The organism is Pseudomonas sp. LBUM1679 (genome assembly GCF_059695565.1).
On the sequence record NZ_CP166774.1, the window covers coordinates 6,886,759 to 6,944,114 of the forward strand.

At 60.5% G+C, this 57,356-nt stretch carries 51 protein-coding genes (2 of these 51 only partly in view); 21 read left to right on the plus strand and 30 right to left on the minus strand.

What is annotated here, in order from left to right; genetic code table 11:
- Both ftsE and ftsY read right to left on the minus strand, forming a co-directional pair.
- Positions 1–276: the beginning of a cell division ATP-binding protein FtsE gene (gene ftsE, locus ACA062_RS31535; protein ID WP_064680267.1), read on the minus strand. It extends 396 nt beyond the left edge of the window; 276 of the gene's 672 nt are visible here — the first part of the coding sequence; its start codon is at positions 274–276; its stop codon lies off the left edge, out of view.
- Positions 273–1,880 (minus strand): signal recognition particle-docking protein FtsY, encoded by a 1,608-nt coding sequence (gene ftsY, locus ACA062_RS31540; protein WP_497454449.1) that lies wholly within the window; start codon positions 1,878–1,880, stop codon positions 273–275. Before ftsY ends, ftsE begins: the two co-directional genes overlap by 4 nt.
- A gap of 343 nt (positions 1,881–2,223) precedes the next feature.
- Here ftsY and ACA062_RS31545 point away from each other — a divergent pair, with 343 nt between their 5' ends.
- The 5 genes from ACA062_RS31545 to ACA062_RS31565 are packed head-to-tail and all read left to right on the plus strand — an operon-like array spanning position 2,224 to position 7,589.
- Positions 2,224–3,579, plus strand: coding sequence for a M16 family metallopeptidase (locus ACA062_RS31545; RefSeq protein WP_497454450.1), 1,356 nt, complete (start codon positions 2,224–2,226; stop codon positions 3,577–3,579).
- The gene (locus ACA062_RS31550; RefSeq protein WP_497454451.1) at positions 3,572–5,062 is read left to right on the plus strand and encodes a M16 family metallopeptidase; all 1,491 of its coding nucleotides are present in this window, start codon (positions 3,572–3,574) and stop codon (positions 5,060–5,062) included. Before ACA062_RS31545 ends, ACA062_RS31550 begins: the two co-directional genes overlap by 8 nt.
- The gene (gene rsmD, locus ACA062_RS31555) at positions 5,062–5,673 is read left to right on the plus strand and encodes a 16S rRNA (guanine(966)-N(2))-methyltransferase RsmD (RefSeq protein ID WP_497454452.1); all 612 of its coding nucleotides are present in this window, start codon (positions 5,062–5,064) and stop codon (positions 5,671–5,673) included. The genes ACA062_RS31550 and rsmD overlap by 1 nt, the downstream gene beginning before the upstream one ends.
- Before the next feature lie 55 nt (positions 5,674–5,728).
- Complete coding sequence (locus ACA062_RS31560; protein ID WP_497454453.1) at positions 5,729–6,727, plus strand: hydrolase; 999 nt, start codon at positions 5,729–5,731, stop codon at positions 6,725–6,727.
- Between the two features lie 4 nt (positions 6,728–6,731).
- Positions 6,732–7,589: an AraC family transcriptional regulator gene (locus ACA062_RS31565; protein WP_497454454.1), complete on the plus strand. Its 858-nt coding sequence runs from the start codon at positions 6,732–6,734 to the stop codon at positions 7,587–7,589.
- On the opposite strand, the gene ACA062_RS31570 is transcribed toward ACA062_RS31565, so the two are convergent.
- The gene (locus ACA062_RS31570; protein WP_497454455.1) at positions 7,552–8,406 is read right to left on the minus strand and encodes a sulfurtransferase; all 855 of its coding nucleotides are present in this window, start codon (positions 8,404–8,406) and stop codon (positions 7,552–7,554) included. The genes ACA062_RS31565 and ACA062_RS31570 overlap by 38 nt on opposite strands.
- Before the next feature lie 42 nt (positions 8,407–8,448).
- On the minus strand, positions 8,449–9,120 hold the full coding sequence (locus ACA062_RS31575) for a TetR/AcrR family transcriptional regulator (RefSeq protein WP_497454456.1): 672 nt from the start codon (positions 9,118–9,120) through the stop codon (positions 8,449–8,451).
- Positions 9,121–9,267: 147 nt separating this feature from the next.
- On the opposite strand from ACA062_RS31575, the gene ACA062_RS31580 reads away from it, so the two are divergent.
- The 5 genes from ACA062_RS31580 to ACA062_RS31600 all read left to right on the plus strand — a co-directional run bounded on the left by ACA062_RS31580 (position 9,268) and on the right by ACA062_RS31600 (position 14,046).
- The gene (locus ACA062_RS31580; RefSeq protein ID WP_497454457.1) at positions 9,268–10,698 is read left to right on the plus strand and encodes a coniferyl aldehyde dehydrogenase; all 1,431 of its coding nucleotides are present in this window, start codon (positions 9,268–9,270) and stop codon (positions 10,696–10,698) included.
- A gap of 28 nt (positions 10,699–10,726) precedes the next feature.
- Entirely contained in the window at positions 10,727–11,272 is a 546-nt protein-coding gene (locus tag ACA062_RS31585; RefSeq protein WP_497454458.1) for a twin-arginine translocation pathway signal protein, read from the plus strand.
- 154 nt (positions 11,273–11,426) lie between these two features.
- The gene (locus ACA062_RS31590; protein WP_497454459.1) at positions 11,427–13,022 is read left to right on the plus strand and encodes a GMC family oxidoreductase; all 1,596 of its coding nucleotides are present in this window, start codon (positions 11,427–11,429) and stop codon (positions 13,020–13,022) included.
- Positions 13,023–13,137: 115 nt separating this feature from the next.
- A complete protein-coding gene (gene coaD, locus ACA062_RS31595; protein ID WP_497454460.1) occupies positions 13,138–13,617 on the plus strand; it encodes a pantetheine-phosphate adenylyltransferase in 480 nt (159 codons plus the stop codon).
- Positions 13,618–13,794: 177 nt separating this feature from the next.
- Positions 13,795–14,046 (plus strand): YfhL family 4Fe-4S dicluster ferredoxin, encoded by a 252-nt coding sequence (locus ACA062_RS31600; protein WP_038358877.1) that lies wholly within the window; start codon positions 13,795–13,797, stop codon positions 14,044–14,046.
- Positions 14,047–14,182: 136 nt separating this feature from the next.
- On the opposite strand, the gene ACA062_RS31605 is transcribed toward ACA062_RS31600, so the two are convergent.
- Genes ACA062_RS31605 through ACA062_RS31615 form a run of 3 tightly spaced genes read right to left on the minus strand, consistent with a single transcriptional unit; the run spans position 14,183 to position 16,211 of the window.
- Positions 14,183–14,506 carry a multidrug transporter gene (locus ACA062_RS31605; RefSeq protein WP_497454461.1) on the minus strand — a complete coding sequence of 108 codons (324 nt, stop codon included), beginning with the start codon at positions 14,504–14,506 and terminating at the stop codon, positions 14,183–14,185.
- Positions 14,507–14,558: 52 nt separating this feature from the next.
- On the minus strand, positions 14,559–15,371 hold the full coding sequence (gene mutM / locus ACA062_RS31610; RefSeq protein WP_497454462.1) for a bifunctional DNA-formamidopyrimidine glycosylase/DNA-(apurinic or apyrimidinic site) lyase: 813 nt from the start codon (positions 15,369–15,371) through the stop codon (positions 14,559–14,561).
- A gap of 24 nt (positions 15,372–15,395) precedes the next feature.
- Complete coding sequence (locus tag ACA062_RS31615) at positions 15,396–16,211, minus strand: HDOD domain-containing protein (protein ID WP_497457520.1); 816 nt, start codon at positions 16,209–16,211, stop codon at positions 15,396–15,398.
- 350 nt (positions 16,212–16,561) lie between these two features.
- Between ACA062_RS31615 and ACA062_RS31620 the strand changes: the two genes are divergently transcribed.
- From ACA062_RS31620 to ilvD, 3 genes are all read left to right on the plus strand, one after another.
- Complete coding sequence (locus ACA062_RS31620) at positions 16,562–17,758, plus strand: class I SAM-dependent rRNA methyltransferase (RefSeq protein WP_497454463.1); 1,197 nt, start codon at positions 16,562–16,564, stop codon at positions 17,756–17,758.
- A 223-nt stretch (positions 17,759–17,981) separates the two neighbouring features.
- On the plus strand, positions 17,982–19,178 hold the full coding sequence (locus ACA062_RS31625) for an MFS transporter (RefSeq protein ID WP_497454464.1): 1,197 nt from the start codon (positions 17,982–17,984) through the stop codon (positions 19,176–19,178).
- A gap of 258 nt (positions 19,179–19,436) precedes the next feature.
- Positions 19,437–21,278 carry a dihydroxy-acid dehydratase gene (gene ilvD, locus ACA062_RS31630; RefSeq protein ID WP_497454465.1) on the plus strand — a complete coding sequence of 614 codons (1,842 nt, stop codon included), beginning with the start codon at positions 19,437–19,439 and terminating at the stop codon, positions 21,276–21,278.
- Between the two features lie 669 nt (positions 21,279–21,947).
- Here the strand turns inward: ilvD and ACA062_RS31635 are convergent.
- From ACA062_RS31635 to ACA062_RS31650, 4 genes are all read right to left on the minus strand, one after another.
- The gene (locus tag ACA062_RS31635; protein WP_497454466.1) at positions 21,948–22,565 is read right to left on the minus strand and encodes a hypothetical protein; all 618 of its coding nucleotides are present in this window, start codon (positions 22,563–22,565) and stop codon (positions 21,948–21,950) included.
- On the minus strand, positions 22,562–24,001 hold the full coding sequence (locus ACA062_RS31640) for a PAAR domain-containing protein (RefSeq protein WP_497454467.1): 1,440 nt from the start codon (positions 23,999–24,001) through the stop codon (positions 22,562–22,564). Before ACA062_RS31640 ends, ACA062_RS31635 begins: the two co-directional genes overlap by 4 nt.
- Positions 24,002–24,317: 316 nt before the next feature.
- Positions 24,318–24,602, minus strand: a complete 285-nt coding sequence (locus tag ACA062_RS31645; protein WP_497454468.1) for a DUF6124 family protein — start codon at positions 24,600–24,602, stop codon at positions 24,318–24,320.
- A gap of 475 nt (positions 24,603–25,077) precedes the next feature.
- Positions 25,078–26,145, minus strand: a complete 1,068-nt coding sequence (locus tag ACA062_RS31650; RefSeq protein WP_497454469.1) for an HAD family hydrolase — start codon at positions 26,143–26,145, stop codon at positions 25,078–25,080.
- 241 nt (positions 26,146–26,386) lie between these two features.
- Here ACA062_RS31650 and ACA062_RS31655 point away from each other — a divergent pair, with 241 nt between their 5' ends.
- Entirely contained in the window at positions 26,387–27,778 is a 1,392-nt protein-coding gene (locus ACA062_RS31655; RefSeq protein WP_497454470.1) for an L-cystine transporter, read from the plus strand.
- 121 nt (positions 27,779–27,899) lie between these two features.
- Here the strand turns inward: ACA062_RS31655 and ACA062_RS31660 are convergent, their stop codons facing one another.
- Positions 27,900–28,412 carry a dihydrofolate reductase gene (locus ACA062_RS31660; protein ID WP_497454471.1) on the minus strand — a complete coding sequence of 171 codons (513 nt, stop codon included), beginning with the start codon at positions 28,410–28,412 and terminating at the stop codon, positions 27,900–27,902.
- A gap of 85 nt (positions 28,413–28,497) precedes the next feature.
- Between ACA062_RS31660 and ACA062_RS31665 the strand changes: the two genes are divergently transcribed.
- Positions 28,498–29,868, plus strand: coding sequence for a DUF2868 domain-containing protein (locus tag ACA062_RS31665; RefSeq protein ID WP_497454472.1), 1,371 nt, complete (start codon positions 28,498–28,500; stop codon positions 29,866–29,868).
- Positions 29,861–31,237 carry a GTPase/DUF3482 domain-containing protein gene (locus ACA062_RS31670; protein ID WP_497454473.1) on the plus strand — a complete coding sequence of 459 codons (1,377 nt, stop codon included), beginning with the start codon at positions 29,861–29,863 and terminating at the stop codon, positions 31,235–31,237. Before ACA062_RS31665 ends, ACA062_RS31670 begins: the two co-directional genes overlap by 8 nt.
- A gap of 139 nt (positions 31,238–31,376) precedes the next feature.
- Here ACA062_RS31670 and ACA062_RS31675 read toward each other — a convergent pair whose 3' ends face one another.
- The 7 genes from ACA062_RS31675 to ACA062_RS31705 all read right to left on the minus strand — a co-directional run bounded on the left by ACA062_RS31675 (position 31,377) and on the right by ACA062_RS31705 (position 40,481).
- A complete protein-coding gene (locus ACA062_RS31675) occupies positions 31,377–31,937 on the minus strand; it encodes a phosphonate degradation HD-domain oxygenase (RefSeq protein ID WP_497454474.1) in 561 nt (186 codons plus the stop codon).
- The gene (locus tag ACA062_RS31680) at positions 31,937–33,070 is read right to left on the minus strand and encodes a TIGR03364 family FAD-dependent oxidoreductase (protein ID WP_497454475.1); all 1,134 of its coding nucleotides are present in this window, start codon (positions 33,068–33,070) and stop codon (positions 31,937–31,939) included. The genes ACA062_RS31675 and ACA062_RS31680 overlap by 1 nt, the downstream gene beginning before the upstream one ends.
- Positions 33,071–33,212: 142 nt before the next feature.
- Positions 33,213–34,238: a putative 2-aminoethylphosphonate ABC transporter substrate-binding protein gene (locus ACA062_RS31685; RefSeq protein ID WP_497454476.1), complete on the minus strand. Its 1,026-nt coding sequence runs from the start codon at positions 34,236–34,238 to the stop codon at positions 33,213–33,215.
- Positions 34,239–34,286: 48 nt separating this feature from the next.
- On the minus strand, positions 34,287–36,011 hold the full coding sequence (locus tag ACA062_RS31690; protein WP_497454477.1) for a putative 2-aminoethylphosphonate ABC transporter permease subunit: 1,725 nt from the start codon (positions 36,009–36,011) through the stop codon (positions 34,287–34,289).
- Positions 36,011–37,087, minus strand: a complete 1,077-nt coding sequence (locus ACA062_RS31695) for a putative 2-aminoethylphosphonate ABC transporter ATP-binding protein (RefSeq protein WP_497454478.1) — start codon at positions 37,085–37,087, stop codon at positions 36,011–36,013. Before ACA062_RS31695 ends, ACA062_RS31690 begins: the two co-directional genes overlap by 1 nt.
- A gap of 249 nt (positions 37,088–37,336) precedes the next feature.
- Positions 37,337–38,200 carry a LysR family transcriptional regulator gene (locus tag ACA062_RS31700; RefSeq protein WP_497454479.1) on the minus strand — a complete coding sequence of 288 codons (864 nt, stop codon included), beginning with the start codon at positions 38,198–38,200 and terminating at the stop codon, positions 37,337–37,339.
- 16 nt (positions 38,201–38,216) lie between these two features.
- A complete protein-coding gene (locus tag ACA062_RS31705) occupies positions 38,217–40,481 on the minus strand; it encodes a heavy metal translocating P-type ATPase (RefSeq protein WP_497454480.1) in 2,265 nt (754 codons plus the stop codon).
- An 85-nt stretch (positions 40,482–40,566) separates the two neighbouring features.
- On the opposite strand from ACA062_RS31705, the gene cadR reads away from it, so the two are divergent.
- A complete protein-coding gene (cadR, locus tag ACA062_RS31710) occupies positions 40,567–41,016 on the plus strand; it encodes a Cd(II)/Pb(II)-responsive transcriptional regulator (protein ID WP_150767620.1) in 450 nt (149 codons plus the stop codon).
- Positions 41,017–41,137: 121 nt separating this feature from the next.
- Here the strand turns inward: cadR and ACA062_RS31715 are convergent, their stop codons facing one another.
- From ACA062_RS31715 to ACA062_RS31725, 3 genes are all read right to left on the minus strand, one after another.
- Entirely contained in the window at positions 41,138–42,109 is a 972-nt protein-coding gene (locus ACA062_RS31715; RefSeq protein WP_497454481.1) for a thymidylate synthase, read from the minus strand.
- Between the two features lie 48 nt (positions 42,110–42,157).
- Positions 42,158–42,964, minus strand: a complete 807-nt coding sequence (gene lgt, locus ACA062_RS31720; protein WP_128873645.1) for a prolipoprotein diacylglyceryl transferase — start codon at positions 42,962–42,964, stop codon at positions 42,158–42,160.
- An 82-nt stretch (positions 42,965–43,046) separates the two neighbouring features.
- Positions 43,047–43,829, minus strand: coding sequence for a sulfite exporter TauE/SafE family protein (locus tag ACA062_RS31725; RefSeq protein WP_128873646.1), 783 nt, complete (start codon positions 43,827–43,829; stop codon positions 43,047–43,049).
- 133 nt (positions 43,830–43,962) lie between these two features.
- Here ACA062_RS31725 and ACA062_RS31730 point away from each other — a divergent pair, with 133 nt between their 5' ends.
- Positions 43,963–44,709, plus strand: coding sequence for an NRDE family protein (locus tag ACA062_RS31730; RefSeq protein WP_497454482.1), 747 nt, complete (start codon positions 43,963–43,965; stop codon positions 44,707–44,709).
- 131 nt (positions 44,710–44,840) lie between these two features.
- Here ACA062_RS31730 and ptsP read toward each other — a convergent pair whose 3' ends face one another.
- Both ptsP and ACA062_RS31740 read right to left on the minus strand, forming a co-directional pair.
- Positions 44,841–47,120: a phosphoenolpyruvate--protein phosphotransferase gene (gene ptsP, locus ACA062_RS31735; RefSeq protein WP_497454483.1), complete on the minus strand. Its 2,280-nt coding sequence runs from the start codon at positions 47,118–47,120 to the stop codon at positions 44,841–44,843.
- Between the two features lie 22 nt (positions 47,121–47,142).
- Positions 47,143–47,622 carry an RNA pyrophosphohydrolase gene (locus ACA062_RS31740; RefSeq protein ID WP_007945562.1) on the minus strand — a complete coding sequence of 160 codons (480 nt, stop codon included), beginning with the start codon at positions 47,620–47,622 and terminating at the stop codon, positions 47,143–47,145.
- 143 nt (positions 47,623–47,765) lie between these two features.
- Between ACA062_RS31740 and ACA062_RS31745 the strand changes: the two genes are divergently transcribed.
- The gene (locus tag ACA062_RS31745; protein ID WP_497454484.1) at positions 47,766–48,422 is read left to right on the plus strand and encodes a histidinol-phosphatase; all 657 of its coding nucleotides are present in this window, start codon (positions 47,766–47,768) and stop codon (positions 48,420–48,422) included.
- Positions 48,423–48,542: 120 nt separating this feature from the next.
- On the opposite strand, the gene ACA062_RS31750 is transcribed toward ACA062_RS31745, so the two are convergent.
- Both ACA062_RS31750 and ilvA read right to left on the minus strand, forming a co-directional pair.
- On the minus strand, positions 48,543–48,968 hold the full coding sequence (locus ACA062_RS31750; protein ID WP_497454485.1) for a DUF2269 domain-containing protein: 426 nt from the start codon (positions 48,966–48,968) through the stop codon (positions 48,543–48,545).
- 38 nt (positions 48,969–49,006) lie between these two features.
- The gene (ilvA, locus tag ACA062_RS31755; RefSeq protein WP_497454486.1) at positions 49,007–50,521 is read right to left on the minus strand and encodes a threonine ammonia-lyase, biosynthetic; all 1,515 of its coding nucleotides are present in this window, start codon (positions 50,519–50,521) and stop codon (positions 49,007–49,009) included.
- Between the two features lie 324 nt (positions 50,522–50,845).
- Between ilvA and rpiA the strand changes: the two genes are divergently transcribed.
- Positions 50,846–51,520: a ribose-5-phosphate isomerase RpiA gene (rpiA, locus tag ACA062_RS31760; RefSeq protein ID WP_497454487.1), complete on the plus strand. Its 675-nt coding sequence runs from the start codon at positions 50,846–50,848 to the stop codon at positions 51,518–51,520.
- A 123-nt stretch (positions 51,521–51,643) separates the two neighbouring features.
- Here rpiA and ACA062_RS31765 read toward each other — a convergent pair whose 3' ends face one another.
- The 4 genes from ACA062_RS31765 to ACA062_RS31780 all read right to left on the minus strand — a co-directional run bounded on the left by ACA062_RS31765 (position 51,644) and on the right by ACA062_RS31780 (position 56,017).
- Positions 51,644–52,561, minus strand: a complete 918-nt coding sequence (locus ACA062_RS31765) for an SdiA-regulated domain-containing protein (protein ID WP_497454488.1) — start codon at positions 52,559–52,561, stop codon at positions 51,644–51,646.
- Between the two features lie 183 nt (positions 52,562–52,744).
- Positions 52,745–53,674: an SdiA-regulated domain-containing protein gene (locus tag ACA062_RS31770; protein ID WP_497454489.1), complete on the minus strand. Its 930-nt coding sequence runs from the start codon at positions 53,672–53,674 to the stop codon at positions 52,745–52,747.
- A gap of 245 nt (positions 53,675–53,919) precedes the next feature.
- Positions 53,920–54,585, minus strand: coding sequence for a fumarylacetoacetate hydrolase family protein (locus tag ACA062_RS31775; protein WP_497454490.1), 666 nt, complete (start codon positions 54,583–54,585; stop codon positions 53,920–53,922).
- Positions 54,586–54,622: 37 nt separating this feature from the next.
- A complete protein-coding gene (locus ACA062_RS31780; RefSeq protein WP_497454491.1) occupies positions 54,623–56,017 on the minus strand; it encodes a D-2-hydroxyglutarate dehydrogenase in 1,395 nt (464 codons plus the stop codon).
- 205 nt (positions 56,018–56,222) lie between these two features.
- Between ACA062_RS31780 and serA the strand changes: the two genes are divergently transcribed.
- Positions 56,223–57,356 carry the 5' portion of a phosphoglycerate dehydrogenase gene (serA, locus tag ACA062_RS31785; RefSeq protein WP_497454492.1) on the plus strand. Its footprint extends 96 nt past the window's final position, so the window shows 1,134 of its 1,230 coding nt (coding positions 1–1,134); its start codon is at positions 56,223–56,225; its stop codon lies beyond the right edge, outside the window.

Sequence of the window (57,356 nt, forward strand, 5' to 3'; positions counted from 1 at the left end):
GAACAACAGCTGGTGGTTCTGGAACACCACGCCGATCTGCCGACGCAGGAAAGGTATCTGCGCGTTGCTGATGGTGGCCAGGTCTTGCCCGGCCAGCAGCAATTTGCCAGTGGTCGGGCGTTCCATGGCCAACAGCAGCCGCAACAGGGTGCTTTTACCGGCGCCGGAATGGCCGGTGACAAACAAGAATTCGCCCCGACGGACTCGAAAGCTCAGCTCATGCAAGCCGACGTGACCGTTCGGGTAGCGTTTACCGACCTGTTCGAAACGAATCATGAACGCTCCCGCTCGGCAAACAGTGCCTGGACAAAGGGTTCTGCTTCAAAAGTACGCAAATCATCGATGCCTTCACCGACGCCGATGTAGCGAATCGGCAGGCCAAACTGCTTGGCCAGGGCGAAAATCACCCCGCCCTTGGCGGTGCCGTCGAGTTTGGTCAGTGCCAGGCCGGTCAGTTCGACGGTCTGGTTGAACTGTTTGGCCTGGTTGATGGCGTTCTGGCCGGTGCCGGCATCCAGTACCAGCAACACTTCGTGGGGCGCGTCGGCATCGAGCTTGCTGATCACCCGACGCACCTTCTTCAGCTCTTCCATCAGGTTGTCTTTGGTGTGCAGGCGACCGGCGGTGTCGGCGATCAGAACGTCGATGCCACGAGCCTTGGCGGCCTGCACGGCGTCGAAGATCACCGATGCCGAGTCGGCGCCGGTGTGCTGGGCAATCACCGGGATCTTGTTGCGCTCGCCCCAGACCTGCAATTGCTCGACCGCTGCGGCGCGGAACGTATCACCTGCCGCGAGCATGACTTTCTTGCCTTCGAGTTGCAGCTTCTTCGCCAGCTTGCCGATGGTAGTGGTTTTGCCGGCACCATTGACGCCGACCACCAGAATCACGAACGGCTTGTTCTGCGAGGTGATCTTCAGCGGCTGCTCGACGGGCTTGAGCATTGCCGCCAGCTCGGCCTGCAGGGACTTGTAGAGCGCATCCGCATCGGCCAGCTCTTTGCGCGCGACCTTCTGGGTCAGGCGCTGGATGATCACCGACGTGGCTTCGACGCCCACATCGGCGGTCAACAGACGGGTCTCGATGTCTTCGAGCAGCTCGTCATCGATGATCTTCTTGCCCAGGAACAGGCTGGCCATGCCTTCGCCGATGCTGGCGCTGGTCTTGGACAGGCCTTGCTTGAGACGGGCGAAGAAACCGGCCTTGGTTTCTTCGGTACGCGCAGGCTCTGTGGGTGCTTCGACGGGCACGACAGGTGCCGTGGCAACGGGCGCGACAACAGGAACAGGAGCTGGAACAACCGGAGCAGCAACCGAAACGGGAGCTGGAGCTGGAGCTGGAGCAACCGGAGCAGCAACGGGAACGGGTTCTGGAGCAACCGGAGCAACAAACGCTGGAGCCACAGGCTCCGGGATCACCGGAACAGGCTCGGCCACCACAACAGGTGCGCTCACCGGCGCCACCACCGGTGACTGAACCGGCTCGGGAGCAAAGGCAGTCGGGGCTGGAATCGGTGGCGCAATATGCGGCGCCAACTCATCTTCGACCAATGCCACCGGCTCTTCCGCCACAGGCAATGTCAGCCAGGGCTCGGCGGTGGGGGTCAACGGAAACTGGGGCACGGTGTCGGCCACGACACGGGGTTCAGGCTCGGTGACCGGTTGCAGCACCGGCTCGGCGATCGGCAAGACCACCGGCGCGGGCTGTTCATCGATGACCGGCGCACGCGTTGGCTCAGGCTGCTCAGGCTGCTCAGTAAGTGGCTGGGGCTGTGGCTGTTCGACGACGGGTTCCTGCGGCTTTTTGCGCAGCCATCCGAACAGGCTTTTCTTCTCGCCAGCCGCAGCTGGGGCTTTCTTGTCGTCGTTGGAACCAAACATGGAGGACGGCTATCTCACAGTAGCGACGCGCCAAAGGGCGCCTCGGCAAATGAATATTCGATGCTGAACAGACTGCGATTGACCCAGCTTGTTCACGCGCAACATTTTATCGAGGTGCAAACGGCACCTTACAAAATCGATTTCACGAAGGACTGAAGCGGCAAAATCGGCGAAAAAGCAAAGTCTAGTCGATAAACCACAGCCTTTCGCCGCAAACCCATACAACCTGATCAAACACAAAGGCCTGATAGGCGTGGCCGCCAGTAAAACGGATCAGTATCCTAGCACCCTCTCGCCCGCTGACGCTAAGAACAAGCGGGCAGCCCCAAAGGTTTAAAAACGAATGAATGCTCTAGCCCGCCGCGCTGCAGGCCTGCTGCTCAGCACAGTTTGCCTGCCCCTCTCGGCCCTGGCTGCCGATCCACAACCCACCCATGAATTCACCCTCGATAACGGCCTGAAGGTCGTCGTGCGCGAGGACCATCGTGCGCCGGTGGTGGTTTCCCAGGTCTGGTACAAGGTCGGCTCCAGCTACGAGACGCCGGGTCAGACCGGTTTGTCCCACGCCCTGGAACACATGATGTTCAAGGGCAGCGAGAAAGTCGGCCCCGGCGAGGCCTCGCTGATCCTGCGCGACCTCGGTGCCGAAGAGAACGCCTTTACCAGCGATGACTTCACCGCCTATTACCAGGTCCTGGCCCGGGACCGCCTGGGCGTGGCCTTCGAGCTGGAAGCCGACCGCATGGCCAGCCTGCGCCTGCCGGCGGACGAGTTCGCCCGCGAGATCGAGGTCATTAAAGAAGAACGCCGCCTGCGCACCGACGACAAGCCGATGTCCAAGGCCTACGAACGGTTCAAGGCCATGGCCTACCCGGCCAGCGGCTACCACACGCCGACCATCGGCTGGATGGCGGACCTGGACCGCATGAAGGTCGAAGAGCTGCGCCACTGGTACCAGTCCTGGTACGTGCCGAACAACGCCACCCTGGTGGTGGTGGGCGATGTGACGCCGGATGAAGTCAGAACCCTGGCCCAACGCTACTTCGGCCCGATCGCCAAGCGTGACGTGCCGGCGGCAAAAATTCCGCTGGAGCTGGCCGAACCCGGCGAACGCCAGATCACCTTGCACGTGCAGACCCAACTGCCGAGCCTGATGCTGGGCTTCAACGTGCCCAGCATCGCCACCGCCGAAGACAAACGCCCGGTGAACGCCTTGCGGCTGATTTCCGCCCTGCTCGATGGCGGCTACAGCGGCCGTATCCCGACGCAACTGGAACGCGGCGAAGAACTGGTGTCCGGCGGTTCGTCGAGCTACGACGCCTATACCCGTGGCGACAGCCTGTTCACCCTGTCGGCGACACCGAACACCCAGAAAAACAAAACCATGGCCCAGGTTGAAGCCGGCCTGTGGAAGCTGCTCGAGCAGCTGAAAACCACGGCGCCGTCCACCGAAGAACTGGAACGCGTCCGCGCGCAGGTCATTGCCGGCCTGGTCTACGAGCGGGACTCGATCACCAGCCAGGCCACCGCTATCGGTCAACTGGAAACCGTGGGCCTGTCCTGGAAGTTGATGGACACCGAACTGGCCGATCTGGAAAGCGTGACTCCGCAGGACATCCAGAACGCCGCCAAGCTGTACTTCACCCGCGAACGTCTCAGCGTCGCCCATGTACTGCCACAGGAGACGACTCATGAGTGAGCGTAAAAAACCGCGCCTGGCCCTGATCGGCCTGATCGCCGTCGCACTGATCGGGTCTGCCGTGTTTTACTTTGCAAAGACCGACGAATCAAAGGCCAGCGAAGCCCTGGACAAGGCCAAGGCCAGCCAGAAACTGCAATCGCTGGCCGAGCTCGATGGCAAGGCACCCAGCCGCCGCAGTCTGGATGTGCAGACCTGGAACACCGCCGAAGGCGCCAAGGTGCTGTTCGTCGAGGCTCGCGAATTGCCGATGTTCGACCTGCGCCTGATCTTTTCCGCCGGCAGCAGCCAGGACGCAGACGCGCCGGGCCTGGCCGTACTGACCAACGCCATGCTCAACGAAGGCGTGGCCGGTAAAGATGTCGGCGCCATCGCCCAGGGCTTCGAAGGCCTGGGTGCGGACTTTGGCAACGGCGCATTCAAAGACATGGCCCTGGCCTCCCTGCGCAGCCTCAGCGCCGCGGACAAACGCGAACCCGCGCTGAAGCTGTTCTCGGAAGTGGTCGGCAAACCGACCTTCCCTGCCGATTCGTTCGCGCGCATCAAGAACCAGATGCTCGCCGGTTTCGAATACCAGAAGCAGAACCCCGGCAAACTGGCGAGCATGGAGCTGATGAACCGCTTGTACGGTGATCATCCTTACGCGCATTCCAGCGATGGCACGGCGAAAACCATACCGGCGATCACCCTGGCGCAACTGAAGGCGTTCCATGAAAAAGCCTACGCCTCCGGCAACGTGGTCATTGCGCTGGTCGGCGATCTGTCCCGCGCCGAAGCCGAGGCGATTGCCGCACAGGTTTCCGGTGCGCTGCCCAAAGGACCGGCCCTGGCGAAGATCCCGCAACCGGCAGAACCCAAAGCCAGCATTGGCCATATCGAGTTTCCGTCCAAGCAGACCAACCTGATGCTCGCGCAATTGGGCATCGACCGTGACGATCCGGACTACGCGGCGCTGTCCATGGGCAACCAGATCCTTGGCGGCGGTGGTTTTGGTACCCGGTTGATGAGCGAAGTGCGCGAGAAGCGTGGCCTGGCCTACGGCGTGTATTCGGGCTTCACCCCGATGCAGGCGCGCGGTCCGTTCATGATCAACCTGCAAACCCGCGCCGAAATGAGCGAAGGCACACTTAAACTGGTGCAGGATGTACTCGCCGACTACCTCAAGACCGGCCCGACGGAAAAAGAACTCGACGACGCCAAGCGTGAACTGGCCGGCAGCTTTCCGCTGTCTACCGCCAGCAACGCCGATATCGTCGGTCAGCTCGGCGCCATGGGTTTCTACAACCTGCCGTTGAGCTATCTGGAAGACTTCATGCAGCAATCCCAGAGCCTGACCGTCGAACAGGTCAGAACCGCACTGAACAAACACCTGAGCACGGATAAACTGGTCATCGTCAGCGCTGGCCCGACCGTGCCGCAAAAGCCGTTACCGGCCCCTTCTGATAAACCTGCCGAGCAACCGCTCGGGGTCCCGGAGCATTAATGGCCACTCGTCCTAAAAAACCTGTACACAACGTGCATAACGGCGTGAACCAACTTCGTATCATCGGCGGTGAATGGGGCAGCCGAAAGCTGAGCTTCCCCGATGCGCCGGGTTTGCGCCCGACTCCGGACCGGGTGCGAGAAACCCTGTTCAACTGGCTCGCACCCTATGTCGCCGGCGCAAAAGTACTTGATCCATTCGCCGGCAGCGGCGCGTTGTTTCTCGAGGCTTTATCCCGTGGCGCGGCGATGGGCCAGGCGCTGGATGCGAGCAACATCGCGGTAGCGAGCATCAAGGAGCATCTGGGTACCCTGCGCTGCACGACCGGCCAGATTCAGACGGCCGATGCCTTGCGCTACCTGGAAACCCAGCCAGCGGTTGCCTACGACCTGGTGTTCCTCGACCCGCCGTTCAACCAGAACCTGTTGCCGACCGTCTGCACGCTGCTTGAAGAGCGCCAGTGGCTGGCCAATGAAGCCTGGATCTACACCGAAAGCGAAAACGCGCCATCGTCCCTCGGCTTGCCTGGCAATTGGCGCCTGCACCGGGAGCAGAAATCCGGGCGCGTGTACTACTCGTTGTGGCAACGTATGGCAGAGATCGCCGGTTAACCGACCGGCCTGACAAGGTGCGCACAGGTTGCGCACCGCTGCATCGAGAGCCACCGTGTCCCTTCCGTCAGAACGCTTCATCCCCGCCTTCGGCCTGGGCAACCCGCACTTGCAAACCTTGTGGGGTCCCCTTTGGCGCAAAACCACCCATATCGAACGCGAGCGCGAACGCCTGTGGCTCGAGGATGGTGACTTCCTCGACCTGGACTGGCACGGCCCGCACAGTGCCAATGCGCCTCTGGTGCTGGTGTTGCACGGACTGACCGGTTCGTCGAACTCGCCTTACGTGGCCGGATTGCAAAAAGCGCTGGCGATCCAGGGTTGGGCCAGCGTCGCGCTGAACTGGCGCGGCTGTTCGGGCGAACCCAATCTGCTCCCACGCAGCTACCATTCCGGCGCCAGCGAAGACCTGGCCGAAACCATCAAGCACCTGCGGGCCAAACGGCCGCTCGCCCCCCTGTATGCGGTCGGTTATTCCTTGGGTGGCAACGTCTTGCTCAAGCATCTGGGCGAGACTGGCAGTGACAGTGGGGTGCTCGGTGCCGTGGCGGTGTCGGTACCGTTTCGCCTCGATCAGTGCGCCGACCGTATCGGCCAGGGATTCTCGAAGGTCTATCAGGCACATTTCATGCGGGAAATGGTGGCCTACATCAAGAATAAGCAACGGCAATTCCAGCATGACGAGCGCAAGGAGGGACTGGCGGCATTGGCAGCCCTTGGTTCGCTGGAAAACATGCGTACCTTCTGGGATTTCGATGGTCGGGTGACTGCGCCACTGCATGGATTTGTCGATGCCGAAGATTACTATCGTCGCGCTTCGAGCCGATATTTCCTTGGAGAGATTCGCACGCCGACCCTGATCATTCAGGCGGCTGACGATCCCTTTGTCTTTCCTCATAGCCTGCCGCAAGCGGAAGAATTATCCGACTGCATTCAATTCGAGCTACAAGCCAAAGGCGGGCATGTCGGCTTCGTCGATGGCTCGTTCAGGCAACCGGGCTACTACCTGGAACGGCGCATTCCTCAGTGGCTGACCGCTGTGGGTCGTGAGTAAGCCGATGGCTACCGATCAAGGCGAGTCGATTCATTTTTGGCAAACGGCGCCGCTGGCCGGGGTCGAATTGTTGTCTGCGCGCTACATCGAGCACCGTTTCGCACCCCACGTGCATGACGGCTATGTGATTGGCATGATCATGGCTGGCGCCCAGCGTTATCGCTATCGCGGCGCCGAGCATCTGGCGGGTAGCGGCACGCTGGTCTTGATCAATCCGGACGAACTGCACACCGGCCATAAAGGCACGGAAGACGGTTGGTTGTATCGGGCGTTTTATCCCGACAGCGCTCAGATTCTCTCGCTGCTGGCCGAGCTCGAACTGCCGACCGACACCTTGCCGGTGTTCGGCGCCACGCTGTACCGCGACCCGGATCTGGTGAAGGGCTTTTGCCAGCTGCATCGTTTGCTGGAAAGTCCATCCACGGCCCTGCAACAACAGACAGTCTGGCGGGAAATGATGCTGTCGTTGCTGCAGCGTCATGCGGCCGTTCCGATCGCGGGCAAACCTGGCAAGGAACACCGGGCGGTGACCCTGGCCAAGGAGCTGCTGCAAGCGCAATTGGTGGCACCACCCTCCCTGGAAGAACTCGCTGCAGCGGTAAACCTCTCACCGTTCCACTTCGCCAGGGTATTCCGCCGCGCCACCGGCATGCCGCCGCACACCTGGCTGATGCAGCAGCGCATCGCCCGGGCGCGGGCGTTGCTACAGGGCGGTTGCCTGCCTTTGGAAGTGGCCACGCAGTTGGGTTTTGCCGACCAGAGTCACCTGAGTCGGCAGTTCAAGCAGGTGTACGGGGTCGGGCCCGGCGCGTATCGCAGTGCGTTTACTCGCCGGTGGCGATGCCCCGCGCCGGGTCGTTGATCCACTCGCTCCACGACCCCGCATACAACGCCCCCAATGGATAACCCGCCAGGCACAAGGCGAACAGGTTGTGACAAGCCGTCACCCCGGAGCCGCAATACGCCACCAGATCAGTCGGTGAACGATGACCGAGTTTCGCGGCAAACCGCTGCTTGAGCTGATCGGCCGGCAGGAAACGCCCGTCGCTGCCCAGGTTGTCGGTGAACGCCGCACATTGCGCGCCCGGGATGTGTCCGGCAACCGGGTCGATCGGCTCCACTTCGCCCTTGAAGCGCGGCAAGGCCCGGGCATCGAGTAGGGTCAACGCGGGCTGGCCGAGACGTTGCGCAAGTGCTTCGGCATCCAGGACGAGCGCGTTGTCCGGCCCCCCCGTGAAGGTCCCGCGTTCGTTATCGGGCGCATCCAGACTCAGCGGTAACCCTGCCGCGTGCCAGGCCTTGAGCCCGCCATCCAGAATAAACACGCCATCGCGCTTGCCCAGCCAGGCCAGCAACCACCAGGCCCGCGCCGCGAAGGCACCCGGGCCGTCGTCGTACAAAACCACATCGCTGTCGGCGTTGATGCCCCAGGCTTGCAGGCGTTCGATCAAGTCTTCGGGTTCAGGTAACGGATGGCGTCCGGTCACTCCCTTGACCACCGTCCCGCTTAAATCACGCTCAAGATCGGCAAAACTCGACCCGGCAATATGCCCTTCGGCATAGCTGCGCTGACCGTAGTCCGTGTCTTCGAGGGCAAAACGACAATCCAGAATCACCAGCCCTGGCTCCTCCTTTTTCAGGTCCAACGCTTGTGGGCTGATCAGTTGCGCAATGGGCATAACGGGCTCCTGTGATGGCGGTAGTCGATCCTGTTGCTCTTTCTATCCCACTTCTTCAAGTGCCTGGGCCAGTGGCACATAAAACTCCTCGAACAGCGCGTTGACCGCGTCGCGGGACTGATCCGTGACGAAGCCGGCTTCCAGCACCAGCACTTGGTAAACACCACGTTTAATCGCTTGTTCGCTCAAGTGATTGGAATTTTCCCGCGTAGTGCACAGAAAACGCACCCAGGACGTAAGTATGATCCAGGCGTTGATGGTCAGCGACTCGATCTGCACCCGGTCCATCTTCAAGATGCCGGCCTCGACGAATCCCTTGTAGATGGCCGATCCCTGAATCACGCAGCGCTGGGAAAAGCGTCGGTAACGGGCGGCCAGCTCAGGATCGCTGTCGAGCAAGTGCTCGAGGTCTCGATGCAGAAACCGATAGCGCCACATGGCTGCCAGCAATTCCTTGAGGTAGTAACGCTTGTCCTCGACCGTCGCGGCGCGGCCCTGGGGCGGGCGCAGGAAACTGTCCACCAGGCTTTCGTACTCGCTGAACAGCACGGCGATGATCGCCTGCTTGTTAGGGAAGTGGTAGTACAGGTTGCCGGGGGAAATTTCCATGTGGGCGGCAATGTGGTTGGTGCTGATACTGCGCTCGCCCTGCTGATTGAACAGCTCCAGGCTGTTCTGCACGATGCGCTCGCTGGTTTTGATCCTGGGGGCCATGGCTTGAGCTTAAATTCAGAGTGCGGTGGCGGGCATCTTACGACCTATCCGGGCACGGATAAAATAAAGCTGCGCCAGGATGTCATTTGACTTTTCTAGAGTATAGACTCTAAAAGGTTCCCCATAATAAATAATCCGGAGCCTACAATGACTGCTGACATCGCCTACCTGCAGAACCTGCAGCAGCCTCTGGAAGAACTCCACGCCTTGTTTAACGCCCAACGTGCGGCGTATGCCGGCAACCCCATGCCGCCAGCGGCGCAACGCCAGCAATGGCTCAAGGCGCTGCGGGACCTGCTGAGCAATGAACGCCTGGCCCTGATCGATGCGATCGACCAGGACTTCAGCCATCGCAGCGCCGATGAAACCCTGCTTGCCGAACTGATGCCCAGCCTGCACGGCATCCATTACGCCAGCCAGCACCTCAAACGCTGGATGAAAGCGTCACGGCGCAAGGTCGGCGTTGCCTTTCAACCTGCCTCGGCCAAAGTCGTTTATCAACCGTTGGGCGTGGTTGGCGTGATCGTGCCGTGGAACTACCCGTTGTACCTGGCTATCGGCCCGCTGGTGGGCGCGTTGTCGGCGGGCAATCGGGTGATGCTCAAGCTCAGTGAGTCGACGCCTGCCACCGGTCTGCTGCTCAAGGAGCTGCTGGGTCGAATTTTTCCCCAGGACCTGGTTTGCGTGGTGCTGGGTGAAGCCGATATCGGCGTGGCTTTCTCCCGGCTGCGCTTCGATCACCTGCTGTTCACCGGCGCTACCAGCATCGGCAAACAGGTGATGCGCGCGGCTGCCGAGAACCTGACACCGGTGACCCTTGAGCTGGGCGGAAAGTCGCCCGCCATCGTCTCCCGTGATGTGCCCCTCAAGGATGCCGCCGAACGCATCGCTTTCGGCAAGACGCTCAACGCCGGACAAACCTGCGTGGCCCCGGACTACGTGCTGGTGCCGGAAGATCGCGTGGGTTCCTTCGTCGAAGCCTATCGCCAGGCAGTTCGCGGGTTTTATCCGACCCTGGCGGACAACCCGGACTACACCGCGATCATCAATGACCGACAACTGCAGCGGCTAAATGGCTACCTGAGTGACGCCACCAGCAAAGGCGCGCTGCTGATTCCTTTGTTCGACCAGGGCCAGGGCCGACGCTTGAGCCACAGCCTGCTGCTCAACGTCACTGACGAGATGACGGTGATGCAGGACGAGATCTTCGGCCCGCTGCTGCCGATCGTGCCTTATAAGGATCTGGACGAAGCGTTTGCCTACATCAATCAACGACCTCGTCCGCTGGCCCTGTATTACTTCGGCTACGACAAGCGCGAGCAAAACCGCGTGCTTCACGAAACCCATTCGGGTGGCGTGTGCCTGAACGACACCTTGCTGCACGTCGCTCAGGACGATATGCCGTTCGGCGGTATTGGCGCCTCCGGCATGGGCCATTACCACGGCCACGAAGGCTTCCTGACCTTCAGCAAGGCCAAGGGCGTGCTGATCAAACAGCGTTTCAACGCGGCGAAACTGATCTACCCGCCGTACGGCAAACCCCTTCAAAAACTGATTCAGAAGCTGTTTATTCGCTAACGATCCTCAGCGCCGGTAAATAACAATAATGAGCCTCAGCCTGTCCGATACCCCTGCGTTGTCACGGCGCGGTTTGCTTAAATTCAGCCTCGGGGCGAGTGCCTTTCTGGCCACGGTCGGGCTGGGTGCCAGCCTCAGCGGCTGTTCCGCCAGCACCTCGGCCAGTGGTTTCACGATTCTGCGCAGCGGCGACCTGCTGTTTCTGCGGGCGTTGATTCCGGTGATGCTGGACGGTGCGGTGGCCGTCGAGAAAATGCCGGCGGCTGTCGACCAGACCCTGCACTGCCTGGATAACGGCCTCAATCACCTGTCACCGCAAATGCTCAAGCTGACCCGACAATTGTTCGATGTGCTGGGGATAACCGTGACGCGCGGGCCGCTCACCGGGATTTGGGGGAGTTGGGACAATGCCAGCAGCGAAGACATCCGCGCATTTCTCGATCGCTGGGAAAACAGCGCCTTGAGTTTGCTGCGCATGGGGCATAGCTCGTTGCTGCAGCTGGTGATGATGGCCTGGTACAGCCGCCTGGAATCGTGGGCGCATTGCGGGTATCCCGGGCCGCCTACGGTCTGAGACCGAGTCGACCCTATCGCGGGCAAGCCCGCTCCCACAGGTTTTTGAGTCGTTCGCAAAAGGGTCGTCCACCTCAAAACCTGTGGGAGCGAGCTTGCTCGCGAAGGCGTCAGCCGCACCACCACCGAATCCAAAACAATAAGAGAACCTGAACATGCCCGTACCCGACCCATTCCGCGAAGGCCTGGCCCGTGGCTGGAAAACCTATAACGGTTCACAACTGACCCAGGACCTGACCCTCGAAGCGGACGTGGCCATCATCGGTAGCGGCGCCGGTGGCGGGATCACGGCGGAGATCCTCAGCGCCGCCGGCTACAAGGTGCTGCTGATCGAAGAAGGCCCGCTCAAGACCAGCAGCGATTTCAAGATGCTCGAGGACCAGGCGTATACCAGCCTGTACCAGGAAGGCATCGGCCGCATGAGCAAGGACGGCGCGATTACCATTCTTCAGGGGCGGGCGGTGGGCGGTACGACGCTGATCAACTGGACTTCGAGCTTTCGTACCCCAGACCCGACACTCGAGCACTGGGCCAGGGAACATGATGTCAAAGGCCATAGCCCGGCCGAAATGGCGCCCTGGTTCGAGAAAATGGAACAACGTCTGGGCGTAGCGCCCTGGATGATTCCGCCGAATGCCAACAACGACGTGATCCGCAAAGGCTGCGAAAAGCTTGGCTACGCCTGGCATGTCATCCCGCGCAACGTGCGCGGGTGCTGGAACCTCGGCTACTGCGGCATGGGCTGTCCGACCAACGCCAAGCAATCGATGCTGGTCACCACCATTCCCGCCACCCTGGAAAAAGGTGGCGAACTGCTCTACCTCGCCCGCGCCGAAAAACTCTCGATCAAGGGCGGCAAGGTCACTGGCCTGCAATGCGTGGCGATGGACGAGCGTTGCGTCGCCCCCACGGGGCGGACTATCTCGATCAAGGCCCGGCATTACGTGCTGGCGGGCGGCGGCATCAACAGCCCGGCACTGCTGTTGCGCTCCGACGCGCCCGATCCGCACAAGCGTCTGGGCAAGCGGACGTTCCTGCACCTGGTCAATATGTCCGCCGGTCTGTTCAACGAAGTGATCAATCCGTTCTACGGCGCACCGCAGTCGATCTACTCCGACCATTTCCAGTGGCAGGACGGCACCACCGGCAAGATGTCCTACAAACTGGAAGTGCCACCGCTTCACCCTGCGCTGGCCACTACCCTGCTCGGCGGCTTTGGCAAGGAAAACGCCCGGCACATGGAGCACCTGCCCCACACTCATGCGATGTTGGCGTTACTGCGCGACGGCTTTCACCCGGACAGCCCCGGCGGCAGCGTCGAGTTGCGCGGTGACGGTACACCCGTGCTCGACTATCAGGTTTCACCCTACGCCTGGGACGGTTTGCGCCGCGCTTTCCACAGCATGGCCGAGATCCAGTTCGCTGGTGGCGCCAAGGCGGTGATGCCAATGCACGCCGACGCTCGCTATGTGAAGACCCTGGCCGAAGCCCGCACGCTGATCGACGGTTTGAGCCTTGAGCTGTATCGCACACGGCTGGGCAGTGCACATGTGATGGGCGGTTGTGCCATGGGTGAAGACCCGAAAAACGCCGTGACCGATAGCCTTGGCCGACATCATCAGCTAGGCAATCTGTCGATCCATGACGGCTCGCTATTCCCCACCAGCATTGGCGCAAACCCGCAATTGTCGGTCTATGGGCTGACGGCGCAACTGGCCACTTCCCTGGCCGAACGATTGAAAAACCCATGAAAACGGAGAATATTGTGATCGTCTATAGTGCTTTCTTACCCAACACGCGACTTGGCCGACCGGTAAGGCTGCGATACCATCCGAGTCCCCAACGGACTTCCGCCAGGACGACGCGATGAACCGAGTGTTGTACCCAGGTACCTTCGACCCTATTACCAAGGGCCATGGCGATCTGGTCGAACGCGCCGCGCGCCTGTTCGATCATGTGATCATCGCCGTCGCCGCCAGTCCGAAGAAAAACCCGTTGTTCCCTCTGGAACAGCGTGTGGCACTGGCACGCGAGGTCACTAGTCATTTGCCCAACGTTGAAGTCGTCGGCTTTTCATCGCTGCTGGCGCACTTCGCCAAAGAGAAGAACGCCAACGTGTTCCTGCGTGGTTTGCGTGCGGTCTCGGACTTCGAATACGAATTCCAGCTGGCCAACATGAACCGTCAGCTGGCACCGGATGTGGAAAGTCTGTTTCTTACCCCGTCCGAGCGGTATTCGTACATTTCCTCGACGCTGGTGCGTGAAATCGCTGCCTTGGGCGGTGATATCACCAAGTTCGTCCACCCCGCGGTGGCGGACGCGCTGACCGAACGCTTCAAGAAGTAACCTGCGCACCTGTAGGAGCGAGCTTGCTCGCGAAGGACGTTAACGATGACAAAGGCTGCCTGGACGAACGCGGCACCCTTACGTCCATCGCCAGCAAGCTGGCTCCTACAGCGCCAATGCGGCACAATTGCGCATTGATTTATTGCGCCCGGGTATTGCGCCCTGGCTGGAGTTAGCATGTCCCTGATCATCACCGACGATTGCATCAACTGCGACGTCTGCGAACCCGAGTGCCCGAACGCCGCCATCTCCCAGGGCGAAGAGATCTACGTGATCGACCCGAACCTGTGCACCCAGTGCGTCGGCCACTATGACGAACCTCAATGCCAGCAGGTTTGCCCGGTGGATTGCATTCCGCTGGACGAAGCGCATCCGGAGACTGAAGAGCAGTTGATGGAGAAGTACCGGATCATTACCGGCAAGGCTTGAATATTGTGGTGTCTGTCCTGACGCCATCGCGGGCAAGCCCGCTCCCACAAGGACCGCGCAATGCCTGTGGGAGCGGGCTTGCTCCGGGCGGCGATCCGACGATTAGGCCATCAGCCACACCGAATATTTAACTGCCTCACTCCCGCTGCTCAAACCCCTCCCCGATACACCCCAGGCACCGCACAAACGCTGCTTTCGCCGGGTCGACCACCAACGCCTGGCCCGCATCGCCAATACCGCCACCCAGGGCGGTGAACGGCAACGACACCACAAACACCCCGGCACCGATCACTGTCGCCGCGACCAGCAAGGGTCGGGCGATCAGCAAATCGCCGATCATGGCGTACGCGGGAGGATTCTGGATGGTGTAACGCGGGTCGCCGCTACCCGTGTTCGCTGCCAGCACGGGCGCTCCGACACTCAGCAGCAGAACGACGACAAGGGTTCGAAACAGGTTCATGGCACGGTCCTTCGGCTAGGCAGTGAGTACTGACTATAGCCCCAAGGACCTGTCAGCTTTGACAACGCGGGCAAAACACGCTGGCACGCTGCCCGAGTTTGACTTCCCGCAATTGCGTTGCGCAGATCTTACAATGCTCATTACCGCGGCCGTAAACGAACAATTCCTGCTGGAAGTAACCGGGTTGGCCGTCACCGCCGATAAAGTCGCGCAATGTGGTGCCGCCGCGCTCGATGGCGTGTGCAAGGATGCGTTTGATTTCTATCGCCAACTTCAGATAGCGCGCCCGGGAAATGCTCTTCGCCTCCCGGCGCGGATCGATGCCAGCGGCGAACAGCGCCTCGGTGGCGTAGATATTGCCGACACCGACCACGACCGCGTTGTCCATGATGAACGGCTTGACCGCCATGGAGCGTGCACGCGACAGCTTAAACAAGCGCTCGCCGTCGAACAGGTCGGTCAAGGGTTCCGGCCCCAGGCGAATCAGTAATTCGTGGTTGAGCGGATCGAGACTCCAGAGCATCGCGCCAAACCGGCGCGGGTCGGTATAGCGCAGGGCCAGCCCCGATTCCAGCTCGATGTCCACGTGTTCATGCTTGGCGGCCGGCATGCCGGCTTCCACCAGACGCAAATTGCCCGACATCCCCAAATGACTGATGAGCGTGCCGACTTCGGCATTGATCAGCAGGTACTTGGCCCGCCGTTCCACCAACACGATGCGCTGGCCGGACAGCCGCACATCGAGGTCTTCGGGAATCGGCCAGCGCAGACGGCGCTCCCTCACGATGACCCGGCTGACGCGCTGGCCTTCAAGGTGCGGTGCAATTCCGCGGCGGGTGGTTTCGACTTCCGGCAGTTCAGGCATGGGGCTCTCGAATCAGGCTGTCGCTCAGCGGTGAGCGCCGAGGTCGCGAATCGTTTGTTTGAGGGTCTCGAAGTCGTAGTCCGAGAGGCCGACGTAATCAAGCACCAAGGGCCCGATGCTGTTCCATTCGTGGTCCTCGGTCTGGTTGCCCAGCACCCGATAGGACGCACAGATGTGCTCGGCCATTTTCAGGATCCCCAGCAGGCTTTTCAGCTGGCTGTTGCGCGACGACTCATCGGTGAAGATCGCCAAGGTATTGTGGTGATTGGCAATGGCAGCGGTCACGTGCTCCGGCAGGCGCCAGGACTTGGCGGTGTAATAACCGACCACTGCGTGGTTAGTGTTGAACATCCGGTTCTCGGTGTCCACCACCCGGCATTCGGCACCGGCGCTGGCGTAGGCCTCTTCCAGAACGCTCATGTAGTTCGGAAAACGCTGGAGCATCAAGGGTACGCCACAATCGTGGAACAGGCCCAGGGCGTACGCTTCATCGCCGGCCTGGGCACCGATGCGCTTGGCCAGGGTCAGGCAAGTCATCGCCACGTCCTGGGCGGTGTCCCAGAAACGGTTCAAGGTGACGATGGTGTCGTCGTTCATTTCGCCTTTGATCGACTGCGCGTTGATCAGGTTGATGATCGATCGGCTGCCCAGCAGATTCACCGCCCGCTTGATCGAGGCTATCTTGTTGCTCAAGCCGTAATACGGCGAATTGACGATTTTCAGCAACGAGCCGGAGAGGCCAGGGTCTTGGGAGATCAACCTGGCGATCACGTCCAGATCCGGGTCGGGCATGTACTGCTCCATCTGCAAATCCACCATGATTTGCGGTTGGGCCGGCACGCTGATGCCTTGCAGGGACTGTCGGATCTGTTCGGTGGTCAGCTCTTGGAACATAAATACGCACTCAGGGTCAGGCGGCAATTCTAACCTTTATGAAGTTGGATCCGACACACCGGAGGGTCAATCGCAGGAACTTACAGTCGGCGTAGTGTTTGAAATCGCTTCGCTGGCAAGCCAGCGCCTACATGATCGCCGGCGTACCGATGAATTGTGGTCGACACAAAACCCTGTAGGGGCTGGCTTGTCGGATCGCCGCACCGCAGCGAAGGCGTCATCCGCGTTTCATCGCCACCCAGCCCGTCATCACCCCCAACACGCTATACTCCCGCTCTTTTTTCCGGAGCGACGTCATGTCCCTGCCTAGCCTGCGCCTCAAAGCCAACGCCGACCGTCGCCTGCGAAACGGCCACCTGTGGGTCTACAGCAACGAAATCGATGTCGCCGCCACGCCGTTGCACGGCTTCAAGGCCGGTGATCAGGCGATCCTCGAAGCCGCCAGCGGCAAGCCGCTGGGCATCGTTGCCATGAGCCCGAACAACCTGATCTGTGCGCGCCTGCTGTCGCGGGACATCAAGGTGCCGCTGGACAAATCGCTGCTGGTGCACCGCCTGAACGTGGCCCTGTCCCTGCGCGATCGCCTGTTCGACAAGCCGTTCTACCGCCTGGTCTACGGCGATTCCGACCTGCTGCCAGGCCTGGTGGTCGATCGTTTCGGCGACATCCTGGTGGTCCAGATCGCCTCGGCGACCATGGAAGCCCATAAAGAAGACGTTATCGCGGCGCTGACTCAAGTCATCAAGCCAAGCGGCATTCTGTTCAAGAACGATTCCGCCGCCCGCGATGCCGAAGGCCTCAACCGCTACGTCGAAACCGTGTTCGGCCTGGTGCCGGAATGGGTCGCGCTGGAAGAGAACGGCGTGAAATTCGAAGCGCCCGTCATCCAGGGCCAGAAGACCGGCTGGTTCTATGATCACCGCATGAACCGCGCACGCCTGGCACCCTATGCCAAAGGCAAACGCGTGCTGGATCTGTACAGCTACATCGGTGGCTGGGGCGTGCAAGCCGCCGCGTTCGGCGCCAGTGAAGTGTTCTGCGTCGACGCTTCTGCCTTCGCCCTCGACGGCGTCGAGCGCAACGCAGCGCTGAACGGCTTCGCCGAGAAAATGACCTGCATCGAAGGCGACGTCTTTGAAGCCCTCAAAGAACTGAAAGCCAGCGAAGAACGCTTCGATGTCATCGTCGCCGACCCTCCTGCATTCATCAAACGCAAGAAAGACATGAAGAACGGCGAAGGCGCCTACCGTCGCCTGAACGAGCAAGCCATGCGCCTGCTCAGCAAGGACGGCATCCTGATCAGCGCTTCCTGCTCGATGCACCTGCCGGAAGACGATCTGCAAAACATCCTGCTGACCAGCGCCCGTCACCTGGATCGCAACATCCAGATGCTGGAACGTGGCGGTCAGGGCCCGGATCATCCGGTTCACCCGGCGATTGCTGAAACGCGCTACATCAAGAGCATCACCTGCCGGTTGCTGCCAAACAGCTAACAACACGGACCTCCTGTAGGAGCCGGCTTGCCGGCGAAGGCGTCCTCATGGGCGCTGCGAGCCTCAAGGCCGCCTTCGCTGCGGTGCGGCGATCCGAAAAGTCGGATCGCCGCACCGCAGCTCCTACAGCAGTTTCAGAAGAGTCCTACGCCCACCCGCATTGACTTCCCCTCTCATCAAATCAATCCTCGGCCCCCCCCCTCACGGATCGAGAGTGCTTTTGATGACTCACGCCCTACCTGCCGCCGAAAAGTCGTCCATCATCCTGTTGCTGATGACGATGACGTTGCTCGCTGTATTCCCCCTCGATGTAGTCCTCCCTTCCTTCCCGGCCCTCGCCGACTACTTCCATGCCCCGACCTCCGATATCGCTTTATCCGTCAGCATCTTTGCCATCGGCCTGGCGTTTTCGCTGCTGTTGATCGGGCCGGTGTCCGACATGTTCGGTCGCAAGAAGCTGCTGCTGGGGGGCATTGCCCTGGCCGCCATTGGTGCAACGGGTTGTTTATTGGCCAGTGACTACGCCTGGTTTCTGGGTTTTCGTGTGGTTCAGGCAGTGGGCTGTGGAGCGTTTGCCTTGTCTCAAGCGCTGCTCCAGGATCTGTTCGCCGGCCGGGAGCTGGAGCGCTTGCGGATCTGGATGGCAACCGCCGGTGGCATTTTCATTTCTTGTTCACCCTTGATGGGCACCTGGCTGCAGTTGCATCTGGGCTGGCGGGGCAGCTTTTATGTATTCATCGCCCTGGCGACTTTTGTCTGGCTGAGATCCTGGTTCCTGCTCAAGGAAACCCGCAGCAGCAGCCCGTTGCCCAAGCGATTTTTCGGTACCTATTGGCTGCTCTGTTCCGACATTCGATTTACCGGTTACTGGCTGATTTCTGCGCTGGCCTTCGCCTGCCATTTCTCGTTTATCGTCATTTCGCCGATCGTTTTCATGGAACGCCTGAACCTGTCGACTTACCAGTTCGCCTGGGCGCTGGCGCTGTATGGCGCGGCCTATGTGGTCGGCGGGATTATTGCCAGCCTCTTGCACCGCCGGCTGGAAGGCGACACGCAGATCATCATTGGCCTGGGTATGATCGCGCTATCGGGGCTGGTGATGCTGTTGTTGGTCTGGCTGTTCGGCCTGTCCGTCGCGACGGTTCTGATCCCCATGTTGATCTGCACCGCCGGCACCACCATCTGCCGGCCCATCGCCAACTCAAGGGCGATGAGCCTTTACCCACAACACGCCGGCACCGCTACCTCCGCCGGCAGCCTGTTGATTTTCATGTGTGGCGGCTTGATCAGCATAGTGATCAATCTCGCATCCGAGGGACTGACCACAGCCCAGGCCTTGTGCTTCCTGATCTTGAGTGCCCTGGGTCTTGGCTTGAATGCGTTGATCACACGTCGGCATCAGGCGCTGGCCAGCGGGTGATGCATGCCGGTCGTCATCCTGCACGCAACGTGAATGATGGATCAACGGCTTCCGGCATTCCCTCCTGACGCCAGCCGTGTAGAATCGCGACATTCATCGCCAGTCATCCCCCGGCGGGTTTATGAGCTCAAGCTGAAGCGCGCGGCGATCCCGCAAAGTTATCGGCAACTTCCGGACACACGGCCATTTCTGAGTGTTCCAGACGTCAATAGAAGCTCACTTCCCTTTTGATACCTGATTAGCCGCCCGGAGTGCTTCATGCCTGATTACCGCTCGAAAACATCCACCCACGGCCGCAACATGGCCGGTGCCCGCGCATTGTGGCGCGCCACGGGGATGAAAGATGACGACTTCAAAAAGCCGATCATCGCCATTTCCAACTCCTTCACCCAGTTCGTACCGGGCCACGTCCACCTCAAGGACCTGGGTCAGCTGGTCGCCCGCGAGATCGAACGCGCTGGCGGTGTAGCGAAAGAATTCAATACCATCGCCGTGGATGACGGCATCGCCATGGGTCACGATGGCATGCTGTATTCGCTGCCGAGCCGCGAGATCATCGCCGACTCCGTCGAATACATGGTCAACGCCCACTGCGCCGACGCCATTGTCTGCATCTCCAACTGCGACAAGATCACCCCGGGCATGCTGATGGCTGCGTTGCGCCTGAACATCCCGGTGATTTTCGTTTCCGGCGGCCCGATGGAAGCCGGCAAGACCAAACTGGCCAGCCACGGTCTCGACCTGGTCGACGCCATGGTGATCGCCGCCGACTCCAGCGCTTCTGACGAGAAGGTTGCAGAGTACGAGCGCAGCGCCTGCCCGACCTGCGGTTCGTGCTCCGGCATGTTCACCGCCAACTCGATGAACTGCCTGGTCGAAGCCCTCGGCCTGGCATTGCCGGGCAACGGTTCGACCCTGGCCACCCACAGCGATCGCGAGCAGCTGTTCCTGCAGGCCGGCCGCACCATCGTCGAGCTGTGCAAGCGTTACTACGGCGACAACGATGAGTCGGTATTACCGCGCAACATCGCCAACTTCAAGGCGTTCGAAAACGCGATGACCCTGGACATCGCCATGGGCGGTTCCACCAACACCATCCTGCACTTGCTGGCCGCGGCCCAGGAAGCCGAGATCGAGTTCGACCTGCGCGACATCGACCGCCTCTCCCGTCACGTGCCGCAATTGTGCAAGGTCGCGCCGAACATCCAGAAGTACCACATGGAAGACGTGCACCGTGCCGGCGGGATCTTCAGCATCCTCGGCTCGCTGGCCCGTGGCGGCCTGCTGCACACCGACCTGCCGACCGTGCACAGCAAGACCCTGGCCGAAGGCATCGCCAAGTGGGACATCACCCAGACCGACGACGAAGCGGTGCATCACTTCTTCAAGGCCGGGCCTGCGGGCATCCCGACGCAAACCGCGTTCAGCCAGTCGACCCGTTGGGACACCCTGGACGACGACCGTGAAAACGGCTGCATCCGCAGTGTCGAACACGCTTACTCGAAAGAAGGCGGCCTGGCCGTTCTCTACGGCAACATCGCGCTCGACGGCTGTGTGGTGAAAACCGCCGGCGTCGACGAGTCGATCCATGTCTTCGAAGGCAACGCGAAGATCTTCGAAAGCCAGGACAGCGCCGTACGCGGCATCCTCGCCGATGAAGTGAAGGCCGGCGACATCGTGATCATCCGTTACGAAGGCCCGAAAGGCGGCCCGGGCATGCAGGAAATGCTGTACCCGACGTCCTACCTGAAATCCAAAGGCCTGGGCAAAGCCTGCGCCCTGCTCACCGATGGCCGTTTCTCCGGCGGCACCTCGGGCCTGTCCATCGGCCATGCTTCGCCGGAAGCGGCTGCTGGCGGCGCGATCGGTCTGGTGCAGGACGGCGACAAGGTGTTGATCGACATTCCGAACCGTTCGATCAACCTGCTGATCAGCGATGAAGAGATGGCTGGGCGTCGTGCCGAGCAGGATCAGAAGGGCTGGAAGCCGGTGGAGAAGCGTCCGCGTAAGGTGACTACCGCATTGAAGGCGTATGCCTTGCTGGCGACCAGTGCTGACAAGGGTGCGGTGCGTAATAAGGCGATGCTTGATGGGCTGTAAGGCTTAAGCGTTGGACATGAACTGCCCCGCCAAGTGCGGGGCATTTTTTTGGGATAAATTATCAGTCAATTACATCCCTTCTTGTGACCTCTAATTTGCTAACGCAAAACTCCATATTCCAAAGGGGCAAATCTTAAGGCTGAGCCGAAGGCAACAATTTGTCATTTTCCGGAGAAGGAGATCCGCGCAACTTGCCAAATGTAGTGAAGTGCCACTAGTGTTGGACCCAGGATTGCCCAGCTAATCCATAACTCGTCGCTGGAGTATGGGAACAAATTCAATAGGAGAGGAGACATCGCTAGCAATCCCATCATTAACATTACTGTTATAGCCAGCCTACGGCGTGATTCGGTAGTAGTGGGTCTATTTAACGCCGCCAAAACAAGTCCGCAGGTTCCTAACCATGCGAGCGTGCTGAGCAACACGTAAAAAATTTCACCGGAGCCCATGAAAATCAGACTGAGTAACGCCAGCCATAAGGCAGGCAGGACGCCTCCAACTACATACATAGCTGACCGAAGAATGCATACAACCATTTATATCAACTCCATTAAAATAATTTGCTGAGCTGAATAAACTTCCGATCTGACGGATACTTTAGATCTCAGACAGGCCGAAAAATGTGTTTTGATCGGAACCATTGTTGCGTCCTTTTCTCGAAACGCAGTCTCACGGACTTCCCCATGGAGTGGCAAGTTGCAACGTAATGAGGTAACGCTCTTCTGTGGGACGCTTATCGTCCCTGAAGCGATTAACTCCCAGCATTACCTGATACTTGTTGTCAGCTCGCCAGTAAGCAGTGCCGCCAATGTTCACGTCTCGTAATCTGGCACGCCATTGAGGAGTATCGGCGAACGACGGAAAGTCATCGAGCCGGATTGGAGTCCAGCCCCCTTGGCGCCATTGGTCCTGCAGATCCAATAGGATTTTGAGCGTGTCATCGAGCAATAGCGGCTCTATCTGCGGGGACATACGAATGCTGCTGACTAACCCATCCCTATCGAAACTAACCGTGAAAAAGCGAGCTAGCGGGGTCTCAAATCCGAGTTGAGGGTCGATAAAGCGTAGGCGCGCATCAGACTTGGGCATGTTGAACCAGGAATATCCAGGAAAAGCCGGAGCGATAACCGCACTGGAGCGCTGACGCATGGCTTCCCAAGGCTCGCCAATCATCAGCGCGATCACCGGCTCGTCCGAAAGCGCTCGGATCACCGCCACGACCAGCAGAACTGCGACTGCGATTGCCAAAATCTTGCGTCGCCAACCGATGCGTCGTAGCAGACTCATCGCACGCCCCGGCCTGCGGCAATGTCGAGAATCGCCTGCTTGATCAGGTGGCGATCAGAGCGCCGTAGCAGCTCATCAAACTGTGTCGCGGCCTTGAGTACGAAGGGCATGCGCTGATGAATGTCGGCCAGATTGGCAAAGTATTCGCTGCTGAAGCCAACTGTACGTCCGTCTTCGCTGGGACGGCATTGACTGGCCAGCGTCAGCTCGACAGCTGCCGCTGCGCCGGAAGGGATATTCGTAACATAAGAGAACTGATTGCCACGTAACAAAGCCACCAGATCCAGGTCACTGTACATCGCTGGCTGCAGGATGTTCTTCTGCTCATGTTCGGCAAGAAAAACAACACTTTCGACGATATTGCCTGCCTCAATGGCTTCGAAGGCTTGCAGGATTTCCTTGTAGTCATAACCGAATTTCAACTTCTCCTGCTCGATCGGCCATAGGACTGGATACTTATCATGACCATAAGTTTTTTGACGTGATTCCAGACAAGTCTTGAGCGCCTGCAATCCACGCTCCTTGTAAAAAGCATGCAACGGAAATACATCCAGAAACAGCGTGGTATTGCCCAGCGCCAGCATGTCATGCACGTACTGGAGTTGCTTCTGCACGTACGACAATGATTCGCTGTCGTTACGCAGGTCAATGCCCGGTATCGGGTTATTGCTTCGGGTTAGCTCGTAGTCGCGTTGCGACTGTTTGTCTGTCTTGCCGAACAATTCAATCCCAAAAAATTTCCAGCGACGCTGGGCGCTGTCGACCATGCGCTTTCCCGCCTCGTATTCATTCTGAATCCTCTCGACTGAATCAGCCGCATGTAGCAAGCCACATCCCACCTGCTTGGAAGCGAACGCCGCGAGACCGGCCCATTGGAAACGCTGATCCTCCAGCCACAATCGGGCGTACGCCGAATTGATCGCGCGATTACGCGCCTTGGGGTCGGCGATCAGGATGCCGCCCGGTGCCACGATGGCTTCGGCTCTTTGCTGATAGCTGCGCCAAAGGTCCTGGCAGACCTGTCCCGACTGCTCGCCGTAGCTCGTTGCAGGACGGACGCTGGAGGGGCTCGGTTCGGCTGTCGGCTTACGAGCTTCGACCGGTGCGGCGGATTGAGCCGCGGCTCGGGCAGGCGACGCAATGCTGCCGCCTTCGATCGTTTGGCTCCTCATGGTCTGATTGGCAATCAACTTGGGCGGTGGATCGCACTTGCACTTGCACAGGTCGCCATCCAGGGCGGGCTTGAGTCCATCCCACTGCTCCGACAAGCGTGGGCCGACGCAGACGATAGTCCCCGTGCTGTCGCATTCCGGGCATTTGACTTCATCGCCTTCGCGGGCAATGGCCTGGCCATTGATGCTGCCGCGATGCCAACCGCTGACGACCGTGCCGCCGACGGTGGTTTTGGCCCCGACGGTGATGTTGTAGCGCTTCATGCGAAATGTGTCCTTGTCAGATCGAAAGGACGCAAGTTAGAAGAGGCGAAGTGGAGGAAAAATCAGATGCTTCTTTGATTGATGTAGGGCATTTCTGAAAACGAGGCCGGATGCTCGTCGGTATGCTGGCGATAAAGCGAGGGAATGCCCCGACAAGTGCGGGGCATTTTTGTTTGCATCTATCTCTTGTAGGAGCGAGCTTGCTCGCGATGGACTTCCAGACAATGCGGGCATTTAGACTGCCCGCGTCATCGTTGACGTCCATCGCGAGCAGGCTCGCTCCTACAGTGAGCATCGTCTCTGACGACCTTTTGCGTTACTCCTGCGGGTCGAGGTTATCCAACGCCTGATTCACCGCCAGCTCGCCCAGCATGATGACCTGGGCAATCCCCAGCATCGTGCTGCGTTGAGAGCCTTCCAGCAGGCCGGCGAAATCGCTGGCCATGACATTGGCCGAGGCGAGGGATTCGCAGGCGTGGGCCAACAGGGTTTCGGTGTCGAGGCCCGGTGCGATGACGAATGTTCGGCTGGGTTTGCGCGGGGTGGCGTTGATGCGGGCTGACAGGTCGGTATTTGGGGGATCGGGGGTAATTTTGAGCATAGATAAAACTCCTTACACCATAAGACAAGGAGCCATCACCCTCGCTACCAAACGAAGGTGGCGGCCATGCGCAGGTTGGTAGACCGGGGTGTAAGGAAACCGGCGCGTCCGAAAACGCCCTGTGCATGACCACCATAAAAAGCAGAGACGTCAGAACGTCTGCAAATCATGATGCTTTGCACCCTACACAGCCGGGCTACCAAACCCGATCACTGATGTTCAGCGACAGGTAGACGGTAGAGTCCGGGAGTGAGGCGCACAAGCCGGCGGATTCTGAAGTAGTCGTAGTCCCTTACGCAAGAATGCGTAGGTTGCGACTGTAAGGAAATGTCGTTCAAGCGCAGTCTTTCATTGCACCGACGGGCGTCATCGCGAGCACGCTCGCTCCCACAGGGATCTTCGGTGTTCACACAGTCTGTGTTTCACCCGAGATCCTTGTGGGAGCGAGCTTGCTCGCGATGGAGGCGCCGCGGTCTTACTGGATCTCTTGCGGTGTGACGATCACCCAATTCTTGTCCGCCGTCACCGGCAACCCTTCCTTGGCCTGGGCCGCGGCGTGCTTGGCCATCATGCCGTTGATCTGGGTCATGTACTTGTCTTTGCGGTTGACCCACAAGTGGATGCCACCCTTGGCCACGTCAACACTGTGGAACAGCATGTAACCGTCGCTGCTCGGGGTGTCGCCGCCAACGAGAACCGGTTTTTTCCACTCATCGATGTAGGTCAGGATCGCCGCTTGCTTACCCGCCATCCAGGTCGCCGGGGTCCACAGGTAGGGCGTCAGTTGGAGGCCGAGGTTAGCCTTCTCGTCATACTTGCCGGCGGTGATCTGCTTGCGGGCCGTGGTCAGCTCGCCAGTGCTGGTGTCCTTGAGCAGCAGGGTCACGCCGATCACGTTCTGCGGCTTGACGTTGTAGCCATACTGCGGATCAGACGCGACCATGCGCACCAGTTCTTCGGAGGCGGCGGTCATCACGTAGACCTCGATGCCGTTCTCCATCAGCTTGGTGTAAAGCTCTTGCTGACCGGTGAAAATCTTCGGTGGGTTGACGTCGATGGTCTTGACCACGTCGCCCTCGTAATAGGTGCTTGGTACCGGCTTGCCGGACGCCATCAGCTCGTCGACATAGCCCTTGAGTTCCTTGAGCGTGAAGCCGGAGAACACTTGGGCGACCCATGGGTAGCAGACCATGTCGTCAAGTTCGCAGAGGCGATAGTAGTAGCTGAACAGACTTTCCTTGTGCTCGGCGGTGTCCTTGAACGGAATCAGTTTCAGGGAGGGGTCGAGTTTGTCGCGGGTGATCAGGCCTTTGTTTTCCATGAACGGCAGCAACGACTCTTCGAGGTCGTAGCGGTAGCTGGTGTTGTCCATGTCGAACACCGCGTAGTTGCCCTTGTTGGCGTTGGCCGCAATCATCGCGTCCAGCGCCTTGGCCTGATCAACCGGCCAATGCTTCAAATCCGTGGCGAATGCCTGGCCGACGAGGCCCAGACCCAAACTCAATCCCAGTGCGGCGGCCAGAAATTTCGGTGCGAGCTTCATCGGCATGCTTCCCTGATTTAAAGATATCGACGCTAACAAATTGCCATGACAGTCCTCACCTGCCTGCGACCACCCACGTCCCTATTGCGCCAGCTGCATCCCCGAGAACGACATCCGCTTATTCCAAAAACGACAGTATTCAGACTTTTTTGATATTAATTCATTAGATATCAAGCTGTTAGGCTTGCCGGTTCGCAGCTGCCCCGGAAGGTGGCTGGCACAAGTCTTTATCGGAGTTCTCATGAATCTGCCGCTGATTCTCAATCTGCTGGTGTTCCTCGCGTTACTTTTTGGCCTGGCACAAACTCGCCACACGACCTGGAGCCTGGCGAAAAAAGTCCTGCTCGCGCTGACGCTGGGTGTGGGTTTCGGTGTCGCTTTGCACGCGATTTACGGTGCCGGCAACCCGGTGCTGAAAGCCTCGATCAGCTGGTTCGACCTGGTGGGCAACGGTTATGTGCAGTTGCTGCAAATGATCGTCATCCCGCTGGTGTTCGCCTCGATCCTCAGTGCCGTGGCCCGTCTGCACAACGCTTCGTCGCTGGGCAAAATCAGTTTCCTGACCATCGGCACGCTGCTGTTCACCACGGCCATCGCCGCGCTGATCGGTATCGGCTTGACCAACCTCTTTGGCCTGACCGCCGAAGGCCTGGTGGCCGGCACTCAGGAAATAGCCCGGCTGCAAACGATCCAGACCGACTATGCGGGCAAGGTCGCGGACCTGAATGTGCCGCAGCTGTTGCTGTCGTTCATCCCGCAGAACCCGTTCGCCGACCTGGCGCGGGCCAAGCCGACGTCGATCATCAGCGTGGTGATCTTCGCTGCGTTCCTCGGGGTCGCGGCGCTGCAACTGCTGAAGGATGATGTAGCGAAAGGTCAGAAAGTGATCAACGCCATCGACACCCTGCAAGCCTGGGTGATGCGCCTGGTGCGCCTGGTGATGAAGTTGACGCCGTACGGGGTATTGGCGCTGATGACCAAGGTGGTCGCCGGCTCCAACCTGCAGGACATCATCAAGCTTGGCAGTTTCGTGGTGGTTTCCTACATCGGACTGGGCCTGATGTTTGTGGTGCATGGCGTGTTGGTGTCGGTCGCCGGGATCAATCCGCTGCGCTTCTTCCGCAAGATCTGGCCGGTGCTGACGTTTGCCTTCACCAGCCGTTCGAGTGCCGCGACCATTCCGCTGAGCATCGAAGCGCAGACCAGCCGCTTGGGCATTCCACAGTCCATTGCCAGTTTCGCCGCCTCGTTCGGCGCGACCATTGGCCAGAATGGCTGTGCCGGTCTGTACCCGGCGATGTTGGCGGTGATGGTGGCGCCGACCGTGGGCATCAACCCGCTGGACCCGCTGTGGATCGCGACGTTGGTGGCGATTGTGACGCTGAGCTCGGCCGGGGTGGCCGGGGTCGGTGGTGGTGCGACATTTGCCGCGTTGATCGTGTTGCCGGCGATGGGGTTGCCGGTGTCACTGGTGGCGTTGCTGATTTCGGTCGAGCCGCTGATTGATATGGGGCGTACGGCGTTGAATGTCAGTGGTTCGATTGCGGCGGGGGCGGTTACCAGCCAGGTCATGCAGCAGACGGATAAAGCGTTGCTGGATGCGGATGAGCATGGAGAGTTGGCTCACGCTTAAGACCTCCATCGACTGAGCGGGCCTCTTCGCGAGCAAGCCCGCTCCCACAGGGTTCAGCGGTGTTCACACGATCTGTGCCTCACCGAAAGTCCTTGTGGGAGCGGGCTTGCCCGCGATGCTTTTAAGCTCTTTCCCACACCTCAAAGTTGTACGCCGGTTTGTCGCCTTCCGCGGGATTCGGGGTGTTGGACACCAGCGTCCATTTCTTCAAATCAAACTCGGGAAACCACGCATCCCCTTCCGGACTCAACGCCACACGCGTCAGATACAGCCGATCCGCCTGCGCCATTCCTTGGGCATACAACTGCGCCCCACCAATCAACATCAACTCATCGACGCCCTGCTCGTTCGCCCATGCTTGCGCGCGAGCAATGGCGGCCTCCAGCGACGGATAAACCTCGGCGCCTTCCAGCACCAGGTCTGCCTGACGGCTGACCACGATGTTCAACCGGCCCGGCAGCGGGCGACCGAGGGAATCCCAGGTCTTGCGCCCCATGATGATCGGCTTGCCCAAGGTGGTGGCCTTGAAGTATTTGAAGTCGCCCGGCAAGTGCCAGGGCATGCTGTTGTCGACGCCGATCACACGGTTTTCACCGAGGGCTGCAATCAGGCTGAGGGGGAGTGATTTAGTCATGCCGGCGAGGATACCAGAGCCTCCCGTACCCCGATAAGCGTCACAGCGGTTATGCTCACGACTCAATTGAGCGACGGGATGCCGCGTGACTGAACTGAATAACCTCTGGCTGACGGAAACCATTCGCCTGCGCGAAGAACACGCCGGCCCCCTGGATGATCTGGAAGCCAATCGACTGGCCCGTACCGCGGGCGGTGACCTGCCGACCCGGATTCAACGCCGGGCCCTGTGGCTGGCCGAGCGTGACGGACTGACCCATGCCCTGCAACATTGGCTGCAAGGTGCACGACTGGCCCTGCTCGTCATGGCGGTGCTGGCCGTGATCAGCGGCGCCGGCCTGGCATTTGCGGCGCTGGGCGACGGGCAAACGCCGGTGAATGTGTTCTGGGCCCTGGGCAGTCTGCTCGGGCTGAACCTGATTCTATTGCTGAGCTGGGCGCTGGGCCTGGTGTTTGCCGGTGAACACGGCGCAACGCTGGGACGCGTGTGGCTGTGGCTCAGTGAAAAACTCGCCCGCGATGCCAAGGCGGCGCAACTGGCGCCGGCCCTGCTGCTGTTACTGCAACGACAGAAACTCAATCGCTGGGCGCTCGGTGTGCTGGTCAACGGTTTGTGGTTGCTGGCGATGCTCAGTGCCTTGGTGATTCTGCTGATGCTGATGGCGACCCGGCGCTACGGCTTCGTCTGGGAAACCACCATCCTCGGTGGCGAAACCTTCGTCGCCATGACCCAGGCCCTGGGAGCACTGCCGGCCCTGCTCGGGTTCAGCGTACCCACCGTGGAGATGATCCGCGCCAGTGGCGATGCCGCGCTGAATATCGACAGCGCCCGCCAGGCCTGGGCGGCGTGGCTGGTGGGGGTGCTGCTGGTCTACGGTGTATTGCCGCGTTTGCTGCTGGCGCTGTTCTGCCGCTGGCGCTGGAAAACCGGCCAGGCAACCTTGCAGCTGGATTTGAACCTGCCCGGCTACGCCCAACTGCGCGAACGGCTGATGCCCACCAGCGAACGCCTGGGCATCAGCGATGCCGCTCCGGAACACCTGCATCAGATTGAAAACGGTGTCAGTGACCTGCCAAGCGATGGCGCGCTGCTGGTGGCTATCGAGCTGGACGATCAACGTCAGTGGCCGCCACAACTGCCGAAAACCGTGAGCAATGCCGGCATTCTCGACAGCCGCGAATCCCGCCACAAACTGCTCGAACAGCTGAGTCGATTTCCTCCTGCTCGCTTGGCGATCGCTTGCGATCCTCGCCGCTCGCCGGATCGCGGCAGCCTGGCCCTGATCGCCGAACTGGCTCGCGGCGCCAGCGCCACCCGCGTCTGGCTGCTGCCAGCGCCGCCCGGCGAAGCGCTGGATGCCGCGCGCCTCGGCGACTGGCACGTGGCGTTGCAACAGCTGGAACTGCCGTTTGCCGACAGCGCGCCGTTGAACTGGCTGGAGACCGGTCATGACTAAGCCTTGGAAACCGCCGTTGAAGCTCGCCGTGGTCGGCCACACCAACGTCGGCAAAACGTCGCTGCTACGTACCCTGACCCGGGATGTCGGTTTCGGCGAGGTCTCCCATCGCCCCAGTACCACGCGCCACGTTGAAGGCGCGCGGCTGTCGGTGGACGGCGAGCCCTTGCTCGACCTGTTCGACACACCGGGCCTGGAAGACGCCATCGCCCTGCTCGACTACCTCGAACGCCTGGAGCGCCCCGGCGAACGCCTCGATGGCCCGGCACGTCTGGCACGATTCCTTGAAGGCAGCGAAGCCCGGCAGCGTTTCGAACAGGAAGCCAAGGTGTTGCGGCAACTGCTGACCTGCGACGCCGGCCTCTACGTGATCGACGCCCGCGAGCCGGTGCTGTCCAAGTACCGCGATGAACTGGCCGTGCTGGCCAGCTGCGGCAAACCGTTGCTGCCGGTGCTCAACTTCGTCAGCAGCGCCAACCACCGCGAGCCGGACTGGCGCGAGGCGTTGGCGCGCCTGGGTTTGCACGCACTGGTGCGTTTCGACAGCGTCGCGCCGCCGGAGGATGGCGAACGCCGACTCTATGAAAGCCTCGCACTGCTGCTGGAAAATTCCCGCGAGCAACTGGAGCGTTTGATCGCCGATCAGCAAGCGCAACGCCTGGCGCGTGAGCAGAGCGCTGCGCAGTTGATCGCCGATCTATTGATCGATTGCGCCGCCTGCCGACGCAGCGTGCTGAGCAATGCCGAGCAGGAACAGCGAGCCATCGACGAGCTGCGCAAAGCCGTTCGCCAACGGGAACAACGTTGCGTCGAAGCCCTGCTCAAGCTCTACGCCTTCCGTCCACAGGACGCGTCGGCCACTGATCTGCCGCTGCTTGACGGTCGCTGGGGCGATGATCTGTTCAATCCCGAAACCCTTAAACAACTGGGGGTGCGGGTCGGTGGCGGTATCGCGGCCGGCGCGGCAGCGGGCGCTGGAGTCGATTTGCTGGTGGGCGGCCTGACCCTCGGCGTAGCAGCGCTGGCCGGGGCGATTGCCGGCGGAGCGCTGCAAACTGCGCGCAGTTATGGCAGCCGGTTAATGGGCAAGATCAAAGGCCAGCGCGAACTGACTGTCGATGACAGCGTGCTGCGGCTGTTGGCGTTGCGCCAGCGACAACTCCTGCAGGCGCTGAATGCGCGTGGGCATGCGGCGATGGACAGCATTCAGGTGGCCACGCCCCAGGACAAGACCTGGCGCGAAGGCAAATTGCCCGAAGCCTTGCACAAGGCCCGGGCGCATCCGCAGTGGTCGTCGCTCAATCCTCATCCGAAGTTGAGTCAGGCGGAAAGACAGGAGCAGGTTGAGGTGCTGGCGCGGCAGTTGTAGACACTTGAGCAATTGGCTGTTGGCACTGACTCCATCGCGGGCAAGCCCGCTCCCACAAAGATCACCTCACTCCTGTGGGATCAACTCAATCCTGTGGGAGCGGGCTTGCCCGCGATGGCCGCGCCTCGGTCCCGCATTTCTACGCTGCCAACAGCCGCAACGCCTTCTCCTTCAATACCCCCAGATCCATCACCGGCACCGACATTTCCTTCGCCTGCTCATCCCACTGACGCATCCGCAGACTGACCTCACACAACGGATCCTGCTCGAAGGCAAAAGCCTCGGCCGCAGTCATAACCCCACCCTGATATTCCAGGGTCCGGCGACTGGCTTCACTCAAGCGCTCGTAATACCCGGGCTCTTTGAGCGTCAGATAACGCTTGGCCTGGACGTGGTATTCCACCAGCCGCGCCATGCGTTCGCTGAAGCCTGCACGTCGCAGGTAGTCCGCACCGAGGCGCTCATGGCTGACGATGCCGAAACCGCCCATGTTCCCGGCACTCTCGGTGGCGCAGATATGGCCAATGTCATGAAAGAATGCTGCCAGCACCACTTCGTCATCGAAGCCTTCGGCCATGGCCCGTTCGGCCGCCTGGGACATGTGCTCGATCTGCGACACCGGTTCGCCGATGTAATCGCTGTCGCCAAAGCGTTCATACAGACCGAACACTTCGGCGATCACTTGTTCATTGCGGTCCATCAAGGTTCTCCCAACACTGTCGCAACGTTGCGTTCGGCCATGGCTGGCCCGACGCTCATGCCAACACCGGCGTGCATCAACGCCACATTCACTCCAGGAAAAGGTCGCAGGAACGAGAAGGGTCCCGGCCCCCTTGAACCATAGACACCCTGCCAGCGTTCGACCACTTGCACCTTGCAGCCCAGGGTCTGCTCGGCCAGTTCGATCATCCAGTTATCCACCTGTTCAGCATTGAACGGCGACGGGTCACTGCCGTAATGGTGGGAATCGCCGATGATCAATTCGCCATGCGGTGTCGGGCTGATCAGCAGGTGAATGCCGTTTTCATGCAGATGCGGCGTGTCCTGCAGAATCTGCGCCCGCACCGCAACGGCCTCCGGCAGGTCGGCAAATGCGCCGTAGTGCACGCAACTCAGCCCGGTGAGCAACGCATGTTGCAGATTCAGGTTGATCTGCGGTCGGGCGCGGAGCATTTGCAGGCGGCAGATCTGCGGGTTGAGTTCGGCGATCTGCTCGGCCAGCAACGTCTGATAGTCGTGACCGGAGCAGACAATGATGTGCTCGGCGCAGAAGGTGCCGGCGGTGCTGTGCAATCGACCGGGTTCGATGTCGCGGACCAGGGTAGAGAAGTGAAATTCGACGTCGAGTTCGCGACGCAGGTAGTCGATCAGCGCCGGAATCGCTTCGCGGGAATAGAGTTGTTGATCATCCATCCCGTGCAACGCGGCGCGGTGATGGCGGAACTGACCGCCGTACAGGTCGCGTAATGCAGCGCCGCGCAACAGGTCGACGCGGTAACCGTGCTCCACGGCGCGGCCAGCGCAAAAGGCCTCCAGCAGGTGTTCTTCGGCTTCGGTACGGGCGAACAGGTAGGAGCCGTTGCGTTTGAGCTGCAGGCCGGCCAGTTGAGCCCATTGGCCCCAGATGTCGCGGCTGGCCCGGGCCAGTTCGAGCATCGGGCCGGATGGTTGGCCGGTCACCAATGCCTGGCCGAAGTTGCGTATCGAAGCGCCCAGCGGCGTCTCGCTGCGTTCGAAAACCGTGACTTTGAGGCCGCGTCTGGCGGCGGCGTAGGCGTGGGACAGGCCGAGGATGCCGGCGCCTACGATCAGCATGTCGTTGGGGTGTGTCATGGGTTTTTGTCCTGAATTCAGGACCGCTATCGCGAGCAAGCTCGCTCCCACAGGGTCCGTGGCGTTCACAAAACTTGTGCTTATCACAAAACCTGTGGGAGCGAGCCTGCTCGCGATGAGGGCCTATCAGCCAATAAAGGTCCTACTTGGCAGCCACTTTCTCCGACTTGCCGTCATACCGCTTGCGCCACTCCGTCAGGATTTCATCGCGATTCTTCGACGCCCAGGCAAAGTCGTTCTTGATCAGACGCTGCTCATAATCCGCCGGCAATTCAGTCTGCGGCTTGGCGATACCCGGCTGGGCGAGGACCGCGAAGTTTTCTTTATAGAGCTCCATCGCCGCGGGGCTCGCAGAGAAGTCCGCCAGTTTTTTCGCCGCCTCTTCATGCGGTGTGCCTTTGATCACGGCGGTGGCTTCGATCTCCCAGCCCAGGCCCTCTTTCGGCAGGATGATGTCCAGCGGCGCGCCCTGGCGCTTGAGCTGAACGGCCGGATATTCGAACGAAATACCGATCGGGAACTCACCCGACGCCGCCAGCTTGCAAGGCTTGGAGCCGGAGTGAACGTACTGGCCGATGTTCTGATGCAGGTCGTCCATGTACTGCCAACCCTGCTTCTCGCCGAAGGTTTGCAACCAGGCACTGACATCGAGAAAGCCGGTGCCGGACGACGCCGGATTGGGCATGACGATCTTGCCTTTGTATTCAGGCTTGGTCAGGTCCTGCCAGCTGACCGGTTTAGTCAGTCCCTGTTTCTCGGCTTCGACAGTGTTGAAGCAAATGGTCGCCGCCCACACGTCCATGCCGACCCAGGCCGGAGGGTTAGCCGCATCGCGGTAGTTGACGCCGATCTTGCCCAGGTCCTTCGGCGCATAGCTCTGCAGCATGCCTTGCTGATCGAGAATCGCCAGGCTCGAAGCCGCCAGGCCCCAGACCGCGTCAGCCTGCGGACGGGCTTTTTCGGCCAGCAGTTTGGCGGTGATGATGCCGGTGGAATCGCGCACCCACTTGATCTCGACGTCCGGGTTGGCCTTTTCGAAGGCTTGCTTGTAGGTCTTCAGTTGTTCGGCTTCGAGGGCGGTGTACACCGTCAACTCGGTTGTCGCAGCGTAAGCGTTCAGGCTGAAAGCGGTGAGGACAGCAGCGGCCAGGGCCAGGGGCTTGAACATGATCTTTTCCTGTTTGAGTTGAAGGCTTTTGTGTTGAGGCGCGGGGAATCAGTGGCCGGGCGCGGTCTGCCGCCAGGCCTGGGAGCGGCGCAGCAAACCGCGCGAAGCCCAGGCCAGCAGCAGGGACACGCCCGCCGAGGTGAACAGAATCAGGGTCGACATGGCCGCCGCGCCGCCGACGTTGCCGGCGTCGTCCATGTTCAGCACCGCCACCGCCGCGAGGATGGTGTCGGGGCTGTAGAGGAAGATCGCCGCCGAGACGGTGGTCATGGCCGAGACGAAGAGGTAGCGCACGATGTCCAGCAGCGCCGGCAGGCAAATCGGCACCGTCACGCGCAGGTAATGCCGATACAGCGGTGCCTTGAGCGACAGCGCGGCGGCTTCGAACTCGGCGTCGAGCTGACGCAGCGCGGTGGTGGCGGTCATTTGCGCGGTGGTCAGATAGTGAGCAATGGTGCAGACCACCAACAGGGTCATGGTGCCGTAGAGCACATGCAGCGGGTTGCCGGTGAGATTGAAGAAGAAGACGTAACCCAGGCCCAGCACCAGGCCCGGCACTGCCATTGGTACGAAGCTGAGCATGCGCAGTGTCAGATTCAGCCCGCGCTGGCCCTTGGTTTTTTCCATCAGGTACGCGCCGGTGAAGATCAGCACACTGCCGATCAATGCCGTGCACAACGCCATTTTCACGCTGTTGCCATAGGCCAGCCAGCCACCGCCGGCCGTGTCGTTGAACTGGTAGTGGTTGAGCGACAACGACAGGTTGTACGGCCAGAATTTGACCAGCGACGAGAACACCGCCATGCCGAACACCAGCAGCAATACTGCGCAGATCAGGACCACGATAGCCAGGTAGCAGCCATCACGCAGCTTCGATGGCGCCGGTTGAAAAACTTGCGCCCTGCCACTCATGGAATCGCCATGACGCCGACGCAGCCAGGCGTCGACCCCGAAGCTGAACAGCGCCGGCAACAACAGCACCATGCCAATCAACGCGCCGCGACCGAATTGTTGCTGACCGACCACGGCCTTGTAGGCTTCCAGTGCCAGCACCTGATAGTCACCGCCCACCACCACGGGCACGCCGAAGTCGGTGATGGTCAGGGTGAACACCAGACAGAACGCCGCGAACACCGCCTGACGCGTCGCCGGCCAGGTGATGCTGCGAAAGGCTTTGGCCGGACTGGCGCCCATGCTGGACGCGGCATCGAACAGTCGTGCATCCGCCAGGGACAGTGCCGACAGCAAAATCATCAAGGCATGGGGGAAGGTGTAGATCACCTCGCCGAGGACGATGCCCCAGAAGCCGTAGATGTTGTCCGACAGCAAACCGCGCAACATGCCCTGGTTGCCGAACAGATAAACCAGCGCAATCCCCGGCAGCATCGACGGCGCCATCAATGGCAACAACGACATGCCGCGCCAGATGCCCTTGGCGGGAATCAATGTGCGTTGCAAGGCGTAGGCAAACAGGTAAGCCAGGGGTACGACAATCGCCGCGACGCTGAGGGAAACTTTGAGGCTATTACCCAGCAGCCAGTGGAAATTGGCACTGGTCACCAACTCACGAGCGGCGACCAGGCCACCACCCTGCCCGGCTTCCGAGCTGAACCCGCGCCAGAAGATCGCCAGCAACGGCATCAACACCGCGCCGCCGAGCAATACCAGCAAAAGGACTTTGCCGCCCACGACGAATACCCGGTCGCCGATCTCGGCACGGGAGGCCTGCCGAACCTGTTTGTGCCGCATCGCCAGCGCGATGTTCGCGCTCATCAGGCAAACACCTGCAGGCTGCGCGGAGGCAAGGCCACCATGATCTGCTGCGCACCCAGACGCGGCATGGCTTCCGGCGCCAGTTCCGCCAGCAATGCGTGGCCTGGCAGTTGATCGAGTTCGAAGCTCATGCGGCAACGGTTGCCGAGGAACGTGATCTCGCGAACCTTGGCCGGGAACAGGTTTTCTTCATGCACCGGCGGGTTGACGTTGATCGCTTCCGGGCGGCAGAACAGACGACCCGAGGCGGCTTTTGCGCTGCCTTCGGCCAAACGCAGGTTCATCCCGCCGACCTGCGCATGGCTGTCGCTGCTGCGGCTGAACGGCAGCCAGTTGCCCTGGCCGACAAACTCCGCCACAAACGGCGTCGCCGGGCGATCGTAGATTTCCTGCGGCGTGGCGTACTGCTCGACCTTGCCGTTGTTCATCACGGCGATGCGGTCGGCCATCAGCATGGCTTCGTCCTGATTGTGGGTGACCATCAGGGTGGTGATGCCAAGGTTGCGCTGCAACTGGCGCAATTCGGTGCACAGATGCTCGCGGACCCGAGCGTCCAATGCCGACATCGGTTCATCCAGCAACAACAAGGACGGCGCCGGAGCCAAGGCCCGGGCCAGTGCGACTCGTTGCTGCTGGCCGCCGGACAACTGGCCAGGGTACTTTTTCTCACTGCCGATCAGGCCGACCAATTCCAGCATCTGGCCGACACGCTTGCGCACTTCATCGCGACCGCTGCCGGCGAGGCCGTAGGCAATGTTCGCCTCGACGGTGAGATTGGGAAACAACGCGTAGGACTGAAACAGAATGCCGTAGTCCCGGGCCTGAGGCGCCAGGTGGGAAACGTCGCGATCGCCGAGGTACAGCGTGCCGCTGTCTTGCTGCTCAAGGCCGGCAATGCAGCGCAGCAAGGTGGTTTTGCCGCAGCCCGACGGACCGAGCAGGCACACCAGCTCACCCGCAGCCACGTCGAGGGACACGTTATCCAGCGCGGTGAAGGCGCCGAAGCGTTTCTGCACGCCGCGCACTTTCATCGGGGCGCCGGGGTTGGTCAGGGCAGTTGCGATCGAGTGGTTCATGGACAGGCCTCATCAAGCAGATGAAGGCCATCCTAGGGATGTAATGCGTACGTCATGTGGCAGTGAGGCAAAAATGGCTGATAGTGGTATTCGGGGATTTTGGTTCAGTCATGTGTTGTCTGGACTAACGCCATCGCGGGCAAGCCCGCTCCCACAGTGGGCAGTGGTGTTCACACATCGGGTGCTCACCACCGAACCCCTGTGGGAGCGGGCTTGCCCGCGATGAGGCCAGTGCAGGCGCTGGAAATGTCAGACCGGAGCCATTTCCTGCGCCAACCCCAGAAACGCCGCCGGCAACCGCGCCCCTTTCCTTTCCTTGAGGCAATACAAATACTCGGGAATCTGCGGCGCATTCTCGATGGTCAATACCCGCAACTGCGGATCATGGGGCACTTCCTGCCGGGCAATGATGCTGATACCGATGTTGCGCAACACCGCCTCGCGAATCGACTCCCGGCTGCCGATTTCCAGCAGCGGCCCGAAACTCACGCCGGCGCTGGTCAGCAACTCCTCGGTCAAGCGCCGGGTGGTCGAGCCCGATTCACGCATCAACAGGGTATGCCCGGCCAACGCCGTCAGCGGCACATGATCGTGAACCGCCAGCGGATGATTGCGATGCACCGCCAGCACCAGCGGATCGCTACCGAGCACCCGGCGAATCAACCGCGCATCATTGAGCAACTGCGATGACGCCGCGACATCCACCCGATAATCTTCAAGCGCCTCGAGCACCTGTTGGGAATTGCCGATTTCCACCGACACCTCCACCTGCGGCAGACGCTCGCGGAACGTTTTCACCAGATCGAGGATGTAATACGGTGCCGTGGCGGCGATGCGCAGTGTGCCTTGGACCTGGCCGCTGTTGCGCAGGAAGAACTCGATGTCGGCCTCCTGCTGCAACAGCGCCTTGACCATCGGCAGCAGCCGCGCCCCTTCATCGCTGACGCTGAGGCGGCGGCCGCCGCGGTAGAACAGTTCTACCGAGTACTGACTTTCCAGATTACGGATCTGGGTCGTCACTGTCGGTTGGCTCAGGCCAAGCTTTTTCGCCGCCAGGGTTATGCTGCCCAGACGGGCAACCATGTAAAACGCCTTCAGCTCGGCACTCAGCACTACTTTCCCTCACTGTTTATTTGCGCAACAGGCGCAAACCGTTGAACACCACCAACAGGCTCACGCCCATGTCGGCGAACACCGCCATCCACATGGTGGCGATCCCGGCGAAGGTTACCCCAAGAAAGATCGCCTTGATGACCAACGCGAGGGCTATGTTCTGTTTCAGGATGCTGGATGTCTGCCGCGACAGTCGAATGAAGGCAGGGATTTTGCGCAGATCATCGTCCATCAAGGCGACATCGGCAGTCTCGATGGCAGTATCGGTGCCCGCTGCGGCCATGGCAAAACCGATCTCGGCCCGAGCGAGGGCCGGAGCGTCGTTGATGCCATCGCCGACCATGCCGACTTTATGGCCCTGTGCATAAAGCGCTTCGATGGCTTGCAACTTGTCAGTGGGCAGCAAATCGCCTTGCGCCTGATCGATACCGACTTGCGCGGCAATGGCCTGGGCAGTGTGAACGTTGTCGCCGGTGAGCATCAGGGTTTTGACGCCCAGGTCATGCAGCTGCTGGATGGCCTCGCGGCTGGATGCTTTCACCGTGTCCGCCACGGCGAACAGTGCCAGCGGGCCGGATGTGTCGAGCAACAGCACCACGGATTTACCCTGTTTTTCCAGCGCGAACAGCTGCTCTTCCAGCGCAGGCGAGCACAGGCCCAGATCTTCCACCAGGCGGTGGTTGCCCAAGTGGTAGGTCTGACCGTTGATCTCGCCGCGCACACCCCGACCGCCGAGTGCCTCGAAGTTATCCACAATCAGTGGCGCATAGGATTTATCCACAGCCGCATTGGCAATGGCCATCGACACCGGGTGATCCGAGCGACCGGCCAGCGCTGCGGCAATGGCCGGGGCCGATTCATCGGCAGTCGGATCGAGGGACAGATAATCGGTCTGCACCGGTTTGCCGTGAGTCAGTGTGCCGGTCTTGTCCAACGCCAGGTAATCAAGCTTGTAACCGCCCTCCAGATACACGCCGCCCTTGACCAGAATCCCTTTGCGCGCCGCCGCCGCGAGACCGCTGACAATGGTCACCGGGGTGGAAATCACCAATGCACACGGGCAGGCGACCACCAGCAATACCAGCGCGCGGTAGATCCAGTCAAACCACAGCGCATTCATGAACAGCGGAGGAATCACGGCCACCGCGATGGCCAGGACGAACACTGCCGGTGTATAGATTTTCGAGAAACTGTCGACGAAACGCTGGGTGGGTGCCCGCGCGCTCTGGGCCTGCTCCACGGCGTGAATGATTCGCGCCAGGGTCGAGTTATTGGCCGCGGCGGTCACTGCGTATTCCAGAGAACCCGACTGATTGATGGTGCCGGCGAATACCTTGTCGCCAATGGCCTTCTCGACCGGCAGGCTTTCGCCGGTGATCGGTGCCTGATCGATGGTCGAATTGCCCGAAACCACTTCGCCGTCCAGACCGATTCGCTCACCAGGACGCACCCGCACTCGTGCGCCCAGCTCGATGGTCTTGACGTCCTGCGCGACCCAGCTGCCGTCGGCCAACTGCACCGTGGCCTGTTCCGGGGTCATCTGCATCAGGCCGCCAATGGCGTTACGCGCCCGATCCAGCGACTTGGCCTCGATCAACTCGGCCACGGTAAACAGGAACATTACCATCGCCGCTTCCGGCCACTGACCGATCAGAATCGCGCCAGTCACCGCGATGCTCATCAGTGCGTTGATGTTCAGGTTGAGGTTCTTCAGGGCGATCCAGCCCTTTTTGTAGGTGCCGAGACCGCCACTGAGGATCGAGACCAGCGCGATGATCGCCACGACCCAGTCGGGCGCGGCGCTGGTGAAGTGGATCACCTCGGCAGCCACCGCGCTGACACCGGACAACGCCAGTGGCCACCAGGGCTTTTTCCCGGTAGCCGGCGCCGGCGCGTCAACGCCCTGCTCCAGCGGCTCGGCCTGCATGCCAAGGGACTTGATCGCGTCGATGATTGGTGCTGTGCTAGGCAGGTTGTGGGTCACGCCCAATACGCGGTTGATCAGGTTGAACTCCAGCTGCTGTACACCCGCCAGCTTGCCCAGTTTGTTCTGGATCAGCGTCTGTTCGGTCGGGCAGTCCATGGCGTCGATGCGGAAACTGTTCACCCGCGCATCGGCACTCGGCGCTTCGCTCAACTGGACCAGCGCAGGCGCCGCTGCTGTAGACGAACAGCAGGAATCACCATGACCGCCATGCACATGCTGAGGGACAGGCTTGAGTTTGCTGCTGCAGCAATCGTCTGCGGCATCGGGTTTGTGGGTATGCAGGGAATCGCTCATTGGTTACGTCCATGAAGGTGCCTGTTGCCAAGTAAAGACCCTGTAGCCACTATAGGGTCAAGCATCCTTTTTGGAGATTGTCGCGATGAAGATAGGAGAACTGGCAAAACTCACCGACTGCGCCGTGGAAACCATCCGCTACTACGAGCGCGAAAACCTGCTGCCGGAACCGGCCCGCAGCGACGGCAACTACCGCGTCTATACCCAGGCCCATGCCGAGCGCCTGACCTTCATCCGCAACTGCCGCACCCTCGACATGACCCTCGAGGAGATCCGAAGCCTGCTCGCGCTGCGCGACAGCCCGCAGGATCAGTGCGAAAGCGTGAATGCGCTGATCGATGAACACATCCATCACGTGAAAGCGCGGATCGATGGGTTACTGGCGTTGCAGACACAATTGATCGACCTGCGCCAACGCTGTGGCGAGGGGCCGGATATTGATCAGTGCGGGATTTTGCAGCGGTTGGAGGTCAGCGGCGGGGTTGTGGCGACGGAGACGGAGCATTCGCATGTCGGGAGAAGCCACGGACATTAAGGCCACCATAAAACCTGTGGGAGCGGGCTTGCCCGCGATGACGGCGGCACATCCAACATTGATGTGACTGACAAACCGCTATCGCGGGCAAGCCCGCTCCCACAGGTTTAGTGGCAAGGCTTCAGACCGCCATCGGCGCGGTCATCGGTGCATGGTGCTCGTAGCCTTCGAGCGAGAAATCGCCCGGCTCGATCAACTCCAGCCATTCAGGCTGATAGACACCCGTCCTGGCAAACTCCGGCACACGATCGCTGATCACCAGTTTCGGCATCGGAAACGGCTCGCGCTTGAGCTGCTCATTCAGCATGTCCAGGTGGTTTTCGTAGACGTGGGCGTCGCCGATGAAATAGGTGAACCAGCGCGGCGTGTAACCGGTCAGGCGGCCGATCAGGCTCAGCAGCGCGGCACCTTCGGTGAGGTTGAACGGTGTGCCCAGGCCCAGGTCGTTCGAGCGAATGTAGAGGGTCAGGGAGATCTCTTTGGTCTCGACATTCGGATGGAACTGATACAGCAAATGGCACGGCGGCAGGGCCATCTCATCGAGCTGGGCGACGTTCCAGCCGTGGAACAGGATGCGGCGGCTGCCCGGGTCCTTAATGATGGTGTCGACGCATTGGCGGATCTGGTCGATCGCCTTGTACAGCACCACGTACGCCTGGCCCTCTTCTTCGCCTTCAGCGATCTGGCGATAGCCTTGGCTCAGGGTCTGCTCGATAGCGGCCTGGTTGCTGACCGGGATCTGCTTGTACGCCGGCCATTTACGCCATTGCACGCCATAGATTTCGCCGAGGTCGTCCTCGCCCTGACGGAACGGGTTGGCCAGCCACTGGGCGTTTTCGTTGGCGTTCTGGTCCCAGACCTTGCAGCCCAGGGCACGAAATTCGGCGGCGTTGTTCACCCCACGCAGAAAACCGCACATCTCGCCAATGGCCGATTTGAAGGCCATCTTGCGGGTAGTGATCGCCGGGAAACCTTCTTTCAGGTCATAACGCAGCATCGCACCGGGAAAACTGATGGTGTTCACGCCGGTACGGTTGGCCTGTTTGGTGCCGTTCTTGATGACGTGGGCGACCAGATCGAGATATTGCTTCATGAGTTACCTGTGTCCTTGAACCCGGGGTCGTCACCCCGGGGTTCGAATTTATACAGCTGCCGCGGGAGCCGCCGGCGCGCGATGATAGGCCAGCCAGATCAGGAACAGGCCGCCGACAATCATCGGGATGCACAGTACCTGGCCCATGGTCAGCCAGTTCCAGGCCAGATAGCCCAGCTGCGCGTCCGGAACCCGAACGAATTCGACGATGAAACGGAAGATGCCATAGAACAGCGCGAACATCCCGGACACCGCCATGGTCGGCCGCGGCTTGCGCGAGAACAACCAGAGGATCGCAAACAGCGCCACGCCTTCGAGGGCGAACTGGTACAGCTGCGACGGGTGGCGCGCCAGTTGCGCCGGGTCGGTCGGGAAGACCATCGCCCACGGCACGTCGGTCGCCTTGCCCCACAACTCGGCATTGATGAAGTTGCCGATACGCCCGGCGCCCAGTCCGATCGGCACCATCGGTGCCACGAAGTCCATCAGCTGGAAGAACGACTTGCCATTCTTTTTACCGAACCACAACGCCGCCAGCATCACGCCAATGAAGCCGCCGTGGAACGACATGCCGCCCTTCCACACCTCGAAGATCAGCGTCGGGTTGGCCAGGTACGCGTTCAGATCGTAGAACAGCACATAACCCAGGCGGCCGCCGACAATGACGCCCATCGACATCCAGAACACCATGTCGGAGAGCTTCTCCTTGCTCCAGGTCGGGTCGAAGCGGTTCAGCCGGCGGGACGCCAGCCACCACGCGCCGCCGATGCCGATCAGGTACATCAGGCCGTACCAGTGGATTTTCAGCGGACCGATGGCCAGGGCCACCGGGTCGATCTGCGGGTAAGGCAGCATTGCGACTCCTCGTTAGAGTTGAAACCTTCAAAATTCCCGGGGACGCTGTCACGCCAGGATTAAGCCAGCATTGCGACGCGGGTCAGAGCAGGAAGCTCAGGCCTACGCAGAACAGCAAAGCGGCGAACAGTCTTTTCAGCAAGCGCGGCGACAGGCTGTGGGCCAGTCGTGCACCAAGGCGGGCGAACACCATGCTGGTCAGGGCGATCCCCAGCAGCGCCGGCAAATAAATAAAACCGAGACTATGAGCCGGCAACAAGGGATCGTGCCACCCCAGAATCATGAAACTTAATGCACTGGCCAACGCGATCGGCAGCCCGCAGGCCGAAGATGTCGCCACCGCTTGCTGCATCGGCACGCTGCGCCAGGTCAGGAACGGCACGGTCAACGAACCGCCGCCAATCCCGAAAATCGCCGAAGCCCAGCCAATCACACTGCCGGCCACGGTCAGACCGACTTTGCCCGGCACCGTGCGGCTGGCTTTCGGCTTGACATCCAAGGCGAGCTGAACCGCGATGATCAGCGCAAATACGCCGATGATTTTCTGCAGGTTCGGCCCGGAGATCGCTTCGGCGGTCAGCGCACCGAAACCGGCGCCGATGAGTATACCGACGGTCATCCAGGCAAAAATCGGCCAACGCACGGCGCCCCGGCGATGATGCTCGCGGATGGCATTGATCGAGGTAAAGATGATCGTCGCCAGCGAAGTGCCGACCGCCAAGTGGGTCAAAATTGATGCATCGAAGCCCTGCAAGGTGAAGCTGAACACCAGTACCGGGACGATGATGATGCCGCCACCCACCCCGAACAGCCCGGCCAACACGCCTGCACAGGCGCCCAGCGCCAGGTACAGTAGAAATTCCATGGCCGTCCCCGCCCGCTTCCCAAAAATAGGAGCGGCATGGTAACGGATGCATGGCCTCAAGCTCCACTGGATGGCGATGGATACCCGCACGATGTCTGCGTAGAGTGGGCAAAAAACACCCAAGGATCCCCTTATGTGCCTGATTGTCTTTGCCTGGCAGCCTGGCCACGCCCAGCCGCTGATCGTCGCCGCCAACCGCGACGAATTCTACGCCCGCCCCAGCCTGCCGCTGGCGCAATGGCCGGAAACGCCGCAGGTTTATGCCGGTCGCGATCTGGAGGCCGGCGGCACCTGGCTGGGTGTCGGTGCCGATGGACGCTTCGCTGCACTGACCAATATTCGCAATCCTCATCAACCGCCCGCGCGAAAATCGCGAGGCGAACTGGTGGCGCGGTTTCTCGCCGGCACGATGCCAATTGATCACTATTTGACCGACGTTGTTGCACGTTCGATCGAATATGCCGGGTTTAACTTGCTGATCGGCAATGCCAACGAGCTATGGCACTTCAATGCCCGGGAGGCCGAGGCAGTGATGCTGCCACCGGGGGTTTATGGATTATCGAACGCCGGCCTGGATACACCGTGGCCGAAATTGCTCAAGGCGCGCGCAGCATTGAGCCAGGTGCTGGACGATCCGCAGCCTGAGGCATTGTTGGCGTTGTTGAATGACCCACAGACCGCGCCCTTTGCCGAGTTGCCGGATACCGGGGTGGGATTGGCGACCGAGGCGTTGCTGTCGAGCGTGTTTATTGCCAGCCCGACTTACGGGACCCGGGCGAGTACGGCGTTGATCGTGCATGCGGATGGGACGCGGCATATGGTCGAGCGGAGTTTCGGGCCGTATGGCGGGCATCTTGGGGAAGTGGAAATCAGGGTTTAGTTGTGTGTTGTGAGGACTGGCCCCATCGCGAGCAAGCTCGCTCCCACAGGGATCTTTGGTGTGTATAACATCTATGCCACACAGCAGAACCTTGTGGGAGCGAGCTTGCTCGCGATGGGGCCATCAGCCTTTTAAAGGGTCTTGGCCGAAGCCGGATTGATCATCCGCGCCAACCCAAGGTTCTTCAACGCCAGCTGCAGCGAGCTGTGGATCACTTGCGGGTTGTCGATGGTCATCAACTCCGCCAGCAATTCCTTGGCCTTGCTCAGGTTGATCTGGCGCAGCATCCATTTCACTTTCGGCAAGTTGGTGGCGTTCATCGACAGGCTATCGAAACCCATCGCCATCAACAGCACCGCCGCTGCCGGGTCACCGGCCATTTCACCGCAGATGCTCACCGGTTTGCCTTCGGCATGGGCATCGCGCACCACGTTCTGCAGCGCTTGCAGTACCGCCGGGTGCAGGTAGTCGTAGAGGTCGGCCACTCGCGGGTTGTTTCGATCCACGGCCAGCAGGTACTGGGTCAGGTCGTTGGAGCCGACTGACAGGAAGTCCACTTGCCGCGCCAGTTCCTTGGTCTGATAAACCGCCGCCGGAATTTCGATCATCACGCCGATCGGTGGCATCGGCACATCGCAGCCTTCATCGCGCACTTCACCCCAGGCCCGGTGGATCAGGTGCAGGGCTTCTTCGAGCTCGTGGATGCCGGAGATCATCGGCAGCAGAATCCGCAGGTTGTTCAGGCCTTCGCTGGCCTTGAGCATCGCGCGGGTCTGGACCAGGAAGATTTCCGGGTGATCGAGGGTGACGCGGATGCCGCGCCAGCCGAGGAACGGGTTGTCTTCCTTGATCGGGAAGTACGACAGCGACTTGTCGCCACCGATGTCCAGGCTACGCATGGTCACCGGCTGCGGGTGAAACGCGGCGAGTTGCTCGCGATAGATCGCCAGCTGCTCTTTTTCGCTCGGAAACCGCTGGTTGATCATGAACGGCACTTCAGTGCGGTACAGACCGACCCCTTCAGCGCCACGCTTCTGCGCCCGAGCCACGTCCGCCAGCAGGCCGGTGTTGACCCACAGCGGCATGCGGTGGCCGTCGAGGGTGATGCACGGCAAATCCCGCAGCGCATCCAGCCCGAGGGCCAGTTGCTTCTCTTCCTCGACCACTTCGGCGAACTGCTTGCGCAGCAGTTCGCTGGGGTTGGTGTAGACCTCGCCGTGATAGCCGTCGACGATCATCTGGATGCCGTCGACCTTGGAATACGGCAGGTCGACCAGGCCCATCACCGTCGGAATGCCCATGGCGCGCGCGAGGATCGCCACATGGGAGTTGCCGGAACCGAGTACCGAGACCAGGCCGACCAGCTTGCCTTCCGGCACCTCGCCGAGCATCGCCGGCGTCAGTTCTTCGCTGATCAGAATGCTGTTGTCGGGGTAGACCAGGGTCTGCTGACGCTCTTCCTGCAGGTAAGCCAGCAAGCGCCGACCGAGGTCCTTGACGTCGGAGGCGCGTTCACGCAGGTAAGCGTCGTCCATCAATTCGAAGCGGTTGACGTGCTCAGTGACCACTTGGCGCAACGCGCCCTGGGCCCACTGGCCGGTCTTGATCACGGCGGTAATTTCGCTGCCGAGGGAGGCATCGTCGAGCATCATCAGGTAGACGTCGAACAGCGCGCGCTCTTCCGGGCGCAACTGGTTCGCGAGCTTGGCCGACAAGGCGCGCATGTCGGCGCGCACGCCTTCGATGGCGGTCTTGAACAGCCCGAGTTCGGCGGTGATGTCAGTGATGGTCTTGTCGGGCACTACATCCAGATCGGCTGGCGGCAACATGACCACCGCGGTACCGACCGCCGCACCCGGCGAACCCGGCACACCGACGAACTTTGCTTCCTGGATGCCCTTGCCCTGACGCCCCAGGCCACGGATCGAACCGGTTGCCTCGGCGTGGGCGATAACGCCGGCGAGCTGTGCGCTCATGGTGACGAGGAAGGCTTCTTCACCCTCATCGAACTGGCGGCGTTCCTTTTGCTGGATGACCAACACGCCGACGACGCGGCGGTGGTGAATGATCGGCGCCCCAAGGAACGAGGCGAACCGCTCTTCACCGGTCTCGGCGAAGTAGCGATAGCGCGGATGATCCGCGGCGTTTTCCAGGTTCAGGGGTTCTTCACGCGTGCCGACCAGACCGACCAGACCTTCGTTGGGCGCCATGCTGACTTTGCCGATCGAGCGCTTGTTCAAGCCCTCGGTGGCCATCAGCACGAAGCGATTGGTCTCGGGGTCGAGCAAGTAGACCGAACAGACCTGGCTGCCCATGGCCTCTTTGACGCGCAACACAATAATCCCCAACGCCGCCTTGAGATCCTTGGCGGAGTTAACTTCCTGGACGATCTTGCGCAGCGTATTGAGCATGGCTCGGGGTCGAACTCCGTCGTCAGTCGCGCGTTAAAAGGCGCGGGGCAAGCTCTTTGAGAGCGCGTCGATACACCTCGCGCTTGAATGTCACCACCTGGCCCAACGGATACCAATAACTGACCCAGCGCCAGCCATCGAATTCCGGTTTGCCGGTCAAATCCATCCGCACCCGCTGCTCGTTGGAGATCAGGCGCAGGAGAAACCATTTCTGTTTCTGGCCGATGCACAGCGGTTGGCTGTGCGTCCTGACCAGACGTTGCGGCAAACGATAGCGCAACCAGCCCCGGGTGCAGGCGAGTATTTCAACATCTTCGCGTTCCAGGCCCACTTCTTCGTTCAACTCGCGGTACAAGGCGTCTTCTGGCGTCTCTTGGGGGTTGATTCCTCCCTGCGGAAACTGCCAGGCATCTTGATTGATACGGCGAGCCCATAGCACCTGGCCGGCATCATTCGTGAGAATGATCCCGACATTGGGGCGAAAACCATCGGGGTCGATCACGGCAACAACCTCGCAAACGCATGTCGCCGCATTGTTCCACAAAGGTTGTGAAGGCAGCAACGAGCCGGCCTACCTTATGTGCACTCTTGTGAAAAGTACGTATTCTGGACGCCTTTCTACAGACTTTTCAGCGAGTAACTGCAATGCGCCTGGCTTTATTCGACTTGGACAACACGCTTCTGGGCGGTGACAGTGACCACGCCTGGGGCGATTACCTGTGCGAGCGCGGCTTCCTCGACGCTGTCGCCTACAAGGCACGCAACGACGAGTTTTATCAGGATTACTTGGCCGGCAAGCTGGACAACGATGCGTACCTGAACTTCTGCCTCGAAGTCCTCGGTCGCACGCAGATGGCCACGCTTGACGAATGGCACCTGGATTACATGCGCGATTGCATCGAACCGATCGTGTTGCCCAAGGCCATCGAACTGCTGGCAAAGCACCGCGAGGCCGGCGACAAACTGGTGATCATCACCGCCACCAACCGCTTCGTCACCGGACCGATTGCCCAGCGACTCGGTGTCGACACCTTGATCGCCACAGAATGTGAAATGGTAGATGGCCGTTATACCGGGCGCAGCACCGACATTCCATGCTTTCGCGAAGGTAAGGTCACAAGGCTGGCTCGCTGGCTGGAAGAGAGCGGGTATTCGCTGGAAGACAGTTATTTCTACAGCGACTCGATGAATGATTTGCCGTTGCTGGAGCAGGTGGCGAATCCGATCGCTGTCGATCCGGACCCGAATTTGCGTGCTGAAGCCGAGAAGCGTGGGTGGCCGGTGATTTCGTTGCGCGACTGACGACGCCATCGCGGGCAAGCCCGCTCCCACAAGGGTTGTTGTGTGGCATAGATAGCATTCACACCAGTGATCCCTGTGGGAGCGGGCTTGCCCGCGATTGGGGCAACTCGGTCCAGAACCTTACACTGGCTTGGCGCCCATCAACCCCGCAATCGCGATAAAACAGACGAAGCTGAACAGTGCAAGGGCGAAGGTAAACTTTCCGTTGCCTCCGGCCCCCTTGCGCAACTTGTTAAGTCGCACCACCAACCAGAACCACCCCAACGCCGCCACGGTGTAAAGCACACTCGAAGCCAGCAACCAGGTCTGCCCCAGCGGCCAGCCCACCAGATGCACCATCCACCATCCGGTGAACGGCATGCTCAGCAATGCCAGCCCCATCACCACCCAGATAAACACCCCCGGGCGCTGCAACGTGCGAGTGTGGGCCGTCGCATCACCGTTGCGCCGCGCACGCCAGACCCAGACCGCCAGCCCCAGCGCGCTGATCAACAGCAGCACCGTTGCCACGATGTGCGCCACTTTCAGGGCGGTTAACGTTTCCATTGCTCGATTCCTTATAGGCTGCCCATCAGCGTAGCCCCTCAGCCGAGAAACAGCTGATAGGCCGGATTGTCGCTTTCATCCCAGTAGGGGTAGCCGATTTCTTCCAGTGCCGCCGGCACCAGATGTCGTTCGTCATGCGGTACTTGCAGCCCGGCGACCACACGGCCATCGGCCGCTCCGTGGTTGCGGTAATGGAACATCGAGATATTCCAGCGCCCGCCGAGCTTGTTGAGGAAGTTGAACAGCGCACCGGGCCGCTCCGGGAATTCAAAGCGCAGCACCACTTCATCGACGACATGCGCCGCACGCCCGCCGACCATGTGGCGGATATGCAACTTGGCCAGTTCGTTGTCGGTCAGGTCGATTACCGGAAAACCCTGCTCGGTCAGGCTGGCAAGCAGCGCACTGCGCGGATCGTTTTCCGGGTGCGTCTGCACGCCGACGAAGATATGGGCTTCGCTGCCGGTGTTGTAGCGGTAGTTGAACTCGGTGATCTGGCGTTTGCCGATGGCTTCGCAGAACGCCTTGAAACTGCCCGGCTTCTCGGGGATGGTCACGGCGATGATGGCCTCGCGGCCCTCGCCCAGTTCGGCACGTTCGGCGACGTGGCGCAGTCGGTCAAAGTTGACGTTGGCCCCGGAGTCGATGGCGACGAACGTATGCCCGGTGATGCCATGTTGCTCGACGTATTTCTTGATCCCGGCGACGCCCAAGGCACCGGCAGGTTCAGTGATCGAGCGGGTATCGTCGTAGATATCCTTGATCGCCGCACAGATCTCGTCGGTGCTGACGGTGATCACCGCATCGACATGGTCCTTGCAGATATCGAAGGTGTGCTGGCCGATCTGGGCCACCGCGACGCCGTCGGCGAAGAGGCCCACGGTCGGCAGCACCACCCGCTCGCCGGCCGCCATGGCGGCTTGCAGGCAGTTGGAATCGTCAGGTTCGACGCCGATGACCTTGATTTCAGGACGCAGGTATTTCACATACGCAGCGATCCCGGCAATCAGCCCGCCACCGCCCACCGGAACGAAAATCGCATCCAGGCGCCCCGGGTGCTGACGCAGGATCTCCATCGCCACCGTGCCCTGCCCGGCAATGGTATGGGGATCGTCGTAGGGGTGAATGTAGACGTAGCCTTTTTCATCGACCAGTTTCAGCGAGTAAGCCAGGGCTTCCGGGAACGAATCGCCGTGCAGCACGACCTTGCCGCCACGGGAGCGCACGCCTTCCACTTTGATTTCCGGTGTGGTCTTGGGCATCACGATGGTGGCTTTAACACCCAGCACCTTGGCCGCCAGTGCCAGGCCTTGCGCGTGGTTGCCCGCCGAAGCGGTCACGACGCCGCGCGCGCGTTCTTCATCGGAAAGCTGGGTGAGCTTGTTATAAGCGCCGCGGATCTTGAACGAGAACACCGGCTGCAAGTCTTCGCGCTTGAGCCAGATATCGTTGCCCAGCCGCTCGGAAAGCTGGCGGGCAGTCTGCAGAGGGGTTTCTACGGCAACGTCATAAACGCGCGAGGTGAGGATCTTTTTGACGTACTGTTCGAGCATCGGAAAGCATCACTGAGCGGGTTGGGCAGGGTCAAGGAGTCTAACCCGGCTTTCGGGCGGACGACCACACTAAACAGGTGGTTTTTAAGGCACCGGAAGTACTCAGTACCTGTAGGAGCGAAGCTTGCTCGCGAAAAACCCAAGGGCGCCGCTGGGTATCCGGTTTTACGCATTATCGTTCACGACCATCGCGAGCAAGCTCGCTCCTACAGTTGTCGGGGGTGCAGGTATGCACATTCGAGCTGCCAATCGGGCAATGACCTTCCCCGCCCCGAAGCCTATAATGCCGGCCTTTCGTCCCCCCTTCGGCACCTCGGAGCCCGCATGACCCAGGATCAACTCAAACAGGCAGTGGCTCAGGCCGCCGTCGACTTCATCCTCCCGAAACTCGACGACAAGAGCATTGTCGGGGTCGGCACCGGCTCCACCGCCAACTGCTTCATCGACGCCCTGGCCCGGCACAAGGGCGCGTTCGACGGCGCGGTCGCCAGCTCCGAAGCCACCGCCGCGCGCCTCAAGGGCCATGGCATTCCGGTGTATGAATTGAACACGGTCAGCGACCTGGAGTTCTACGTCGACGGCGCCGATGAAAGCGATGAGCACCTGAACCTGATCAAGGGCGGCGGTGCAGCCCTGACCCGCGAGAAGATTGTCGCGGCCGTCGCCAAGACCTTCATCTGCATCGCCGACGCCAGCAAGCTGGTGCCGGTGCTCGGCGCGTTCCCGCTGCCGGTGGAAGTGATTCCGATGGCCCGCAGCCACGTGGCCCGCGCGCTGGTGAAGCTGGGCGGCGATCCGGTTTACCGTGAAGGCGTGTTGACCGATAACGGCAACATCATCCTCGACGTGTTCAACATGCAGATCACCAATCCGGTGGAGCTGGAGACGCAGATCAATGCCATCGTTGGCGTGGTCACCAATGGGTTGTTCGCGGCACGTCCGGCGGATCTGTTGCTGCTGGGTACCAGCGAAGGCGTAAAGACCCTGCGCGCCCAATAAGCCGTACGCCCCCCCTGTAGGAGCTGGCTTGCCAGCGAAGGCGGCGTAACATTCAACATCGATGTTGAATGTGATGGCCTCTTCGCTGGCAAGCCAGCTCCTACAGGGGGGCGTGTTTGAGCTTCAGGGTTGTGGTGGTTTCTTGAAGACGTAGAACAGGTTCGGCTCGCTCACCAGGTACATCGTGCCGTCGTCATCCATCGCGATCCCTTCCGCTTGCGGCACGGTTTTGCGCAACCCCTGGCGCCCCTTGCTCAATGACATGGTGCTCAGCGGTCGCCCATCCACGTCCAGCTCCAGAATCAGCCGCGACTCGTCGGACAACGCCAGCAAGTGTCCGCTGCGCTCGTCGTATTGCAGGCTCGACAGGTCCCGCACGAACATTCCGGCATCGCGCTTGGGATTGTTGACCACGTGTACCGCATAGGATTTTTCCGGGTTGTAATGCGGGAAGCCCTGCACTTCGTAGATCAGCATCGGGTCGCGCTCCTTGGCCACGAACAGGCGCTTGCCCACCGAGTCATACGCCAACCCCTCAAAGCCCTTGTTGCCGCTCATGTGCACGCCGAGGGTGATCTGTTCGGCATCCTGCGCGTCGAGGAAGGTCGTGTCCTTTTCCAGGTGAATCTTGATCAGTCGCTGCGAACGCTCGTCAGTGATCACGTAAGTGTCGGCACTGATGAACTCCACCGCCTCCGGATCGCCGAAGCCGACCAGCGCCACGCGTCGAATAATCCGGCCGTCCAGGGACAATTCAATCAGTTCGGAGTTTTTGTTGGTGACCGTGAACAGGCTCTTGCGCACCGGATCGAACGTCAGCGCGGACACATCGTCGTCCAGGCCTTCGATGACGCGTGCCTCTAGCGCGACCTGATAACGATCCAGGCCGATGGATTGCGCGCTCTCTGGCTGCCAAAGCGTGTGCATATTGAACCAGGCGCGCTCGAACAGGCGCAGGTACTGGCCGAACGCAACCAGCACGATCAACGCAATCGCCAGGAACATGAGAATCAGGGGTTTGGGACGGGCAAGTCGGCGCATTCAAGTGGGCTCGGGTTCAAGACAGGCTGATGAAATACCACGGCAGTCTGAATTGAAGCTTAATGGCCAGTGGCCTTGCACCACAACCTATGCATTCCATCGGCGTAGGAGCTGCCGCAGGCTGCGATCTTTTGACGTTGCATTTAAGATCAAAAGATCGCAGCCTGCGGCAGCTCCTACGGTTCAGCGCTGTTTTTCGAAGCGGTAGAACAGGTTCGGTTCGCTCACCATGTACAGCGTGCCAGCCTCGTCCATGGTCACGCCTTCCGCGCGCGGAATGGTCTTCTTCAAGCCATTGAAACCGCCCAGCAGGGTCATGAAACTGACCTGCTCGCCCTTCTCGTCCAGCTCCAGCAACAGGTGGGAATCGGCGGACAACACCAGGGTGTGGCCGGTGCGCGGGTCGATGGCCAAGGCCGACAGGTTGCGGATGTCCAGTTCATCACTGACGATTTTCTGCTTGTCGCCCTTGAGGGTCTGGCTGCCATCGCTTTTCCAGCTGAACAGCGCCGGCGGACGCTCTTCCCCCAGCAGCAATTGCTGGTTGCGCGAATCCCAGGCGATTGCCTCGAAGGCCTTGTTCTGGTTTTTCGAGGGGCCGAGGTCGTATTTCGGGAAGTTGGCGATGTTCAGCTCGCGGGTGTCGGCATCGACCTTGACGATGGAGAGCAGGTGCTCGCGTTCATCGACAATGGCCAGCAGACCGTTGCCCATCGCGGTCACCCCTTCCGGATTGCTCCAGCCCACCAAGGGCATTTTGCGCAGGACATCGCCCTGTAGGGTCAGCTCGACCAGGAACGGTTTGTTGCCCATGACCGAAAACAGGGTTTTGGTCTGCGGGTCGTAGGCCAGGTCCGAAGCCTCGTCCTTCTCCATGCCCGGCAGCAGCTTGGCGTCGATCACCGCGCGGTAATCCGGCAACCAGATGCTCTCCTGACGTTCAGCCGGGCTTTCGAAACGTTCCAGCACCCAGAGCACGCCCCGGTCATCCCAATGCATCGCGAATGCGAGGCCATACGCGGCGGCTGCCACGAGTAACAGCCAGGAATACCAGCGCATGAAAAAGCGCGGACGGCGAGCAGGTTTGAGCGTGGGCAGCGATTGTGTCGGCATCTAGGCAGCGTTCCAGAAATTCAGGCCAAGGGTAATAGCACAAATGGGCTCGGCTCAGACGCCCCAAGCCCCGGAATTATCCAGACAATATGTGAAAAAAACGGGAAATGGCGGGAAAGCCCTGCGTGGGCACGCCCCCCTGTAGGAGCTGGCTTGCCAGCGAAGGCGGCGTCACAGTCAACATAGATGTTGAATGTGATGGCCTCTTCGCTGGCAAGCCAGCTCCTACAGGGGATTGTGTTGGATCAGCGGACGCTGCTGGTGAAGCTGCTGACGCCTGGCAGCTCCAGAACGATCTCGTCACCGACATTCAGCGGACCAACGCCCACCGGCGTGCCTGTGAGGATCACGTCACCGGCCTGCAACGAGAAGCAGCCAGCCATGTACTGGATCATCGGCACGATCGGATTGAGCATGTCTTTGCTGTTGCCATCCTGGCGCACTTCGCCATTGATGGTCAGGCGAATGCCAATGTCGGCCAGGTCGGCAAAAGTGCTGCCGGACACGAACGGTGCAATCACCGCCGCCCCGTCGAACGACTTGGCGATTTCCCAGGGCAGGCCCTTGGCTTTCAGTTCGGCCTGCTTGTCGCGCAGGGTCAAGTCCAGGGCCGGGGCGAAACCGGAAATCGCGTCGAGCACTTCTTCACGGCTCGGTCTGGTCGACAGAGGCTTGCCGATCAACACCGCGATTTCCGCTTCGTAATGCACCGAACCGCGCTCGGTCGGAATGCTGAAACTGCCTTCCAGCGACACCACGCAACTGCCCGGCTTGATGAACAGCAGCGGTTCCGTAGGCACCGGATTGTCCAGTTCCTTGGCGTGTTCGGCGTAGTTGCGGCCGATGCACACCACCTTCCCCAATGGGAAGTGAATGCGCGTACCGTCGACATACTGGTGCTGATAGCTCATTACCGACTCCTGATTCGTGCTCTTAAAGTTCGAAGAATCAAACAGCGAAAATCTTGCCCGGGTTCATGATCCCGTTCGGGTCGAACACCGCTTTGACGGCTTTCATGTACTCGATCTCGACCGGGGAACGGCTGTAGGTCAAGTAATCACGCTTGGTCATGCCCACGCCGTGTTCGGCGGAAATCGAGCCGTTGTACTTCTCGACTGTTTCGAACACCCACTTGTTGACGGTCGCGCACTTGGCGAAGAACTCATCCTTGCTCAGGTTTTCCGGCTTGAGGATGTTCAGGTGCAGGTTGCCGTCGCCGATGTGGCCGAACCAGACGATTTCGAAGTCTGGATAGTGTTCGCCGACGATCGCGTCGATTTCCTTCAGAAATGCCGGGACTTTCGACACAGTGACCGAAATGTCGTTCTTGTACGGCGTCCAGTGGGAGATGGTTTCTGAGATGTATTCGCGCAGCTTCCACAGGTTCTGCAACTGGGTTTCGCTCTGGCTCATCACGCCGTCCAGTACCCAGCCTTGCTCGACGCAGTACTCGAAGGTTTCCAACGCGTGGTTGGCCACTTCTTCGGTGGTCGCTTCGAATTCCAGCAACGCGTAGAACGGGCAATCGGTTTCAAACGCCGCTGGCACGTCGCCACGGGCCATGACCTTGGCCAAGGCTTTATCGGAGAAGAATTCGAAGGCGGTCAGGTCGAGTTTGCTCTGGAACGCATGCAGTACCGGCATGATCGAGTCGAAATCGGCGGTGCCGAGGACCATGGCGGTGAGGTTTTTCGGCGCCCGGTCGAGGCGCATGGTCGCTTCGACCACAAACCCGAGGGTGCCTTCGGCGCCGATGAACAGCTGACGCAGGTCGTAGCCGGTGGCGTTCTTGATCAGGTCGCGGTTCAGCTCCAGCAGATCACCCTTGCCGGTGACGACCTTCATGCCGGCCACCCAGTTGCGGGTCATGCCGTAGCGAATGACCTTGATCCCGCCGGCATTGGTGCCGATATTGCCGCCAATCTGACTGGACCCTGCCGAGGCGAAGTCCACCGGGTAGTACAGGCCTTTTTCTTCAGCCACGTTCTGCAAATGCTCGGTGACCACGCCTGGCTGGCAGACTGCGGTGCGGTCGGTCAGGTTCACGTCGAGAATCTGGTTCATATAGTCGAAAGACACGACCACTTCGCCATTGGCGGCCACCGCCGCGGCGGACAGCCCGGTACGACCGCCGGACGGTACCAGCGCAATGTTGCGCTCATTGGCCCAACGGACAATGGCCTGAACCTGCTCGGTGGTCTTGGGGAACACGATGGCGGTCGGGGCCGGGGCGAAATGCTTGGTCCAATCCTTACCGTAAGCATTCAGGGAGTCGGCATCGGTCAGCACCTTGCCAGGCTCAACCAGGGTCTTCAGCTCTTCAATCAGGGCAGGATTGGTCATCGACAGAACTCTCGAACAATTCATGGTCATCCTGAGAACGCTTCACGTCGCAGGAATGGGTGTTTAGCGGGGCGCTTATGCTAGCATACCGACCCCGCAGGAGAGTGCCCAATGGCTGTTCTGCGGCGACGGCTTTCTTGCCGCTCGGGTCAGCGTCTGCTGGCTACTTCCCTGCCAATTTTCTCCGGGATACAGGTTTACGCAGATGAGCAAGACTTCTCTCGATAAGAGCAAGATCAAGTTCCTTCTTCTCGAAGGCGTCCACCAATCGGCTGTCGACGTTCTCAAGTCGGCTGGCTACACCAGCATCGAGTACCTCACCGGTTCTCTGCCGGAAGCACAGCTGAAGGAAAAGATCGCTGATGCGCACTTCATCGGCATTCGCTCCCGCACGCAACTGACCGAAGAAATCTTCGATCACGCGAAGAAGCTGGTCGCGGTTGGCTGTTTCTGCATCGGCACCAACCAGGTCGACCTGAACGCAGCGCGCGAACGCGGCATCGCAGTGTTCAACGCGCCGTACTCCAACACGCGTTCCGTTGCCGAGCTGGTGCTGGCCGAAGCGATCCTGTTGCTGCGCGGTATCCCTGAGAAGAACGCTTCCTGCCACCGTGGCGGCTGGATCAAGAGCGCAGCCAACTCCTTCGAAATCCGCGGCAAGAAGCTGGGCATCGTCGGTTACGGCTCGATCGGTACCCAGCTGTCGGTCCTGGCGGAAGGCCTGGGGATGCAGGTGTATTTCTACGACACCGTGACCAAGCTGCCACTGGGCAACGCCACTCAGGTGGCGAGCCTGACCGAACTGCTGGGCATGTCCGACATCGTCACCCTGCACGTTCCGGAAACTGCTGCGACCCAGTGGATGATCGGCGAGAAGGAAATCCGCGCCATCAAGAAAGGCGGGATCCTGATCAACGCGGCTCGCGGCACCGTGGTCGAGCTGGACGCCCTGGCGGACGCGATCAAGGACAAGCACCTGATCGGCGCGGCCATCGACGTATTCCCGGTGGAGCCTCGCTCCAACGATGAAGAGTTCGCAAGCCCGCTGCGTGGCCTGGACAACGTGATCCTGACCCCGCACATCGGCGGTTCCACCGCTGAAGCGCAAGCCAACATCGGTCTGGAAGTGGCAGAAAAACTGGTCAAGTACAGCGACAACGGTACCTCGGTATCGTCGGTGAACTTCCCGGAAGTGGCCCTGCCGGCTCACCCTGGCAAGCACCGCCTGCTGCACATCCACGAAAACATTCCGGGTGTGATGAGCGAGATCAACAAGGTCTTCGCCGAAAACGGCATCAACATTTCCGGTCAGTTCCTGCAGACCAACGAGAAAGTCGGC

Coding starts and splice junctions, on each gene's coding strand:
- ftsY (WP_497454449.1), bottom strand. CDS start 1,880: ATGTTTGGTTCCAACGACGACAAGAAAGCCCCAGCTGCGGCTGGCGAG.
- ACA062_RS31545 (WP_497454450.1), top strand. CDS start 2,224: ATGAATGCTCTAGCCCGCCGCGCTGCAGGCCTGCTGCTCAGCACAGTT.
- ACA062_RS31550 (WP_497454451.1), top strand. CDS start 3,572: ATGAGTGAGCGTAAAAAACCGCGCCTGGCCCTGATCGGCCTGATCGCC.
- rsmD (WP_497454452.1), top strand. CDS start 5,062: ATGGCCACTCGTCCTAAAAAACCTGTACACAACGTGCATAACGGCGTG.
- ACA062_RS31565 (WP_497454454.1), top strand. CDS start 6,732: ATGGCTACCGATCAAGGCGAGTCGATTCATTTTTGGCAAACGGCGCCG.
- ACA062_RS31570 (WP_497454455.1), bottom strand. CDS start 8,406: ATGCCCATTGCGCAACTGATCAGCCCACAAGCGTTGGACCTGAAAAAG.
- ACA062_RS31575 (WP_497454456.1), bottom strand. CDS start 9,120: ATGGCCCCCAGGATCAAAACCAGCGAGCGCATCGTGCAGAACAGCCTG.
- ACA062_RS31580 (WP_497454457.1), top strand. CDS start 9,268: ATGACTGCTGACATCGCCTACCTGCAGAACCTGCAGCAGCCTCTGGAA.
- ACA062_RS31585 (WP_497454458.1), top strand. CDS start 10,727: ATGAGCCTCAGCCTGTCCGATACCCCTGCGTTGTCACGGCGCGGTTTG.
- ACA062_RS31590 (WP_497454459.1), top strand. CDS start 11,427: ATGCCCGTACCCGACCCATTCCGCGAAGGCCTGGCCCGTGGCTGGAAA.
- coaD (WP_497454460.1), top strand. CDS start 13,138: ATGAACCGAGTGTTGTACCCAGGTACCTTCGACCCTATTACCAAGGGC.
- ACA062_RS31600 (WP_038358877.1), top strand. CDS start 13,795: ATGTCCCTGATCATCACCGACGATTGCATCAACTGCGACGTCTGCGAA.
- ACA062_RS31605 (WP_497454461.1), bottom strand. CDS start 14,506: ATGAACCTGTTTCGAACCCTTGTCGTCGTTCTGCTGCTGAGTGTCGGA.
- mutM (WP_497454462.1), bottom strand. CDS start 15,371: ATGCCTGAACTGCCGGAAGTCGAAACCACCCGCCGCGGAATTGCACCG.
- ACA062_RS31620 (WP_497454463.1), top strand. CDS start 16,562: ATGTCCCTGCCTAGCCTGCGCCTCAAAGCCAACGCCGACCGTCGCCTG.
- ACA062_RS31625 (WP_497454464.1), top strand. CDS start 17,982: ATGACTCACGCCCTACCTGCCGCCGAAAAGTCGTCCATCATCCTGTTG.
- ilvD (WP_497454465.1), top strand. CDS start 19,437: ATGCCTGATTACCGCTCGAAAACATCCACCCACGGCCGCAACATGGCC.
- ACA062_RS31635 (WP_497454466.1), bottom strand. CDS start 22,565: ATGAGTCTGCTACGACGCATCGGTTGGCGACGCAAGATTTTGGCAATC.
- ACA062_RS31640 (WP_497454467.1), bottom strand. CDS start 24,001: ATGAAGCGCTACAACATCACCGTCGGGGCCAAAACCACCGTCGGCGGC.
- ACA062_RS31645 (WP_497454468.1), bottom strand. CDS start 24,602: ATGCTCAAAATTACCCCCGATCCCCCAAATACCGACCTGTCAGCCCGC.
- ACA062_RS31650 (WP_497454469.1), bottom strand. CDS start 26,145: ATGAAGCTCGCACCGAAATTTCTGGCCGCCGCACTGGGATTGAGTTTG.
- ACA062_RS31655 (WP_497454470.1), top strand. CDS start 26,387: ATGAATCTGCCGCTGATTCTCAATCTGCTGGTGTTCCTCGCGTTACTT.
- ACA062_RS31660 (WP_497454471.1), bottom strand. CDS start 28,412: ATGACTAAATCACTCCCCCTCAGCCTGATTGCAGCCCTCGGTGAAAAC.
- ACA062_RS31670 (WP_497454473.1), top strand. CDS start 29,861: ATGACTAAGCCTTGGAAACCGCCGTTGAAGCTCGCCGTGGTCGGCCAC.
- ACA062_RS31675 (WP_497454474.1), bottom strand. CDS start 31,937: ATGGACCGCAATGAACAAGTGATCGCCGAAGTGTTCGGTCTGTATGAA.
- ACA062_RS31680 (WP_497454475.1), bottom strand. CDS start 33,070: ATGACACACCCCAACGACATGCTGATCGTAGGCGCCGGCATCCTCGGC.
- ACA062_RS31685 (WP_497454476.1), bottom strand. CDS start 34,238: ATGTTCAAGCCCCTGGCCCTGGCCGCTGCTGTCCTCACCGCTTTCAGC.
- ACA062_RS31690 (WP_497454477.1), bottom strand. CDS start 36,011: ATGAGCGCGAACATCGCGCTGGCGATGCGGCACAAACAGGTTCGGCAG.
- ACA062_RS31695 (WP_497454478.1), bottom strand. CDS start 37,087: ATGAACCACTCGATCGCAACTGCCCTGACCAACCCCGGCGCCCCGATG.
- ACA062_RS31705 (WP_497454480.1), bottom strand. CDS start 40,481: ATGAGCGATTCCCTGCATACCCACAAACCCGATGCCGCAGACGATTGC.
- cadR (WP_150767620.1), top strand. CDS start 40,567: ATGAAGATAGGAGAACTGGCAAAACTCACCGACTGCGCCGTGGAAACC.
- ACA062_RS31715 (WP_497454481.1), bottom strand. CDS start 42,109: ATGAAGCAATATCTCGATCTGGTCGCCCACGTCATCAAGAACGGCACC.
- lgt (WP_128873645.1), bottom strand. CDS start 42,964: ATGCTGCCTTACCCGCAGATCGACCCGGTGGCCCTGGCCATCGGTCCG.
- ACA062_RS31725 (WP_128873646.1), bottom strand. CDS start 43,829: ATGGAATTTCTACTGTACCTGGCGCTGGGCGCCTGTGCAGGCGTGTTG.
- ACA062_RS31730 (WP_497454482.1), top strand. CDS start 43,963: ATGTGCCTGATTGTCTTTGCCTGGCAGCCTGGCCACGCCCAGCCGCTG.
- ptsP (WP_497454483.1), bottom strand. CDS start 47,120: ATGCTCAATACGCTGCGCAAGATCGTCCAGGAAGTTAACTCCGCCAAG.
- ACA062_RS31745 (WP_497454484.1), top strand. CDS start 47,766: ATGCGCCTGGCTTTATTCGACTTGGACAACACGCTTCTGGGCGGTGAC.
- ACA062_RS31750 (WP_497454485.1), bottom strand. CDS start 48,968: ATGGAAACGTTAACCGCCCTGAAAGTGGCGCACATCGTGGCAACGGTG.
- ilvA (WP_497454486.1), bottom strand. CDS start 50,521: ATGCTCGAACAGTACGTCAAAAAGATCCTCACCTCGCGCGTTTATGAC.
- rpiA (WP_497454487.1), top strand. CDS start 50,846: ATGACCCAGGATCAACTCAAACAGGCAGTGGCTCAGGCCGCCGTCGAC.
- ACA062_RS31765 (WP_497454488.1), bottom strand. CDS start 52,561: ATGCGCCGACTTGCCCGTCCCAAACCCCTGATTCTCATGTTCCTGGCG.
- ACA062_RS31770 (WP_497454489.1), bottom strand. CDS start 53,674: ATGCCGACACAATCGCTGCCCACGCTCAAACCTGCTCGCCGTCCGCGC.
- ACA062_RS31775 (WP_497454490.1), bottom strand. CDS start 54,585: ATGAGCTATCAGCACCAGTATGTCGACGGTACGCGCATTCACTTCCCA.
- ACA062_RS31780 (WP_497454491.1), bottom strand. CDS start 56,017: ATGACCAATCCTGCCCTGATTGAAGAGCTGAAGACCCTGGTTGAGCCT.